At 60.4% G+C, this 56,357-nt stretch carries 56 protein-coding genes (2 of these 56 running past the window's edge); 45 read left to right on the top strand and 11 right to left on the bottom strand.

Going from position 1 to position 56,357, the window contains the following annotated elements:
• Positions 1 to 1,158, bottom strand: the 5' portion of a protein-coding gene (gene aspA / locus AC1RME_RS02685) for an aspartate ammonia-lyase (protein WP_096817152.1). Its footprint begins 267 nt before the window's first position; only the first 1,158 of its 1,425 coding nucleotides appear in the window; its start codon is at positions 1,156 to 1,158; its stop codon lies off the left edge, out of view.
• Between the two features lie 180 nt (positions 1,159 to 1,338).
• On the opposite strand from aspA, the gene AC1RME_RS02680 reads away from it, so the two are divergent.
• The 5 genes from AC1RME_RS02680 (at position 1,339) to AC1RME_RS02660 (ending at position 5,023) form a co-directional block, all read left to right on the top strand.
• The gene (locus AC1RME_RS02680; protein WP_096817154.1) at positions 1,339 to 2,247 is read left to right on the top strand and encodes a LysR substrate-binding domain-containing protein; all 909 of its coding nucleotides are present in this window, start codon (positions 1,339 to 1,341) and stop codon (positions 2,245 to 2,247) included.
• Positions 2,248 to 2,459: 212 nt separating this feature from the next.
• Positions 2,460 to 2,951, top strand: coding sequence for a 5-(carboxyamino)imidazole ribonucleotide mutase (purE, locus tag AC1RME_RS02675; protein ID WP_007954291.1), 492 nt, complete (start codon positions 2,460 to 2,462; stop codon positions 2,949 to 2,951).
• A 10-nt stretch (positions 2,952 to 2,961) separates the two neighbouring features.
• Complete coding sequence (locus AC1RME_RS02670) at positions 2,962 to 4,044, top strand: 5-(carboxyamino)imidazole ribonucleotide synthase (RefSeq protein ID WP_096817156.1); 1,083 nt, start codon at positions 2,962 to 2,964, stop codon at positions 4,042 to 4,044.
• A gap of 106 nt (positions 4,045 to 4,150) precedes the next feature.
• Positions 4,151 to 4,396 carry a GlsB/YeaQ/YmgE family stress response membrane protein gene (locus AC1RME_RS02665; protein WP_096817158.1) on the top strand — a complete coding sequence of 82 codons (246 nt, stop codon included), beginning with the start codon at positions 4,151 to 4,153 and terminating at the stop codon, positions 4,394 to 4,396.
• Between the two features lie 90 nt (positions 4,397 to 4,486).
• On the top strand, positions 4,487 to 5,023 hold the full coding sequence (locus AC1RME_RS02660; protein ID WP_096817160.1) for a DUF3299 domain-containing protein: 537 nt from the start codon (positions 4,487 to 4,489) through the stop codon (positions 5,021 to 5,023).
• Positions 5,024 to 5,071: 48 nt separating this feature from the next.
• Here the strand turns inward: AC1RME_RS02660 and AC1RME_RS02655 are convergent, their stop codons facing one another.
• Both AC1RME_RS02655 and AC1RME_RS02650 read right to left on the bottom strand, forming a co-directional pair.
• Entirely contained in the window at positions 5,072 to 5,971 is a 900-nt protein-coding gene (locus AC1RME_RS02655; RefSeq protein ID WP_096817162.1) for a D-hexose-6-phosphate mutarotase, read from the bottom strand.
• A 59-nt stretch (positions 5,972 to 6,030) separates the two neighbouring features.
• Positions 6,031 to 6,435, bottom strand: a complete 405-nt coding sequence (locus AC1RME_RS02650; protein ID WP_003229628.1) for an acyl-CoA thioesterase — start codon at positions 6,433 to 6,435, stop codon at positions 6,031 to 6,033.
• 379 nt (positions 6,436 to 6,814) lie between these two features.
• On the opposite strand from AC1RME_RS02650, the gene AC1RME_RS02645 reads away from it, so the two are divergent.
• From AC1RME_RS02645 to AC1RME_RS02610, 8 genes are all read left to right on the top strand, one after another.
• Positions 6,815 to 8,113, top strand: coding sequence for an MFS transporter (locus AC1RME_RS02645; protein WP_096817164.1), 1,299 nt, complete (start codon positions 6,815 to 6,817; stop codon positions 8,111 to 8,113).
• Between the two features lie 168 nt (positions 8,114 to 8,281).
• The gene (locus AC1RME_RS02640) at positions 8,282 to 9,283 is read left to right on the top strand and encodes a phosphate ABC transporter substrate-binding protein PstS (protein WP_065258236.1); all 1,002 of its coding nucleotides are present in this window, start codon (positions 8,282 to 8,284) and stop codon (positions 9,281 to 9,283) included.
• 424 nt (positions 9,284 to 9,707) lie between these two features.
• The gene (locus tag AC1RME_RS02635) at positions 9,708 to 11,741 is read left to right on the top strand and encodes an ABC transporter permease subunit (RefSeq protein WP_176504799.1); all 2,034 of its coding nucleotides are present in this window, start codon (positions 9,708 to 9,710) and stop codon (positions 11,739 to 11,741) included.
• A gap of 15 nt (positions 11,742 to 11,756) precedes the next feature.
• Complete coding sequence (gene pstA, locus AC1RME_RS02630; RefSeq protein ID WP_096817169.1) at positions 11,757 to 13,427, top strand: phosphate ABC transporter permease PstA; 1,671 nt, start codon at positions 11,757 to 11,759, stop codon at positions 13,425 to 13,427.
• An 82-nt stretch (positions 13,428 to 13,509) separates the two neighbouring features.
• Positions 13,510 to 14,343: a phosphate ABC transporter ATP-binding protein PstB gene (gene pstB / locus AC1RME_RS02625; RefSeq protein ID WP_065258233.1), complete on the top strand. Its 834-nt coding sequence runs from the start codon at positions 13,510 to 13,512 to the stop codon at positions 14,341 to 14,343.
• A 74-nt stretch (positions 14,344 to 14,417) separates the two neighbouring features.
• Positions 14,418 to 15,179: a phosphate signaling complex protein PhoU gene (phoU, locus tag AC1RME_RS02620; RefSeq protein WP_007954334.1), complete on the top strand. Its 762-nt coding sequence runs from the start codon at positions 14,418 to 14,420 to the stop codon at positions 15,177 to 15,179.
• A 178-nt stretch (positions 15,180 to 15,357) separates the two neighbouring features.
• A complete protein-coding gene (locus AC1RME_RS02615) occupies positions 15,358 to 16,314 on the top strand; it encodes a response regulator (protein ID WP_096817171.1) in 957 nt (318 codons plus the stop codon).
• 185 nt (positions 16,315 to 16,499) lie between these two features.
• Positions 16,500 to 17,396 carry a peptidoglycan DD-metalloendopeptidase family protein gene (locus AC1RME_RS02610; protein ID WP_096817172.1) on the top strand — a complete coding sequence of 299 codons (897 nt, stop codon included), beginning with the start codon at positions 16,500 to 16,502 and terminating at the stop codon, positions 17,394 to 17,396.
• A 6-nt stretch (positions 17,397 to 17,402) separates the two neighbouring features.
• Here AC1RME_RS02610 and AC1RME_RS02605 read toward each other — a convergent pair whose 3' ends face one another.
• From AC1RME_RS02605 to phoB, 3 genes are all read right to left on the bottom strand, one after another.
• Entirely contained in the window at positions 17,403 to 18,743 is a 1,341-nt protein-coding gene (locus tag AC1RME_RS02605; protein WP_096817174.1) for a hemolysin family protein, read from the bottom strand.
• A 111-nt stretch (positions 18,744 to 18,854) separates the two neighbouring features.
• Positions 18,855 to 20,141 carry a phosphate regulon sensor histidine kinase PhoR gene (gene phoR, locus AC1RME_RS02600; protein ID WP_493090489.1) on the bottom strand — a complete coding sequence of 429 codons (1,287 nt, stop codon included), beginning with the start codon at positions 20,139 to 20,141 and terminating at the stop codon, positions 18,855 to 18,857.
• A gap of 74 nt (positions 20,142 to 20,215) precedes the next feature.
• Positions 20,216 to 20,905, bottom strand: coding sequence for a phosphate regulon transcriptional regulator PhoB (gene phoB, locus AC1RME_RS02595; protein WP_003229608.1), 690 nt, complete (start codon positions 20,903 to 20,905; stop codon positions 20,216 to 20,218).
• Positions 20,906 to 21,056: 151 nt separating this feature from the next.
• Between phoB and AC1RME_RS02590 the strand changes: the two genes are divergently transcribed.
• A complete protein-coding gene (locus tag AC1RME_RS02590) occupies positions 21,057 to 21,440 on the top strand; it encodes a COG4315 family predicted lipoprotein (RefSeq protein ID WP_096817176.1) in 384 nt (127 codons plus the stop codon).
• A 62-nt stretch (positions 21,441 to 21,502) separates the two neighbouring features.
• Here the strand turns inward: AC1RME_RS02590 and ubiA are convergent, their stop codons facing one another.
• Both ubiA and AC1RME_RS02580 read right to left on the bottom strand, forming a co-directional pair.
• Positions 21,503 to 22,393 carry a 4-hydroxybenzoate octaprenyltransferase gene (gene ubiA / locus AC1RME_RS02585; RefSeq protein WP_493090407.1) on the bottom strand — a complete coding sequence of 297 codons (891 nt, stop codon included), beginning with the start codon at positions 22,391 to 22,393 and terminating at the stop codon, positions 21,503 to 21,505.
• Positions 22,393 to 22,944, bottom strand: a complete 552-nt coding sequence (locus AC1RME_RS02580) for a chorismate--pyruvate lyase family protein (protein ID WP_493090405.1) — start codon at positions 22,942 to 22,944, stop codon at positions 22,393 to 22,395. Before AC1RME_RS02580 ends, ubiA begins: the two co-directional genes overlap by 1 nt.
• A gap of 199 nt (positions 22,945 to 23,143) precedes the next feature.
• Here AC1RME_RS02580 and AC1RME_RS02575 point away from each other — a divergent pair, with 199 nt between their 5' ends.
• From AC1RME_RS02575 to AC1RME_RS02565, 3 genes are all read left to right on the top strand, one after another.
• Complete coding sequence (locus AC1RME_RS02575; RefSeq protein ID WP_007954349.1) at positions 23,144 to 23,311, top strand: rubredoxin; 168 nt, start codon at positions 23,144 to 23,146, stop codon at positions 23,309 to 23,311.
• Positions 23,312 to 23,331: 20 nt separating this feature from the next.
• Entirely contained in the window at positions 23,332 to 24,480 is a 1,149-nt protein-coding gene (locus AC1RME_RS02570) for an NAD(P)/FAD-dependent oxidoreductase (protein WP_493090403.1), read from the top strand.
• A gap of 192 nt (positions 24,481 to 24,672) precedes the next feature.
• Positions 24,673 to 24,948 carry an HU family DNA-binding protein gene (locus AC1RME_RS02565; protein WP_003213368.1) on the top strand — a complete coding sequence of 92 codons (276 nt, stop codon included), beginning with the start codon at positions 24,673 to 24,675 and terminating at the stop codon, positions 24,946 to 24,948.
• Between the two features lie 97 nt (positions 24,949 to 25,045).
• On the opposite strand, the gene AC1RME_RS02560 is transcribed toward AC1RME_RS02565, so the two are convergent.
• Genes AC1RME_RS02560 through tssI form a run of 3 tightly spaced genes read right to left on the bottom strand, consistent with a single transcriptional unit; the run spans position 25,046 to position 30,162 of the window.
• Positions 25,046 to 26,125, bottom strand: a complete 1,080-nt coding sequence (locus AC1RME_RS02560) for a hypothetical protein (protein WP_493090401.1) — start codon at positions 26,123 to 26,125, stop codon at positions 25,046 to 25,048.
• Between the two features lie 13 nt (positions 26,126 to 26,138).
• Complete coding sequence (locus tag AC1RME_RS02555) at positions 26,139 to 26,828, bottom strand: DUF2931 family protein (RefSeq protein ID WP_192559327.1); 690 nt, start codon at positions 26,826 to 26,828, stop codon at positions 26,139 to 26,141.
• Positions 26,821 to 30,162, bottom strand: coding sequence for a type VI secretion system tip protein TssI/VgrG (tssI, locus tag AC1RME_RS02550; RefSeq protein ID WP_493090399.1), 3,342 nt, complete (start codon positions 30,160 to 30,162; stop codon positions 26,821 to 26,823). The genes AC1RME_RS02555 and tssI overlap by 8 nt, the downstream gene beginning before the upstream one ends.
• Before the next feature lie 717 nt (positions 30,163 to 30,879).
• On the opposite strand from tssI, the gene tssA reads away from it, so the two are divergent.
• The 28 genes from tssA to AC1RME_RS02410 form a co-directional block, all read left to right on the top strand.
• Positions 30,880 to 32,442 carry a type VI secretion system protein TssA gene (gene tssA, locus AC1RME_RS02545; RefSeq protein WP_096817189.1) on the top strand — a complete coding sequence of 521 codons (1,563 nt, stop codon included), beginning with the start codon at positions 30,880 to 30,882 and terminating at the stop codon, positions 32,440 to 32,442.
• 32 nt (positions 32,443 to 32,474) lie between these two features.
• Positions 32,475 to 32,978, top strand: a complete 504-nt coding sequence (tssB, locus tag AC1RME_RS02540; RefSeq protein ID WP_096817191.1) for a type VI secretion system contractile sheath small subunit — start codon at positions 32,475 to 32,477, stop codon at positions 32,976 to 32,978.
• A gap of 28 nt (positions 32,979 to 33,006) precedes the next feature.
• Positions 33,007 to 34,482, top strand: coding sequence for a type VI secretion system contractile sheath large subunit (tssC, locus tag AC1RME_RS02535; RefSeq protein WP_096817193.1), 1,476 nt, complete (start codon positions 33,007 to 33,009; stop codon positions 34,480 to 34,482).
• Between the two features lie 9 nt (positions 34,483 to 34,491).
• Positions 34,492 to 34,899, top strand: a complete 408-nt coding sequence (tssE, locus tag AC1RME_RS02530; protein WP_007954373.1) for a type VI secretion system baseplate subunit TssE — start codon at positions 34,492 to 34,494, stop codon at positions 34,897 to 34,899.
• An 11-nt stretch (positions 34,900 to 34,910) separates the two neighbouring features.
• Complete coding sequence (locus AC1RME_RS02525) at positions 34,911 to 35,309, top strand: hypothetical protein (protein ID WP_096817195.1); 399 nt, start codon at positions 34,911 to 34,913, stop codon at positions 35,307 to 35,309.
• Positions 35,300 to 35,686: a hypothetical protein gene (locus tag AC1RME_RS02520; RefSeq protein ID WP_493090396.1), complete on the top strand. Its 387-nt coding sequence runs from the start codon at positions 35,300 to 35,302 to the stop codon at positions 35,684 to 35,686. Before AC1RME_RS02525 ends, AC1RME_RS02520 begins: the two co-directional genes overlap by 10 nt.
• On the top strand, positions 35,683 to 36,114 hold the full coding sequence (locus AC1RME_RS02515; protein ID WP_096817199.1) for a hypothetical protein: 432 nt from the start codon (positions 35,683 to 35,685) through the stop codon (positions 36,112 to 36,114). Before AC1RME_RS02520 ends, AC1RME_RS02515 begins: the two co-directional genes overlap by 4 nt.
• An 11-nt stretch (positions 36,115 to 36,125) precedes the next feature.
• A complete protein-coding gene (locus tag AC1RME_RS02510) occupies positions 36,126 to 36,638 on the top strand; it encodes a PAAR domain-containing protein (protein ID WP_096817201.1) in 513 nt (170 codons plus the stop codon).
• On the top strand, positions 36,635 to 37,441 hold the full coding sequence (locus AC1RME_RS02505) for a hypothetical protein (RefSeq protein WP_096817202.1): 807 nt from the start codon (positions 36,635 to 36,637) through the stop codon (positions 37,439 to 37,441). Before AC1RME_RS02510 ends, AC1RME_RS02505 begins: the two co-directional genes overlap by 4 nt.
• A gap of 4 nt (positions 37,442 to 37,445) precedes the next feature.
• Positions 37,446 to 37,646, top strand: coding sequence for a hypothetical protein (locus AC1RME_RS02500; RefSeq protein ID WP_096817204.1), 201 nt, complete (start codon positions 37,446 to 37,448; stop codon positions 37,644 to 37,646).
• A gap of 70 nt (positions 37,647 to 37,716) precedes the next feature.
• Positions 37,717 to 38,178: a hypothetical protein gene (locus AC1RME_RS02495; RefSeq protein ID WP_493070299.1), complete on the top strand. Its 462-nt coding sequence runs from the start codon at positions 37,717 to 37,719 to the stop codon at positions 38,176 to 38,178.
• A gap of 22 nt (positions 38,179 to 38,200) precedes the next feature.
• On the top strand, positions 38,201 to 38,953 hold the full coding sequence (locus tag AC1RME_RS02490) for a hypothetical protein (protein WP_493070297.1): 753 nt from the start codon (positions 38,201 to 38,203) through the stop codon (positions 38,951 to 38,953).
• Positions 38,954 to 39,014: 61 nt separating this feature from the next.
• Positions 39,015 to 39,401: a hypothetical protein gene (locus AC1RME_RS02485; protein WP_096817207.1), complete on the top strand. Its 387-nt coding sequence runs from the start codon at positions 39,015 to 39,017 to the stop codon at positions 39,399 to 39,401.
• Positions 39,398 to 39,790, top strand: coding sequence for a hypothetical protein (locus tag AC1RME_RS02480; RefSeq protein WP_102620676.1), 393 nt, complete (start codon positions 39,398 to 39,400; stop codon positions 39,788 to 39,790). Before AC1RME_RS02485 ends, AC1RME_RS02480 begins: the two co-directional genes overlap by 4 nt.
• Positions 39,787 to 40,008: a hypothetical protein gene (locus tag AC1RME_RS02475; RefSeq protein ID WP_096817211.1), complete on the top strand. Its 222-nt coding sequence runs from the start codon at positions 39,787 to 39,789 to the stop codon at positions 40,006 to 40,008. Before AC1RME_RS02480 ends, AC1RME_RS02475 begins: the two co-directional genes overlap by 4 nt.
• Positions 40,005 to 40,448 carry a hypothetical protein gene (locus AC1RME_RS02470; RefSeq protein ID WP_096817213.1) on the top strand — a complete coding sequence of 148 codons (444 nt, stop codon included), beginning with the start codon at positions 40,005 to 40,007 and terminating at the stop codon, positions 40,446 to 40,448. The genes AC1RME_RS02475 and AC1RME_RS02470 overlap by 4 nt, the downstream gene beginning before the upstream one ends.
• A 27-nt stretch (positions 40,449 to 40,475) precedes the next feature.
• Positions 40,476 to 42,263, top strand: coding sequence for a type VI secretion system baseplate subunit TssF (tssF, locus tag AC1RME_RS02465; RefSeq protein ID WP_007954380.1), 1,788 nt, complete (start codon positions 40,476 to 40,478; stop codon positions 42,261 to 42,263).
• Positions 42,227 to 43,234 carry a type VI secretion system baseplate subunit TssG gene (tssG, locus tag AC1RME_RS02460; protein WP_096817216.1) on the top strand — a complete coding sequence of 336 codons (1,008 nt, stop codon included), beginning with the start codon at positions 42,227 to 42,229 and terminating at the stop codon, positions 43,232 to 43,234. The genes tssF and tssG overlap by 37 nt, the downstream gene beginning before the upstream one ends.
• Before the next feature lie 11 nt (positions 43,235 to 43,245).
• Entirely contained in the window at positions 43,246 to 45,903 is a 2,658-nt protein-coding gene (gene tssH, locus AC1RME_RS02455) for a type VI secretion system ATPase TssH (protein WP_493090392.1), read from the top strand.
• Positions 45,904 to 45,913: 10 nt separating this feature from the next.
• Positions 45,914 to 47,434, top strand: a complete 1,521-nt coding sequence (locus AC1RME_RS02450; protein WP_493090390.1) for a sigma-54 interaction domain-containing protein — start codon at positions 45,914 to 45,916, stop codon at positions 47,432 to 47,434.
• Between the two features lie 93 nt (positions 47,435 to 47,527).
• On the top strand, positions 47,528 to 47,668 hold the full coding sequence (locus AC1RME_RS02445) for a hypothetical protein (protein ID WP_003229566.1): 141 nt from the start codon (positions 47,528 to 47,530) through the stop codon (positions 47,666 to 47,668).
• Positions 47,669 to 47,686: 18 nt separating this feature from the next.
• Positions 47,687 to 48,880, top strand: a complete 1,194-nt coding sequence (gene tagH, locus AC1RME_RS02440) for a type VI secretion system-associated FHA domain protein TagH (protein WP_096817222.1) — start codon at positions 47,687 to 47,689, stop codon at positions 48,878 to 48,880.
• 5 nt (positions 48,881 to 48,885) lie between these two features.
• A complete protein-coding gene (tssJ, locus tag AC1RME_RS02435) occupies positions 48,886 to 49,386 on the top strand; it encodes a type VI secretion system lipoprotein TssJ (protein ID WP_096817224.1) in 501 nt (166 codons plus the stop codon).
• A gap of 2 nt (positions 49,387 to 49,388) precedes the next feature.
• Positions 49,389 to 50,720 carry a type VI secretion system baseplate subunit TssK gene (gene tssK / locus AC1RME_RS02430; protein WP_096817226.1) on the top strand — a complete coding sequence of 444 codons (1,332 nt, stop codon included), beginning with the start codon at positions 49,389 to 49,391 and terminating at the stop codon, positions 50,718 to 50,720.
• Between the two features lie 5 nt (positions 50,721 to 50,725).
• Positions 50,726 to 51,601, top strand: coding sequence for a type IVB secretion system protein IcmH/DotU (icmH, locus tag AC1RME_RS02425; RefSeq protein WP_007954389.1), 876 nt, complete (start codon positions 50,726 to 50,728; stop codon positions 51,599 to 51,601).
• A 13-nt stretch (positions 51,602 to 51,614) separates the two neighbouring features.
• Positions 51,615 to 55,154: a type VI secretion system membrane subunit TssM gene (gene tssM / locus AC1RME_RS02420; protein ID WP_102620681.1), complete on the top strand. Its 3,540-nt coding sequence runs from the start codon at positions 51,615 to 51,617 to the stop codon at positions 55,152 to 55,154.
• On the top strand, positions 55,154 to 55,882 hold the full coding sequence (locus tag AC1RME_RS02415) for a PP2C family protein-serine/threonine phosphatase (RefSeq protein WP_011336583.1): 729 nt from the start codon (positions 55,154 to 55,156) through the stop codon (positions 55,880 to 55,882). Before tssM ends, AC1RME_RS02415 begins: the two co-directional genes overlap by 1 nt.
• Positions 55,879 to 56,357, top strand: the 5' portion of a protein-coding gene (locus tag AC1RME_RS02410; RefSeq protein WP_493090388.1) for a serine/threonine-protein kinase. 523 nt of this gene lie beyond the right edge of the window; 479 of the gene's 1,002 nt are visible here — the first part of the coding sequence; it begins with the start codon at positions 55,879 to 55,881; its stop codon lies off the right edge, out of view. The genes AC1RME_RS02415 and AC1RME_RS02410 overlap by 4 nt, the downstream gene beginning before the upstream one ends.

The following is a 56,357-nucleotide window of genomic DNA, read 5'->3' as shown; positions in this document are numbered from 1 at the left end:
GTCCATGGCGCGTTGCAGCAGACGGATCGAGTCGAGGATCTTGAAGGCGATCAGCGGCTCCATCACGTTCAATTGCAGTTGGCCGCCTTCGGCTGCCATGGTCAGCGCCAGATCGTTACCGATGACCTGGAATGCCACCTGGTTCACGGCTTCCGGAATAACCGGGTTGACCTTGCCTGGCATGATCGAGCTGCCTGGCTGACGCGCCGGCAGGTTGATTTCGTTGATGCCGGTACGCGGGCCGCTGGACAGCAGGCGCAGGTCGTTGCAGATCTTCGACAGCTTGACCGCGGTGCGCTTGAGCATGCCGGAGAACAGCACGAAGGCGCCCATGTCGGAGGTGGCTTCGATCAGGTCGGCGGCTGGAACCAGCGGTTGACCGCTGATCAGTGCCAGACGCTGTACGGCCAGGGCCTGATAGCGCGGGTCGGCGTTGATGCCGGTGCCGATCGCGGTGCCGCCCAGGTTCACTTCGGTCAGCAGTTCCGGGGCCAGCGTCTTCAGACGGGCCAGGTCTTCGCCCATGGTGGTGGCGAAAGCGCGGAACTCTTGACCCAGGGTCATCGGCACGGCGTCTTGCAGCTGGGTACGACCCATCTTCAGGACGTGGTTGAATTCTTGACCCTTGGCCGCGAATGCCTGAATCAGGCTGTCGAGGCTGGCCAGCAGCGCGTCGTGACCCAGCAGCAGACCCAGGCGGATCGCGGTAGGGTAGGCGTCGTTGGTCGACTGCGCCATGTTGACGTCGTCATTCGGGTGCAGGTACTGGTACTCGCCTTTCTGGTGACCCATCGCTTCCAGAGCAATGTTGGCGATCACTTCGTTGGCGTTCATGTTGGTGGAGGTACCGGCGCCACCTTGAATCATGTCGACCACGAACTCTTCGTGGAAATCGCCGCGGATCAGACGTGCACAGGCTTCGCTGATGGCAGCGTGCTTGGCTTCGCTCAGGTGACCCAGCTCACGGTTGGCGTCAGCAGCGGCCTGTTTGACCATTGCCAGGCCGACAACCAGCTTCGGGTAGTGCGAAATCGGAACGCCCGAGAGACGGAAGTTGTTCACCGCTCGCAGGGTCTGGATGCCGTAATACGCTTGAGCAGGGACTTCGAGGGCGCCAAGCAGGTCGTTTTCTGTGCGGAATGATGCAGCGGAGGACATGATAGAAATCATCTCGATATGGACCCGGTCTGTGCCGGAACGCTGCGAATGCTAGGCTTGTGGGAAATTTTGGGCCAATGCTGTTAAACACTGCCCTATGCACATTCGGCATAATGCCCGTGTGACGCCGCGTGCGCGGCAGACGTGTGACCTGTTTTGGTGCGTGTCCGGGAGGACGTGATGAATCTGGAAAGCAAATGGCTCGAGGACTTCAGTGCTCTGGCCGCCACCCGCAGCTTCTCGCAGGCGGCCGAACGGCGCTTCGTGACCCAGCCGGCCTTCAGTCGGCGGATCCGCAGCCTGGAAGCGGCGCTCGGGCTGACGCTGGTCAACCGTTCGCGCACGCCGGTCGAACTGACGGCGGCGGGGCAACTGTTTCTGGTGACCGCGCGCACGGTGGTCGAACAGCTCGGCGAAGTGCTGCGCCACCTCCATCATCTGGAAGGCGGGCAGGGCGAAGTGATTCAAGTGGCGGCGGCGCACTCGCTGGCGCTCGGTTTCTTCCCGCGCTGGATCGCGCAACTGCGCAACGAAGGCCTGAACATCGCCACGCGGCTGGTGGCGACCAACGTCGGCGATGCCGTGCACGCGCTGCGTGAAGGTGGCTGCGATCTGATGCTGGCGTTCTACGACCCGGACGCAGCGATGCAGATGGACCCGGAAATTTTCCCGTCGCTGCACCTGGGGCAGACCGAAATGCTTCCAGTGTGCGCGGCGGATGCCAATGGCAAACCGCTGTTCGATCTTGAAGGCGAGGCCAGTGTGCCGCTGCTGGCCTACAGCGCCGGGGCGTTTCTCGGGCGCTCGGTGAACGGCTTGTTGCGCCAGCGTGCGCTGCGCTTCACCACTATTTATGAAACCGCCATGGCCGACAGCCTGAAAAGCATGGCCCTCGAAGGCCTCGGCATTGCCTGGGTGCCGCAACTGAGCGTACGCAACGAACTCGCCCGTGGCGAACTGGTGGTCTGCGGGGGCCCGCAATGGCACGTGCCGCTGGAAATTCGCCTGTACCGCTGCGCGCTGGTGCGCAAGGCCAATGTACGGTTGTTGTGGCGCAAGCTTGAAGGCGGTGCGGCACAATCTTCCTGAATGCGCTGGCGCTGACCTTTGAGTCAATAAAACCGGGGCTTTGGCTCATTTGACAGATGGTCGCATCGGGGGCTGTTTATTGCTTTCTTTGCGGTATACTGCGCGGCCTTCGGCCGGTTCGTCCGGCCATTTTTCCTACAACAAGCCACGCATTCTGCGTGGCTTGTTGTTTTTGACGCGCCTGCGGGCGCCCAGAGAGAAGAGGCGCGACGATGAGTGCACTGGTTGGCGTGATCATGGGCTCCAAGTCCGATTGGTCCACCCTTAGCCACACCGCCGATATGCTGGAAAAGCTCGGCATCCCGTACGAGGTCAAGGTGGTTTCTGCCCACCGCACCCCGGATCTGCTGTTCCAGTACGCCGAAGAGGCTGAAGGCCGCGGCATCGAGGTGATCATCGCCGGTGCCGGTGGCGCAGCCCACCTGCCAGGCATGTGTGCGGCCAAGACCCACCTGCCGGTGCTGGGCGTACCGGTGCAGTCGGCGATGCTCTCGGGCGTCGATTCGCTGCTGTCGATCGTGCAGATGCCGGCCGGCATCCCGGTTGCCACCCTGGCCATCGGCAAGGCGGGCGCGATCAACGCAGCCTTGCTGTCGGCGAGCATCCTGGGCGCCAAGCATCCACAATTCCACGCGGTACTGAAGACCTTCCGTGCCGAGCAGACAGACAGCGTCCTGGACAATCCAGACCCACGTATTGCCTGAGGTTGTTGAGATGAAGATCGGTGTAATCGGTGGCGGCCAGTTGGGTCGCATGTTGGCCCTGGCGGGCACCCCGCTGGGCATGAACTTCGCTTTCCTCGACCCTGCGCCGGACGCTTGCGCCGCTGCACTGGGCGAACACCTGCGGGCCGATTACGGCGATCAGGATCACCTGCGTCAGTTGGCCGATGAAGTCGATCTGGTGACCTTCGAGTTCGAAAGCGTCCCGGCTGAAACCGTGGCGTTCCTTTCGCAATTCGTGCCGGTCTACCCGAGCGCCGAAGCCCTGCGCATCGCTCGCGACCGCTGGTTCGAGAAGAGCATGTTCAAGGACCTGGGGATTCCGACCCCGGCGTTCGCCGACATCCAGTCGCAAGCCGATCTGGACGCCGCCGTCGCTTCGATCGGTCTGCCGGCCGTGCTGAAAACCCGCACCCTGGGTTACGACGGCAAGGGCCAGAAAGTCCTGCGCAAGCCTGAAGACGTGGTCGGCACATTCGCCGAGCTGGGCAGCGTGGCCTGCCTGCTGGAAGGCTTCGTGCCGTTCACCGGCGAAGTGTCGCTGATCGCCGTGCGCGCCCGTGATGGCGAGACGAAGTTCTATCCATTGGTGCACAACACCCACGACAGCGGCATTCTCAAGCTGTCGATCGCCAGTACCGATCACCCGTTGCAGGCCCTGGCCGAAGACTACTCCAGCCGCGTCCTCAAGCAGCTGGACTACGTTGGTGTGATGGCGTTCGAGTTCTTTGAAGTCGACGGTGGCCTCAAGGCCAACGAAATCGCCCCGCGCGTGCACAACTCCGGGCACTGGACCACCGAAGGCGCCGAGTGCAGCCAGTTCGAAAACCACCTGCGGGCCGTAGCCGGTCTGCCGCTGGGTTCGACCGCCAAGGTCGGCGAGAGCGCGATGCTCAACTTCATCGGTGTCGTTCCGCCGGTTGAAAAAGTCATCGCCATCGACGATTGCCACCTGCATCACTACGGCAAGGCTTTCAAGGCCGGGCGCAAGGTCGGTCACGCCAACCTGCGCTGCAAGGACAAGGCGACGCTCGAGCAGCAGATCCTCAAGGTCGAAGCGCTGATCGCCGAGTAACAACAGTTTCATGTGGCAGCGGCGGAACCATTAGGGGCCGCCGTTCTCTGATGGCAGGATGCCAAAGTCTGGCTAGGCTATAGCCAATCAATCAGAGGGAAATGCCATGGGAATTATCGGAACCATTTTTATCGGCCTGATCGTTGGCCTGCTGGCACGGTTCCTGAAACCGGGCGATGACAGCATGGGCTGGATCATGACCATCCTGCTGGGCATCGGCGGTTCGCTGGCAGCCACTTACGGCGGTCAGGCCCTGGGCATTTATCACGCGGGCCAGGGCGCAGGCTTCATCGGTGCGCTGGTGGGCGCGATCATCCTGCTGGTGATCTACGGCCTGATCAAAAAGAACTGATCCAAAGCGACAAAGCCCTCTCTGCCAAACCGGTGGAGAGGGCTAGAATGCTCGGCGATTGACTGTTTCCTCCTTCCTACGAGCATCTTCATGCGCCGTCTTCTGTTGACTCTCCTTTTGCTGGGCAGCGGTCTGGCCCACGCCGGCGATCTGCCGGAAACCGACTGGCTGGAACTGATGCCCAAGTCGGATCAGAAAGCCCTCGAGGCCATGCCTGAAATCGACCACAACTCCCCGGAAGCCACCGGCACCTTCACCGAGAAGGGCGGGATGAAGCAGGCCAAAGGTTTGCCGGCGGTGATGTATTCGACCAAGACCGTGGCGTCGATGAACGACAAACACATCCGCATCGGCGGTTATCCGGTGCCGCTGGAGTCCGACGCCAAGGGCCGCAGCACGTTGTTTTTCCTGGTGCCGTACCCGGGCGCGTGCATCCACGTGCCGCCACCGCCGCCGAACCAACTGGTGCTGGTGCGTTATCCAAAGGGTTTGAAGCTGGACGACATCTATACACCGCTGTGGGTGACCGGCACGCTGAAGATCGAAAAGGTCAGCAATGACCTGGCCGATGCGGCCTATGCGCTGGAAGCGGACAAGGTGCGGGTGGTGCAGGAAAAGGATCTGTAAATCCAAGCAGCAAAAAAAATCGCAGCCCTGGGGCTGCGATTTTTGTTTTCAGAGTGGCTGGCTGCCGACGCTGACACCCATGGTGTGGCTGGCTTCCGGTGCCAGGGTCACCACATCGTCCATCACGTTCGCCGTCTCGATGCACAGCATGCGCTGCCAGCCATCGTTGTCCATGTCGCTGAACGCGGCGGCGCGGTCGATCCACGGGTTCCAGATCACTGCCGTGCGTGAACCGGTAGCGGTCAGCGCAATGCGCCGTTCCCAGGCCGGATCGACGATGCTCAGTTGCGGCGGAGCATCGAGGTAGATGCGGTCGGTTTCCCCGGCAAAGCGCAAGTCACCGTGCTGGTTGTGCGTCTTCCAGTCATCCAGGGTCTCGATGTAATCCAGGCCATCCACACCTTCGACGCGCACGTTGCGCACATCGCTGACCGCGAAATAGCTGTGCAACGCCTGGCTGATGCTGACGGTGTCGGCACCCCGGTTGTGGCTGGTCAGGCTGATGTGCAGTTGATCGTCGAGGCGCAGGGTCAGGGTCAGATCGACCTGATGCGGCCAACCCGGGAAACCACCTTCCGGGTAGGGCAGCTTGAACTCCACTTTCAGGCTTTCGCCCTCGGTTTCGATACCGCCCAGTTCCCAATCCATCGCCCGGACAAAACCGTGAGCGGCGGCCGGTTCTTCGCTGACGCGCATCGCCTGAACGCTCTGCGGGTTACGGGCGAAGACGCCGAACCATGGCCAGCACACCGGCACGCCGGCGCGGATGCTCTTGCCGGTCTTGAACACGGCCTTGTCGTTAAGCCAGATCAGCGGCGGCTGGCCGTCCACCTGATAACTGAGGATGTGCGCGCCTTGCTGGGCGACCAGCACTTCGGCCTGACCGTGGCGGATGCGCCAGCAGTTCAGTTCATCCAGTTTCACGGCTTCAACGTTGGGCGTGTTCATGGGACAACTCTCGAATCAGCAACTTGGGACGACTATCGACCTGCAAACGGCCGCGAGGTTTAACGTGCGCGTGGCGGAACGGAGCGAGTGCGACCGCTGCCATCGATGGCAACGAACACGAACACCGCTTCGGTCACTTTACGCCACTCGCTGGACAGCGGATCGTCGCTCCACACCTCGACCATCATCTGGATCGAGCTGCGACCGATTTCCAGGGTCTGGGTATAAAAGGACAATTGCGCGCCGACAGCCACCGGCACCAGAAACGCCATGCGATCGATGGCAACGGTCGCGACACGGCCACCGGCGACGCGGCTGGCCATTGCAGTGCCGGCCAGGTCCATCTGCGCCACCAGCCAGCCGCCGAAAATATCGCCAAAGCCGTTGGTTTCGCGAGGAAGCGCGGTGATTTGCAGGGCCAGGTCGCCTTGCGGGATCGGATCTTCTTGTTCGAGCTCTATCATGCCGGGGGTGCCTCTGACCCGTGACTCTTCGTTGGGTATTGCTGGTGGTAGCCGTCTTCAGGAAAAACGATTCAGCACCGAACATACTACGTTCGTCACGTTTTCCATAAGGCGTCTAAAGGGGAAACTCTGCGAAACCGGCTGGATCCACGCGCCAAGGCGACCAACGACGTTTTCGCACAGCAACCCCCTACAAGCGGGAGCAAGATTGCGAGTATATCGGTCGGTAGACTCCGCGACGACCGTCCGGTTCTCATTTCGACCGTCAAAAACGCGCCTCTATGTGCTTTTTCGAACAATTTGTTATGGTGCCGAACCTGCCCGAGCCACAGCCAGCGTTGTTGTGGCGGCAGATCCGACTATAAGAGAAGACCTTGCCATGACCACAGCGCCCTCGAGCCTCGCGCAGCCCGACCAACCCGCACGACCGTTGACCCGCAATGACTACAAGACTTTGTCGCTATCGGCCCTGGGGGGCGCGCTGGAGTTTTACGATTTCATCATTTTCGTGTTCTTTGCCACCGTGGTCGGCAAGTTGTTCTTCCCGGCCGACATGCCCGAGTGGCTGCGCCTGATGCAGACCTTCGGCATTTTCGCTGCCGGTTACCTCGCGCGGCCGTTGGGCGGGATCGTCATGGCGCACTTCGGCGACCTGCTGGGGCGCAAGAAGATGTTCACCCTGAGCATTTTCATGATGGCGGTGCCGACCCTGATCATGGGCCTGCTGCCAACTTATGCACAGATCGGCATGTGGGCGCCGATCCTGCTGCTGTTGATGCGCGTCATCCAGGGCGCGGCGATTGGCGGCGAAGTGCCGGGGGCGTGGGTCTTCGTTTCCGAACACGTACCCGGGAAGCACATTGGTTACGCCTGCGGGACCCTGACCAGCGGCCTGACCGCCGGCATCCTGCTGGGCTCGCTGGTCGCCACCGCGATCAACAGCATCTATACGCCAGTGGAAGTCTCGGATTACGCCTGGCGGATCCCGTTCCTGCTCGGTGGCGTGTTCGGTCTGTTCTCGGTCTACCTGCGCCGCTGGCTGCACGAGACCCCGGTGTTCGCCGAGCTGCAACAGCGCAAGGCCCTGGCCGAAGAAGTGCCGCTGCGTGCGGTGCTGCGTGACCATCGCGGTGCGATCGCCATTTCGATGCTGCTGACCTGGCTGCTGTCCGCCGGCATCGTCGTGGTGATCCTGATGACCCCGACCGTGCTGCAGACGGTCTATCACTTCTCGCCGACCACCGCGCTGCAATCCAACAGCCTGGCGATCGTGTTCCTGAGCCTGGGCTGCATCATTTCCGGTGCATTGGCCGATCGCTTTGGTGCCGGTCGTGTGTTCGTGTTCGGTTGCCTGGGCTTGCTGATCAGCTCCTGGACCTTCTATCACAGCCTCGCCGATCACCCGAACTGGCTGTTCCCGCTGTATGCGCTGACCGGTTTTTTGGTCGGCACCATCGGCGCGGTGCCGTATGTGATGGTCAAGGCGTTCCCGCCGGTGGTGCGCTTCAGCGGTCTGTCCTTCTCTTATAACGTCGCTTACGCCATCTTCGGCGGCCTGACCCCGATGGTGGTCAGCCTGCTGCTGAAGGAAAGCGCGATGGGGCCTGCCTATTACGTGGCGGTGCTGTGCGGGATGGGGATCCTGGTCGGCGCCTGGTTGTGGAGCAAGGGCCGCTGAATCACGCCGCTGAATCAGCCTCACACGTTCGGTTACAACTGAAAGGCCAGCCTTCCGACAGGGGATGCTGGCCTTTCATCCAATTGTCATATTTCAGCCATAGAGTGTTCACACGGCCTGCTGATACTTGGCCCCGACTTAACACCCCCTATCTGCTAGGAGTAAGGCATGAAACTGAAGCGTTTGATGGCGGCAATGACTTTTGTCGCTGCTGGCGTTGCGACCGCCAACGCGTTCGCCGCTGTTGACCCGTCGATCCCGAGCTACACCAAGACCACTGGTGTGTCGGGCAACCTGTCCAGCGTCGGCTCCGATACCCTGGCCAACCTCATGACCTTGTGGGCCGAGAACTACAAAAAAGAATACCCGAACGTAAACATCCAGATTCAGGCCGCTGGCTCCGCCACCGCGCCACCTGCGCTGACCGAAGGCACCTCCAACCTGGGCCCGATGAGCCGCAAAATGAAGGACACCGAACTGGCGGCCTTCGAACAGAAATACGGCTACAAGCCAACCGCTATCCCGGTTGCCGTGGACGCCTTGGCTGTATTCGTGCACAAGGACAACCCGATCCAGCACCTGACCATGGAACAGGTTGACGCGATCTTCTCGTCCACCCGTCTGTGCGGCGCCAAAGCCGACGTTAAAACCTGGGGCGACCTGGGCGTGACCGGTGACCTGGCCAACAAGCCGGTTCAACTGTTCGGTCGTAACTCGGTATCCGGCACCTACGGCTACTTCAAGGAAGAAGCCCTGTGCAAAGGCGACTACAAGCCTAACGTCAACGAACAACCAGGCTCGGCTTCGGTCGTGCAGTCGATCAGCTCCTCGCTGAACGGCATCGGTTACTCGGGCATCGGCTACAAGACCGCCAGCGTGAAAACCGTTGCTCTGTCGAAGAAAGGCAGCACCGATTTCATCGAAGACACCGAAGAAAACGCCCTGAACGGCAAGTACCCGCTGTCCCGTTTCCTGTACGTATACGTCAACAAAGCCCCGAACAAGCCTCTGGCCCCGCTGGAAGCCGAGTTCGTGAAACTGGTTCTGTCGAAACAGGGCCAGGAAGTGGTAGTGAAAGACGGCTACATCCCACTGCCGGCCAAGGTTGCTGCAAAAGCACTGGCTGACCTGGGCCTGCAGGAAGGCGGCGCTGAAGTCGCAAAAAAGTAACAAACTGAGTCAGGGGTGAACCCCGCCTGACTCACGTGTGGGGCCCGGCCCGCAAGCGGCCCGGCTCCCACACTCCCCGAATTCTTTTATCCACTGCCAGTGCCCTGCTGGCGGCGGATTTGGTGCGTCACTGCATTGTCATCTTTCTGTCATACAGGATCGCTAGGGTGTGCGCATGAATGATCTGGCCAATTCCAAAATGACTACGAACCCTCCCAAGCGCATTGACTTCAATACGCCTGAGTTGCAACGCAAGCGCCGCATTCGCGCGCTCAAGGATCGCTTCACCCGCTGGTACGTCCTCGTCGGCGGTCTGGCGGTGCTGGCAGCCATCACCCTGATCTTCTTCTTCCTCGCTTACGTCGTCGCGCCTCTGTTCAAGGGCGCTGACCTGACCGCGAAAGATGCAATCACCCCGGCCTGGATGCAGGACGCCGGCAAGCCGCTGATGATTTCGCTCGAAGAGCAGAATCAGGTGGCCATGCGCGTTTCCGACAAGGGCCAGGCGCTGTTCTTCGACATCGACAGTGGCGCTGAATTGAAGCGCGTCGATCTGCCGTTGCCGGCAGGCGCCAGTGTGACCTCCATCGGCGAAGACCAGCCGGGTCATCCGCTGGTGGCCGTGGGCCTGTCCAACGGTCAGGCGCTGGTGTTCCGTCACACCTATAAAGTCAGCTACCCGGATGGCAAGAAAACCATTACCCCGGCGGTCGAGTTCCCGTACGGCGAGACGCCGATTGCGCTGAACGAGAGCGGCGGTGCACTGGAGCACGTCAGCCTCAACGCGACCGACTCGACCCTGATGCTGGTCGGCTCCACCGGTTCGCAACTCAATGTGCTGTCGCTGACCAGCGAAGAAAACATGATGACCGGCGAAGTCACCAACGAGCAGAAGCGTATCGATCTGCCGCAGATGACCGAGCCTGTGAAGAACATCTTCGTCGATCCGCGTCAGCAATGGCTCTACGTGATCAACGGCCGTGCCCAGGCCGACGTGTTCAGCCTGCGCGACAAGAGCCTCAACGGTCGCTACAAACTGCTGGAAAACGCCGACGCGCAAATCACCGCTTCCACCCAACTGGTGGGCGGTATCTCGCTGATCGTCGGCGACTCCACCGGTGGCCTGGCCCAGTGGTTCATGGCTCGTGACACCGATGGCGAACTGCGCCTGAAGCAGATCCGTACCTTCCAGATGGGCAAGACGCCGATCGTTGAAATCACCGCTGAAGAACGTCGCAAGGGCTTCCTGGCCCTGGATGCCAGCGGCAAGCTCGGCGTGTTCCACAGCACCGCGCACCGCACCTTGCTGGTTGATCAGGTGGTCGAAGGCGAGGGCCTGTTCGGTCTGTCGCCACGCGCCAACCGTGTGATCGTCGAGGCCGGCGGCAAGCTGCAACCGCTGCTGCTCGACAACCCGCACCCGGAAGTCTCGTGGAGCGCGCTGTGGAGCAAGGTCTGGTACGAGAACTACGACGAGCCTAAATACGTCTGGCAATCGACCGCTGCCAACACCGATTTCGAACCGAAACTGAGCCTGTCGCCACTGACCTTCGGCACCCTGAAAGCCGCGTTCTACGCGATGCTGCTGGCTGCACCACTGGCCGTTGCTGCTGCGATCTACACCGCGTACTTCATGGCCCCGGGCATGCGCCGCAAGGTCAAACCGGTGATCGAGCTGATGGAAGCGATGCCGACGGTGATCCTCGGCTTCTTCGCCGGCCTGTTCCTCGCGCCGTATGTGGAAGGGCATCTGCCGGGCATTTTCAGCCTGCTGATGCTGCTGCCGATCGGCATCCTGGTCGCCGGCTTCACCTTCAGCCGCCTGCCTGAGTCGATCCGCCTGAAAGTCCCGGATGGCTGGGAAAGTGCGCTGCTGATCCCGGTGATCCTGTTCGTGGGCTGGCTGTCGCTGTACATGAGCCCGTTCATGGAGAACTGGTTCTTCGGCGGTGACATGCGCATGTGGATCTCCCACGACCTGGGCATCACCTACGACCAGCGCAACGCACTGGTGGTCGGTCTGGCCATGGGTTTTGCGGTGATCCCGAACATCTACTCGATCGCCGAAGACGCCGTGTTCAGTGTGCCGCGCGGCCTGACCCTGGGCTCGCTGGCCCTCGGTGCCACGCCGTGGCAGACCATGACTCGCGTGGTGATCCTGACCGCCAGCCCGGGCATTTTCTCGGCGCTGATGATCGGCATGGGCCGTGCGGTCGGTGAAACCATGATCGTGCTGATGGCCACTGGCAACACCCCGGTCATGGAAATGAACCTGTTCGAAGGCCTGCGCACCCTGGCCGCCAACGTCGCGGTGGAAATGCCGGAGTCGGAAGTCGGCGGCAGCCACTACCGCGTGCTGTTCCTCTCGGCGCTGGTGCTGCTGTTGTTCACCTTCGTCATGAACACCCTCGCGGAACTGATTCGTCAGCGTCTGCGCAAGAAATACTCGTCGCTTTAAGAAAGGTAGAAGTCTGTGAAACAGAACTCCCTGAATGGATGGTTCAAGAGCGGCGCCCCGGGCGTCTGGATCAGCGGTGGCGCGGTGTCCATCGCGGTCATCATGACCATTGGCCTGCTGGCGGTGATTGCCGTGCGCGGTCTGGGTCACTTCTGGCCGGCGGATCTGATCCACGCCAGCTACGACGTCCCGGGCCAGGGCAATCACCTGGTCATCGGCGAAGTGGTGCAGAAGGAAGAAGTGCCGCGTGCACGTCTGAAGAGCGCCGGTCTGCCGGTGCCGGACGCCGGCCCGGAATTCATGACCCGCGAGCTGATCAAGGTCGGCAACCGTGACCTGAACGGCAACGACTTCACCTGGATCGTCGGCGAGTGGTTGACCAACCAGACCACGCCGCCAGAGCTGATGGCGATCGAGCGTCGCGAGTGGGGCAACTTCTACGGCTACCTGGTCAACGTCAAACAGGACGGCAAGGTCATCGCTGAAGGCGAAGCCGCCTGGCCTGAGCTGCAAGCGCGGATCAACCGTGTGAACGGCCTCGCCGCGCAGCTCAAGTCGCTGGAAAAAACCGACATCGGCGCGATCAACGCCGGTCTCGAGCGCATCCGTCTGCACGGTCGCAAACTGGAACTGGAAGGCAAACTCGACGCCACCGCGCAAGCGGACATGGACGCCGAACGTGCCGAGCTGAACGCCCGTTATCAGGACGTTGAAGCACGTCTGGCCGACCTGCACGCGCAGTTCAACCGTGACGCTTTGACCGCTCGTGATGCCAACGGCAAGGAAATCGAAATCGGTCTGGGCAAGGTGGTTCACGCCTACCAGCCGAACGCCATGAGCACCTTCACCAAGGTCGGTTTCTACTTCAGCAAGATCTGGGAATTCCTGTCCGACGACCCGCGTGAAGCGAACACCGAAGGCGGGATCTTCCCGGCGATCTTCGGCACCGTGATGATGACCCTGATCATGGCGATGATCGTGACCCCGTTCGGCGTGCTGGCGGCGGTGTACCTGCGTGAATACGCCAAGCAGAACGCCCTGACCCGGATCATCCGGATCGCGGTGAACAACCTCGCGGGTGTTCCGGCGATCGTTTACGGCGTGTTCGGCCTGGGCTTCTTTGTCTACGTGCTGGGTGGTTCGGTCGACCGCTTGTTCTTCCCTGAAGCACTGCCGGCACCGACCTTCGGTACGCCGGGTCTGCTCTGGGCTTCGTTGACCCTGGCGCTGCTGGCGGTGCCGGTGGTGATCGTGGCCACCGAAGAAGGCCTGGCGCGGATTCCTCGCACCGTGCGTGAGGGCTCGCTGGCCCTCGGCGCGACCAAGGCTGAAACCCTGTGGAAGATCGTGATCCCGATGGCCAGCCCGGCCATGATGACCGGCATGATCCTCGCCGTGGCCCGCGCCGCTGGTGAAGTGGCGCCGCTGATGCTGGTGGGTGTGGTGAAGCTGGCGCCGTCGCTGCCGGTGGATGGCAACTATCCGTACCTGCACCTGGACCAGAAGATCATGCACCTGGGCTTCCATATTTATGACGTCGGCTTCCAGAGCCCGAACGTCGAAGCCGCACGACCGCTGGTATACGCCACCGCGTTGCTGCTGGTGCTGGTGATCGCCGTGCTCAACCTGTCGGCGGTGTGGATTCGTAACCACCTGCGCGAGAAGTACAAGGCGCTGGACAGCTGATCGCCGTTACAAGAATTGAAGGGCTGCCGGCCTGAATCCCGGCAGCCAACCGAACCGAATTTGTTAGCACAGGGAGCCTCCCATGCAGCACGAAACACATACCCACGGCATCAACATGTCTGCCCTGGGCCGCGACAAGCAGAGCCTGAACCTCGAACAGGAAACCGTGGCCATCGAAGTGCCGGGCCTGAGCCTGTTCTACGGCGAGAAACAAGCGCTGTACGACGTCAGCATGAACATTCCGAAACAGCGCGTGACCGCCTTCATCGGCCCGTCCGGCTGCGGCAAGTCCACGCTGCTGCGTACCTTCAACCGCATGAACGACCTGGTGGATGGCTGCCGTGTCGAAGGCGCGATCAACCTCTACGGCAACAACATCTACCGCAAGGGCGAGGACGTGGCCGAGCTGCGTCGCCGGGTCGGCATGGTGTTCCAGAAGCCTAACCCGTTCCCGAAGACCATCTACGAGAACGTGGTCTACGGCCTGCGCATCCAGGGCATCAACAAGAAACGCATCCTCGACGAAGCCGTCGAGTGGGCGTTGAAAGGCGCGGCCCTGTGGGACGAAGTGAAAGACCGTCTGCATGATTCGGCACTCGGCCTGTCCGGTGGTCAGCAGCAACGTCTGGTGATCGCCCGTACCATCGCCGTGGAGCCGGAAGTGCTGCTGCTCGACGAACCGTGCTCGGCCCTCGACCCGATCTCGACCCTGAAAGTCGAAGAGCTGATCTACGAGCTCAAGTCCAAGTTCACCATCGTCATCGTGACCCACAACATGCAGCAGGCGGCACGGGTGTCCGACTACACGGCGTTCATGTACATGGGCAAACTGGTGGAATTCGGCGACACCGATACCCTGTTCACCAATCCGGCCAAGAAGCAGACCGAAGACTACATCACCGGTCGTTACGGCTAGCAGACACTGGTTGTCGCTCACTGAATTGACGCTGCGGCCCGCCGCACCTTACCGGACGCTCCAAGGACGCCAACATGATTAGTAAAGAAGGCCTTACCCACCACATTTCCGCGCAGTTCAACGCCGAACTGGAAGAAGTGCGCAGCCACCTCCTGGCCATGGGCGGGCTGGTCGAGAAGCAGGTCAACGACGCGGTCACCGCGCTGATCGAGGCCGACTCGGGTCTGGCCCAACAAGTGCGCGAGATCGACGACCAGATCAACCAGATGGAACGCAACATCGACGAAGAATGCCTGCGCATTCTGGCCCGTCGTCAGCCAGCGGCTTCCGACCTGCGTCTGATCATCAGCATCTCCAAGTCGGTGATCGACCTGGAACGCATCGGCGACGAAGCGACCAAGATCGCCCGTCGTGCGATCCAGCTGTGCGAAGAAGGTGAAGCGCCGCGCGGTTACGTCGAAGTGCGTCATATCGGCGACCAGGTGCGCAACATGGTCCGCGATGCGCTGGACGCGTTTGCCCGCTTCGACGCCGATCTGGCGTTGTCGGTGGCGCAGTACGACAAGATCATCGACCGCGAATACAAGACGGCCCTGCGCGAGCTGGCGACCTACATGATGGAAGACCCACGCTCTATTTCGCGGGTCTTGAGCATTATCTGGGTGCTGCGTTCGCTGGAGCGGATCGGCGATCACGCACGCAACATCTCCGAGTTGGTGATTTACCTGGTGCGCGGCACCGACGTGCGCCACATGGGCCTCAAGCGCATGAAGGAAGAAGTTGAAGGAACAAGTGGTGAAACCGCTAATGTTCCGGGCGATGCTGACGATAAGTAAGATTGCCTGAGAAAAGCGCCCGGCCCTTTGGCCGGGCGTTTTTGTTTCTGCTTTTCAGAAGGCAGAAGCGAATTAAAAAGCAGCACCCGCGAACGAAAAGTCCCGGCGTGACTGAAGAGTTTTGGCAATGTGCCATCAGCCAGCGTTATGCTTGCCGGGATTTTAATAGGGGTGTTGGATGAGCAAGATCAGTGTGTTGGTCGTGGACGATGCATCGTTCATTCGTGACCTGGTGAAAAAGTGCCTGCGTAATTACTTCCCGGGGATCCGCACCGAGGACGCCGTCAACGGTAAAAAGGCTCAGGCCATGCTGGCCAAGGAAGCGTTCGACCTGGTCCTGTGCGACTGGGAAATGCCGGAAATGTCCGGCCTCGAACTGCTGACCTGGTGCCGTGAGCAGGACAATCTCAAGACCATGCCGTTCGTCATGGTCACCAGCCGTGGCGACAAGGAAAACGTGGTGCAGGCGATTCAGGCCGGCGTTTCCGGCTACGTCAGCAAGCCGTTCACCAACGAGCAACTGCTGACCAAGGTCAAGCAGGCGCTGAACAAGGTCGGCAAGCTCGACACCCTGATGAACAGCGCCCCGACCAAGATGAATTCGGCGTTCGGCAACGACTCCCTGAGCGCGTTGACGGGCGGCAAGGCAGCGGTCATCGGTTCCGCACCGGCGGCAGCTCCCGTGAATCCGTTTGCCAAGCCTGCTGCAGCGGCCCCGGCACCTGCCGCCGCGCCACAGCGTGGTTTGCTCAACAGCCCGCCCGTGAAAGCACCGGCAGCCTCCGCCGCTCCGGCCAGCGGTCGTGGTCAGGGCCAGCTGCGCCTGCCAAGCGGCACCCAGCAATGCGTGATCAAGGCCCTGAGCATCAAGGAAGCGCTGCTGGTGGTGAAACGCACCGACACCCTGCCGCAGATCCTCGACAGCGCCGTGCTCGATCTGGAGCAGGGCGACAACGCCGAAATCGCCCGCCTCAACGGCTACCTGCACGCCATCGTGGCGCATGAGCAGAAAGCCGACAGCGACTGGCTGCAACTGACCTTCCGTTTCGTCGACCAGGACGCGCAGAAGCTCGACTACATCTCCCGCCTGATCGCACGCGGCACGGCGCAGAAGCACTTCGTTCCGGGCGCGTAAGCGTCGCGGCCAAAAAGGTCGCAGCCTGGGGCAGCCCCGCAAAGGATGGTATTCCAATGCGGGAGCAGCCCAGGGCTGCGACCTTTTGTTTTGTGCTGTGCCAAATTTGAAACATCTGTCGACTAGCCTGGTCTGCTTCAGCTGCTAGGCTCATTCCCAGGCCTTACTCGACAGAACTTTTGCCCATGCCCCTGCGCCTGCTGTTTTTCTGTGGTCTGCTCATGGCCTCCACCTCGACTGTGGCCATGACGATCTACAAATCCACCGATGCCAACGGAGTGGTTTCGTACAGCGACCGTCCGAGCAAAGGCTCCCAGGTGTTCGTGTTTCAGGACCGGATGGTCGAGCGCCTCGAACGCCAGGTCTATCTCGATATCAAGAAGCAGAAGGGCACGGACGTGGTGTTCGTGCGCAACGACCTGTATGCGCCGGTCGAGGTTGCACTGGCGTTTACCGGGATGAGCAACGTGCGTGGCGCACCGGCTGAAACGATCCGCCGGGTGCTGCCGGCGCGCAGCAATACGCGGCTGGCGTTGCTGACGGCGGTGTCCGGCGGCAAGCCGCTGGTGTACACCCCGATGTTCCAGTATTCCCTCGGTGACCCCGCTGGCGCGGCTCAGAGCTATCGCTACCCGTTTCCATGGCGGGGCGGGCCATTCCGTCTGAGTCAGGGTGCCAATGGCGACTACAGCCATTACGGGCCGAAGAACAAATACGCGATGGACATCGCCATGCCGGTCGGTACGCCGATCATCGCGGCGCGGGCCGGTGTGGTGGTGAAGACCGAGAACTCCCAGAGCGGGCGCGGCACCGATCCTTCCGGCAATTTCGTGCGGGTACTGCACGACGACGGCACGATGGGTGTGTATCTGCATCTCAAGCAAGGGTCGGTGGGTGTGCGGGAAGGGCAGCGAGTGGCGGTGGGCAGTCCGCTGGCGCTGTCCGGCAATACCGGCAACAGCAGCGGCCCGCACCTGCACTTCGTGGTGCAGCGCAATACAGGAGGGGGGCTGGTATCGATTCCGTATCAGTTCAACCAGCCACTGGGGGCGTTGCCCAACTTTGCGTTGGGCAAGCGATAATCCCCGTCAGTCGAGCATCAGCACCTTGGCCAGAATGATCTTCGGGCCTTTCATCTTCTTGATGATGATCCGCAGACCTTCGACTTCCAGCACTTCTTCCTCTTCCGGCACCCGTTTCAGGGTTTCATAGATCAGCCCGGCGAGGGTTTCGGCTTCGATGTGATCCAGGTCGATACCCAGCAGGCGCTCGACCTTGAACAGCGGTGTATCGCCCCGTACCAAGAGTTTGCCCGGCTGATAGGCGAGGATGCCGCGCTCGGCCTTGCGGTGTTCGTCCTGGATATCGCCGACCAGCACTTCCAGCACGTCTTCCATGGTCAGGTAGCCGATGATGTTGCCGTCGGCCTCTTCGACCACGGCGAAGTGCGAGCCGCCCTTGCGGAACTGCTCAAGCAGCTGCGACAGCGGCATGTGTCGCGATACGCGCTCCAGCGGACGGGTCAGTTCGGCGAGGTTGAACGACTCGGGAATGTGATCCAGCGCCGCCAGCTCCAGCAGCAGATCCTTGATGTGCAGCAGGCCGACGAACTCCTGGCGCTCGCTGTCGTACACCGGATAGCGGCTGAACTTGTGGCGACGGAACATCGCCAGGATTTCTTTCAGCGGGGCGTTGAACTCGAGGGTGATCAGGTCTTCCCGGGAGTTGGCCCAGTCGACCACTTCCAGCTCGCCCATTTCCACCGCCGAGGCCAGCACGCGCATGCCCTGGTCGCTCGGGTCCTGGCCACGGCTGGAGTGCAGGATCAGTTTCAGTTCTTCACGGCTGTAGTGGTGCTCGTGATGCGGGCCGGGTTCACCTTGCCCTGCGATGCGCAGGATGGTGTTGGCGCTGGCGTTGAGCAGGTAGATCGCCGGGTACATGGCCCAGTAGAACAGGTACAGCGGCACCGCCGTCCACAGCGACAGCAATTCGGGTTTGCGGATCGCCCAGGATTTGGGTGCGAGTTCGCCGACCACGATGTGCAGGTAGGAAATGATGAAGAACGCGGTGAAGAACGAAATGCCTTTGACGACTTCGGCCGACTGCACGCCGACCGCGCTCAGCAGCGGCTCGAGAATGTGCGCGAACGCCGGCTCGCCGACCCAGCCCAGGCCGAGGGAGGCGAGGGTGATACCGAGCTGGCACGCCGAGAGGTAAGCATCGAGCTGACTGTGCACCGTGCGCAGGATGTGCCCGCGCCAGCCATGCTGTTCAGCGATGGCTTCGACCCGGGTCGAGCGCAGTTTGACCATGGCGAACTCCGCCGCAACGAAGAAGCCGTTGAGCAGAACCAGGATCAGAGCGAAAAGAATCATGCCGAAATCGGCGAAAATGGTAGCGAGGGACAAGCCAGGGGAAGGGTCCATGATGGAGTTTTGCGGGTTCCGTGTGATTCGTAAGAGAGAAGAAATCGCGCCTGAAAGGCAGGCGCAAGTCAGCCAATGTAGCGGCTGACCTGGCGATTGCCTAGTCCGGCATTACTCAGCGGCGCTGATGACCCGTGCCTGGGCGACCTGCGCCGGGGCGAAATGGCAGGTGAATGTGCTGCCATGGCCGGGCACGCTGCTGATCTCCATCCGCGCGCGGTGGCGCAGCAACACGTGTTTGACGATGGCCAGGCCCAGGCCCGTGCCGCCGGTGTTGGAGTTGCGGCTGGAGTCGACGCGATAGAAGCGTTCGGTCAGGCGCGGCAGGTGTTTGCTGTCGATGCCGATCCCCGAATCCTGCACGCTCAGGTGCGCGCCCTGATCGTCGCCCCACCAGCGGATGCGGATATTGCCTTCGGCCGGGGTGTATTTGACGGCGTTGAACACCAGGTTGGAAAACGCACTGCGCAGTTCCGCCTCGCTGCCCTTGAGCAGGATGCTGGTATCGGCTTCCAGGGTGATGCGCTGATTCTTTGAGCCTGACAACTGCTGCGCATCGCTCTTGATCGACTGCAGCAGGGTGTCGATGTGCACGGGCTGGTTGTCCGACGGGTAATCGGTGGCTTCCAGCTTGGCCAGCAGCAGCAAGTCGTTGAGCAGGGTTTGCATGCGCCCGCCCTGTTGCTGCATCTGCTGCAGGGCGCGGTTCCAGCGCGGGTTCACTTCCTCGACGTTGTCGAGCAGGGTCTCCAGGTAGCCACAGATTACCGTCAGCGGGGTACGCAGCTCATGGGAGACGTTGGCGATGAAGTCTTTGCGCATCTGTTCCAGCTGATGGATGCGCGTGACGTCGCGCACCAGCATCAAGTGTTCGTTGTTGCCGTAGCGCGTGAGGTACAGCTGGATGCGCACGCGGTCATTGGTCGGCGAGGGGATTTCCAGCGGTTCGGCGTAGCTTTCCTGCTCGAAGTATTCCTTGAAGCGCGGATGGCGAACCAGGTTGGTCACGGGTTGGCCGCTGTCCTGTGGGGTTTTCAGGCCGAGCAGGGTTTCGGCGGCGCGGTTCCACCATTCCAGGTTGCCGTCGCTGTCGAGCATGATCACTGCGTCTTTCAGCGCGGCGGTGGATTCCTGAACGCGGTCGATCACCGCTTGCAGGCGTCCGCGTACCCGTTGGTCGCGGCGTTGCAGGTGGTAGATGCTGTCGAATACTTCACCCCACAGGCCATAGCCGTCGGGCGGTGCTTCATCGGGTTGGTGCAGGCGCAGCCATTCGTGCAGGCGCAGCAGTTGCTTGAGCGTCCAGGCCAGGTACAGGCCCAGTCCCGCCGCCAGACTCCAGCCGTAGTAGCCGGTGATCAGGCCGATCACCAGGCAGCCGGTGACCAGCAACAGCATGTGGCGAATCAGGGTGCCATGCCAGTTTTGGTTCACGGAAAATGCGGTCCTTGTCTGCGGGGAGGGCGCTCGGCTCAGGCCTTGGTGGAGAACCGATAGCCAGTGCCGCGCACGGTTTGTACCAGATTTTCGTAGGCGTCGCCGAGCGCCTTGCGCAGGCGTCGGATGTGCACGTCGACCGTGCGCTCTTCAACATAGACGTTGCCGCCCCAGACCTGGTCCAGCAACTGGCCACGAGTGTAGGCACGTTCCTGGTGGGTCATGAAGAATTGCAGCAGACGGTATTCGGTCGGGCCCATTTCGGCCGGACGGCCGTCGATGGTCACGCGGTGGCTGATCGGGTCGAGCAGCAGACCGCCGACTTCGATTGGCGCTTCGCCATCGGTCGGACCGGCGCGACGCAGCACGGCCTTGAGGCGTGCTACCAGTTCGCGTGGGGAAAACGGTTTGGTGATGTAGTCGTCGGCGCCGACTTCCAGACCCTGGATCTTGTTGTCTTCTTCGCCCTTGGCGGTGAGCATGATGATCGGGATGTCCCCGGTCAGCTCGTCACGCTTGAGGCGGCGGGCCAGCTCGATGCCGGAGGTGCCGGGCAGCATCCAGTCGAGCAGGATCAGGTCCGGTTTGCGGTCGACGATAATGGCGTGCGCCTGCTGCGAGTTCTCTGCCTCGAGGCAGTCATAGCCGGCCATTTCCAACGCAACGGCGATCATTTCGCGAATGGGCGCTTCGTCGTCGACGATCAGAATGCTCCTGCCAACCATGCCTTAATCCTCTTGTCATTTAACTGTCTTGCGCCGCATTAGATAACGGAATTATTGCAGTCGTGTGACAGTATTTTAGTCCAGCGGCGATTGTGCAGATCCTGAACTAAGCTCTAAGTCCGAATCCTGACAACCACAAAAGAAGGTTTCCATGACTCAAATGACTGCTTCCTTTAAGGCATTGCTGATGGCGGCCGCCCTGACTCTTCCTGGACTGGCGATGGCGGCCGAGCCGGCCATGATGAAAGACGGCATGATGGTCGATCACAAAGGCATGACCGTTTACACGTTCGACAAGGACGCTGGCGGCAAGTCGATGTGCAACGGCGATTGCGCCAAGAACTGGCCACCGATGATGGCTCCGGCGGGCGCCAAGGCCGAAGGCAAATGGACGGTCATCAAACGTGATGACGGCATGATGCAATACGCCTACGACGGCAAGCCGTTGTATACGTTCATGAAGGACGAGAAGCCTGGAGAGATGAAAGGCGATGGGATGAAGGACGTGTGGCACGTGGTTCACGAGCACAAGTAAGCCATTGGCAGTGAGCTGGATCGCGGCCCGCAGGCATTGCCTCGGGCCGCGATGCTTTGAGGTCAGCGCAACGCGTAATCCAGCACGATCCCGACGAAAATCGCCAAACCGGCCCAGTGGTTGTGCAGGAACGCCTTGAAGCACCGCATCCGGTCGCGATCACGGGTGTACCAGAACTCCCAGGCGTAGCACCCGGCCGCCACCAGCAGGCCGAGGTGGAACCACATTCCCAACTCGAACTTCGACCCGGCCAGCAACAGGCAGCCCAGCGACAGGGTCTGCAAGGTCAGGATGATCACCCGGTCCGCTTCGCCGAACAGGATCGCCGTGGATTTCACGCCGATCTTCAGGTCATCGTCGCGGTCGGTCATCGCGTAATAGGTGTCGTAACCCACCGTCCACAGCAGGTTGGCGATCCACAGCAGCCAGGCCGTCGCCGGCAGTTCACCGGTTTCGGCGGTGAACGCCATCGGCATGCCCCAGGAAAACGCCGCGCCCAGCACCACCTGCGGGTAATAGGTGTAGCGCTTCATGAACGGGTAAGTGAACGCCAGCGCCAGGCCACCCAGCGACAACCAGATCGTCGCGGCGTTGGTGCACAGCACCAGCAGGAAACTCACGCCCATCAGCAGGGCGAAGAATACCAGCGCCTCTTTCGAACTGATCCGGCCGGCGGCCAGCGGGCGTTCGGCAGTGCGCTTCACATGCCCGTCGACCTTGCGGTCAGCCCAGTCATTGATCACGCAACCGCCGGCGCGGGTCAGTACCACGCCGAGGACGAAAATCACGATGTTGGCCAGCGACGGCGAGCCTTTGCCGGCAATCCACAGGGCCCAGAGCGTCGGCCACAGCAGCAGGTAAATGCCGATCGGCTTGTCCATCCGGGTCAACTGAATGAAATCCCAGGCACGCGGGTTCAGGCGATTCAGGGATTTGAGCAGGCTCTGATACATCAGCAGTTCTCCGGACGGGTGCGGACGGCTTCCCACAGCGTAGGCAGGAAAATCTCCACCACCAGTACGCTCAATGCACCACGGTCGAAACGCGAGCGGCGGCCCCACAGTCCGGGAGCCCGGGAATCCTCGGGCAGCCAGTGTTCCGGGTAATGGCAGACTTCGATGGCGCGCCGCTGGAACGCGTGATCGCAGAACAGCAGTTCGCCCAGCGAGCGGCTGCCCAACTCATCCATATGCAATCCATCGCCCTGCAAGGCACTGCGCGACGCCACGCTGCGGGCGAACACCCAGGCCTCGCCATGACCGCGCAGATACACCTCGCGCACCCAGCCTTCGCTGCCTTCGGCCAGCTCCAGCGCCGCGCATTCGTCGTCGCGCAGGGTCTGCCAGCCTTCGAACAGCGGCGTGACGCTGAAGCCGTCATCGGACAGGCGGGTCAGGCGGCGGGTCAGGGAGCCTTCGTCGAACAGCCAGTCGAGCGTGGACGTGTCGGGGAGGGGGTTCAGGTGGCTTTGCAGGCGCCACAGCGGGGCGTTTTTGAGTTGCACAATGAGTCATTATTGGCAGCAAATGAGGCGGCGAGCTTACCATGGCGAACCGCGAGTTTGATTGATCCGGGCCGCCATTGCGCCGAACAGGCTTGCATCTGGCCGGTACGATCAGTACAAAACGCCCTGAGCCGGACGGCAGCGCTGCACCATCGACCGTCCGCGCCGGCTAAAGCCTGAACCCTGAGGAAGTACCTGAATGAAGAAGTGGCAATGTGTGGTCTGCGGCCTGATCTATAACGAAGCCGATGGCTGGCCGGACGACGGCATCGCGCCGGGCACCCTGTGGCAGGACGTGCCGGAAGACTGGCTGTGCCCTGACTGCGGCGTCGGCAAGATGGACTTCGAAATGATCGAAATCAACTGAGCACCCACAAGGAGTAAGGCATGAGCGCACCTGTCGTAATTGTCGGCACCGGGCTGGCGGGTTACAACCTGGCCCGCGAGTTTCGCAAACTCGATGGCGAAACCCCGCTGCTGTTGATTACCGCCGATGACGGTCGTTCCTACTCCAAGCCGATGCTCTCCACCGGCTTCGGCAAGAACAAGGACGCCGACGGCCTGAGCATGGCCGAACCTGGCGCCATGGCCGAGCAATTGAAGGCCGAGATTCGCACGCACACCCGCATCAGCGGTATCGACGCGGGCCACAAGCGGTTGTGGATCGGTGAGGAAGCGGTGAGCTATCGCGACCTGATCCTCGCCTGGGGTGCCGAAACCGTGCGTGTGCCGATTGAAGGCGATGGCGCGGATCTTGTGTTCCCGATCAACGATCTCGAAGACTACGCACGGTTTCGCGCGGCGGCGGCGGGCAAGCGTCGGGTGTTGCTGCTCGGCGCCGGGCTGATTGGCTGCGAGTTCGCCAACGACCTGATCCTCGGCGGCTATGAGGTGCAACTGGTTGCGCCGTGCGAGCAAGTGATGCCGACCCTGCTGCACCCGGCCGCTGCGGCAGCGGTGCAGGCCGGGCTGGAAAGCCTCGGTGCGCGTTTCCACCTCGGCCCGGTGCTGACCCGACTGCAAAAAGTCGCCGATGGACTGGAAGCCAACCTGTCCGACGGCCAGGTTGTCCCTTGCGATGTGGTGGTGTCGGCCATCGGTCTGCGCCCACGGATCGATCTGGCGGCAGCAGCCGGTATCCAGACCAATCGCGGCGTGATGGTCGACCGCCATCTGCAAACCTCTCACGCCAACATTTACGCCTTGGGCGACTGCGCCGAGGTCGACGGGCTGAATCTTTTGTACGTGATGCCCCTCATGAGTTGTGCGCGAGCGCTGGCACAGACCTTGGCCGGCAACCCGACGGCGGTGAACTACGGGCCGATGCCGATCACGGTTAAAACGCCGGTCTGCCCGCTGGTGGTTTCGCCGCCGCCACGGGGCCGCGAAGGCGTCTGGACGGTCGAAGGGCAGGGGGCCGACGTCAAGGCGCTGTGTCACGACGCAGAAGGGCAATTGCTCGGTTATGCCCTGACGGGCGCGGCGGTGATGGAAAAACTCGCGCTGAACAAACAGCTTCCGGCCTTGCTGGCGTAAATACTGGTCGTTCTGTCGGAATCACCCCGCTTTTGCCCCCACAAAGGTCGCGGGGAGACTGGCGCCGCCCTTAACCGCGTGCCATCCTCACTCCCGTCTGCCGCAGAGTAGAGCCTGCGGCGCCTTGGGCGCTGTTCCAACGAGAACAGCACGGACATAACAACAAAAAACCGACTCAAAGGGGCTTCACTAATGCGTAAACCAGAACTCGCCGCTGCAATCGCTGAAAAAGCGGATCTGACCAAAGAGCAGGCCAACCGCGTTCTCAACGCCGTCCTCGAAGAAATCACCGGCGCCCTGCATCGCAAGGACAGCGTCACGCTGGTGGGCTTCGGCACCTTCCTGCAACGCCATCGCGGTGCCCGCACCGGCAAAAACCCGCAAACCGGTGAGCCGGTGAAGATCAAGGCCAGCAACACCGTTGCGTTTAAGCCAGGCAAATCGTTGAAAGACAGCGTCAATCCATAATTGCGGCGCACTCCCTGAGTAACGGGGGAGAACCGTAATGAAAAAATGGGCACACCGATTGCGGTCGGGTGCCCATTTTTTGTGGCCGTATGTCGAGTCATTTACGTCGGAAACAGGCTTTTCCGTTTCCAAAGTTGACGGCGAGGCAGTCGGGTTCGATGGCTAGTTGCAGATCGTTGAACAGCACAGAGAGATCGCCGTTGGCAGGGTCAGGATAGGTTTGCCAGTCCAGCGTCGCCCATCGAGTTTCCGGCATCACGGTGAACCATTCGATGTCATCAGGCGAATTTTGAGTATGCAGACCGATTTTCTCCAGTGTCCTATTTGGGGAGAAGGGTTGTGTCAGCTTGGTCTGCTGCGAATCTGCCCAGACCTGCTTCAACGTCGAGCCATCTTCGAATTGCCAATAAACATCCACCGGCTGGATAGCGGGTGGTGAGATCGGGTCGAAGTGATACAACGTCAACCAGTAGTTATGGGCAACTCGCTGTTGCTCTTCCTGTGACAGATATCGGCTGGTAGTCGCCAGATCAAATCCGGTGGGTTGTTCGAACGTTAAGGGCTGGTTTTTTCGTTTCTTCCAGCCAATGTTGAAGGCGCGGCTATCCGGCGAAACATCGAACCATTGATCTGCCCCGTGATTGTGATCTGTGCCAAAACCAATTTTCTTCAGCGTTCTCTTGGGATCGAAAGGAAGCCAGAGGTCAGTTTGTTGATTTGAACTCAATACTAATTGGCCTCGCGGACCTGAATTGAACTCAAAATAGACAGTCACGGGTTTCAGGGGCGGTGGCGGAGGTTGGCGATCGTACCGTAGCTCTAAAACGTAGCTTTCTTTAGCCAACTCATTTTTTTCGTTGTCGGCATACTCCTTGAGTTCGACCAGCGTTCTCTCGCGTGAAAGATTGTAGGAAAGCTTATTTGCTGGTTGGGCGGCAGGCCCTTGCTCCAGCATGAGAGTGTTTTCCTCGACATACCAATTTCCCTTGGCGACACCGCCAGCCGAACCATAGGCGATACCGGCAGAAAAGGTGCCGTCCTTACGCAGCAACAACTCCGCACCCATCTCCATTGCACCTTGAAGGTAGTAATGGCCGTCCAGTGTGCGGACATCTGCGTAGGCCTCGGTGAAGGGAAAACTCAAAAAAGCCGCCATTAACAATATTTTTAACTCCATGTAATCACTCTCCTTACCAGCTTTCAAAGGGGATGCCGAATTGTTCGATGTAAGCCTTGGACTCTTCAGCGAGCGGTCGATGCCTTCCGTTGGACCTTCCATCGTAGGGGCCTTTGGGATTGATCGTGCCCTGGACCCGCATGACTTCGGTCGACAAAAGACATTGGCCGCCCAGCCAGACCTTGGCGATGCCGCCGGGGGCGAGGCCAATGATCACCATATTTCGGTAATCCGTGATCCATTTGCCGTCTGCCCGACAGAACGTTTGCTCACTCTTGAGCATGGTTCGGCGAGCCAAATCCGGGATTTCTATGTAGGCTTCGTAGGTTTGTGGCTCAGCCATGGACTGCCAGCGCACGTAGACCAGTCGCGGTAGTGCGGCCTCCCTGATATATCGACCTTTGCCTACAGGATGTTCCGGCCATCCTCTCGGTTGTCCCCGAAAAATGGCGGGTACACCTTGATTGAGTGGTCGAGGATAAGCGATGGCTGGAACTCCCCTGGCTGCACCTCGAAAAATTCGCTTATTGACGTCCACGACGTCTGCGGTTTCGATCCAGACCTGCATGTAGTCGGGTGCAAAAAACCTGAGGTTCCAGTCTTCGTAAGGCAGTGATCTTCTGTCGCCGAATGCACAGCCACCCAGCAACACAGCAAATGTCAGCGCAAAGCCAATTTTGAGCATGCACGAGTTCTCACGCATTGGGGTGCACCATGCGAACATACTTATCGGCGGGGCGATTGATAAACAGGATGTTCAGCTCAGTTTCGTTGAATCCCTTCGCAGCATTCCAGTTTGACGACAGATGAATGTAGCGTTGAGAGAGTATCTCTTGCTCATTCAGGCTCAGACCGATACTGCGTGTTTCACCCAGCGCATAAGTCATTATTTTTTTGGCGATACCTCTGAGTTCTTCCGGTAATGGATATTTCTGATCTTCTTCATCAATCGTATCGAACTCGACCCCATTCCTGGCTGCTAACTCCCGCATGACGCGCAGGTAAATCAGGGACAGATCATTGCGCACGATCCGTTCGCTGTAGACCGCTGCATACACATTCTTCGATTTCCGCCTGTCGCCCTTGACGTTACTGACCGTTTCCACCACCCAGCTCTTTACTTGAAGGGGCAGCCCATAGAGTTTCAATTGGTCTTGGCGTCGGTAGAGTTCTTGTTCAGCCAACCGATAAGCGTTGGTCGACGACGAAGGGGTATTAAAGTCCACATCGCGGCTGCAGCGCGGCTTGCTAAGCAGAACCCGTTCAACAAGATTCGGCAGATACCCGCCTCCCAGGTCAGAGTGGACGCCTGGCAGCACAATATCGGCGTTGCCGGCACTGTTGAGCGAAAAGTTGTGGCGACGCTCGTCCTGGGCAACCAGGTGCACGATTTTCTTCGCGAGGTCGGGCGCCAGATACAGATTGACGCCGGGGTTGTTGGCATCATGGACACTGAAATCGCCGTCGGCCATGCTTCCTATGGCGGCAGCCGTGTCGAAGATTCCGATGAAGTTGATGCTGACATCAATGTTGACCCGCCAGGAGAAGTCCTCAAGGAACAATGACGATTCCGCTGGCAGTAGCTGCGCCAGCGGGCTTTGCTCACCTTTCAACACTTCATTGGCGAAGTGCCTCGCAGCAGCGGCGCCACGGCTGAAGCCGAAGATATCGAACTGAACTGAATCAACCTTCCGGTTGGGGTTTGCCAACTCAAACAGACGAACTCCTTCGAGGATGCTTGCTGGACTTTGTTTGACTCTCGCCAGTACACCTTGCGCACCTGTGCCTGTCAGTTGCGAAAAAAACGAGTCGCCCTTGCGCCCTCTCGTACCGATACCATCAAGGTAAATGGGGATATACCCGATAGTTTCCTCTTCAGCTAATTGCCGGTTTCGGTCATCGATATACAATTCGTATAACTTCGCCACATTGCTCGCATCATTCCCATAACTGTTATCCGGCACATTGCCCTGCCCGTCATACCCATGCGATTGGCAGAACTGTCGAATGTCCTCGGCTTCCTCCTCAAGATTTACATCCCGCGCATAGCAACCTTTCACCTGCTCGCTGTTGAACAGATTGTTCCCCGTCCCATCGAAAAACACGCCGATCCGCAACGTAATCCCGGCAGGCTTTTCATCCTCCAACTCGACTTCTTCTTCCTCTTCTTCGAGTTCGCTGTTCTCCGGAGCTTGAGTAGAGGCAGCCGCCTGTCCAGCGGCCAGGGCCGCCGCCATTTCGGCCGCTGGAAGTTCAGCTGCTTTACCTGCGGATAACTTTCCCCCCGTCACAATCTCGGTACTGCTGTGGATCCCGCCTTCGTCGATCACGATGTGATGACCGCCCGCGTTCAGCGTGATGCTGGCGCCCGCATCCAGCACCACAGTGGCTCCGGCCTTGATCTGCACTTGCTGTCCCGCCTCGACGGCAATGACCTTTCCGGCAGATGTCTGGCTGCTGCCCTGGATGCTTTCCCATCGATCACGCCCGACTTCCAGCCGACTGTCATGGAGAATCTGCCGCTCCATGTCGCGTTGGGCACGCAGATAAACCAATTCCTGGCCGGCACGGTCTTCAAGCGTCAGTTCGTTGTAGCCGCCGGTGTCGGGTGAGCTGCGACTGCGCAGCACGGTTCGGGTCTTGTGCTCGGGCAGTTTGTAAGGCGCAGGCGTGAGTTTGTTGATCACGCAGCCGGTGATCAGCGGATGGTCGGGGTCGCCCTCCAGAAAGGTCACCACCACTTCCATCCCAATGCGGGGGAGGGTGACGGCACCGAAGCCGTTTCCGGCCCAGCTCGACGACACGCGTACCCAGCAACTGCTGCGTTCGCTGTTCAACGCGGCCCGGTCCCAGGGGAATTCGATCTTCACGCGACCGAATTCATCGCAGTAGATCTCTTCACCTTTTGGCCCGGTCACCCGCGCGGTCTGGCTCACCAGCGGTGGCCGGTGCGCAGGCAGAGGCGGGCGGAAAACCACATCGGCAGGAATGGCGCGGAAGCTGTTGCGGTATCCCTGGGTGAAACCGTCGGTGGGCTTGAGTTGGTTGGTGGCCGATTCCTCCAGCACTTGAGGTTGTCGCCCGGTGTGGGTGACTTCAAGCAACTGCCAAAGGCCGTTGCATTGCTTGCGGGTGTGTTCGGTCAGCTCGAACAGGTAACCACAGCGCAGGGTCGGCTGGTTGCTCTGGCCCTCGACCGTTTCATAGTTGGCGCGATGGCGCTCCAGGGCCTGACGGGCAAGTTGTTTGCCGCGTTTTTCGTTCTCCATCGCTAATGGGTAGCGATAGTCTTCAAGTCGCGGCGTGAACCCGGCGCTGAAGCGGCTTTCCAGCAAGAGATGCGGGCGTTTCAGATCGTAATCGCGGCGTGTGACATGACTGGTGCGTGTTCGGGCGTGCAGCGAAAACCGGCTGACCACCGGGTGCTCGGGCACCATCCCACAATCCTGCCGATAGGGAGTCGCACGCAGAGTTGGCAGGAACACCGTGTCATCGGTGAACAGCAGCAGATGCCCCTCGGCCGAGTGCTGGTGATGCCACGCAATACCTTCTTCGGCGCACAACCGCTGGATGAACTCGAAATCGGTTTCACCGTACTGGGTGCAATACGCACGTGGTGGCAAGGTCTGGACATGGAACCTGAACGCATCGGCAAGGATGCTGTGCCGTTTGAGCACTTGCGTGATGATCTGCGGGACAGTCTGGTTCTGGAAAATCCGTTGGTCGTGACTGAACTGCAAATAGTGAAGCTCTGGAACCAGTGTCAGGCCATAGTGCGACAGTCGCTTTTCCGACTCACCGGCCTGCACATTCTCGACGCGCCCATGAATACCTTCGCCGTCCAGCCCGAATCGAAGGAACGCCGGCTGCCCCAGTAAACTTTCCACGTCGAAGTCAGGGACCTCGCTGACGAGTTCAACCTTGATGGCATAAAGCGTGCTGACGGCCTCGGAGCCTTCGAAAGCCAGTACCTTGAGGTCGTTGCGAACGGCGGGGATCTGCAGCGTAAAGCGCGCAGAACTGACAGCTCCAGACATACGCTTGTCCTTAAGCAGAGAGGGAAATTTGGCGTGATGTCAAAACCCTCCCTGGTCTGCGCACGCGAACATTGCCCGGCACGCTAACAAGGCATGAAACAAATTTATGTAAGAAGAGTCCCTGGTTTAAGTCGGAGTATTCCGTGTTGTAAAACAACCTCAGGGTTGTGGGAAATGCCTGTGGGAAAGTGATTCAAGGCGATAAAGAACCCGCGCGATAATCCTGTCTGTGCAGGTATTCCAACAATATTCAACATATGAATTGCCATCAATTTGATGGCACTTTTATTGTCCGCAGTTGTCGCCATTCATTTGTTAATAGATGAGGGTGTATTTTCGGAAGCGTCCTACTTCAATTTTTTTCCGGTTTTGTCATGCTTTCATCCGTATTTATGGAACGGGCGTGCCATCACTGTTGCTGGCTTTCGCTGGGCGCTCTAGATCAATGCTTACGGGGTTGGAGGCCGAAAATGTGAAATATAAACCGATATCGGGGAAACCCCTGTCGCATATAGGGCGATCTCCTACACATCCCAATGAACAGTTCGTCTTGTTGTTTAATCGGATGCTTGCTAGTGGCCATCATTGTGATTACGATGCGCGCACTTGAAAGAGCACACACTCAATTGGATGAGTCTTCTCACTGCTCTTCGATACTGTCCCCGCGCCGCAGCAACTCCAATAGGCGCACGACCGTAATCCAAATAAAGGCCATGGATGTCCTACTCAAGCAAACTTTCCGCCCATTACCTCGAACTCGCTAAAGTCTCTGTTTCCAAAGAGAATTTCGCGGGTGAAGACGTTCGTTTTTCGAGCGAATTCGAGGCCCTGGAAAGCGAGCTGGCCAAAGCCTCGTCGATGCACGAAAGCGGGCAGATCGACTGGCTGAAAATCCGCGAAAACAGCGAAAACCTGCTGCGTACCCAATCCAAGGATTTGCGTGTTGGGGCCTGGCTCGCCTGGTCGTTGTACCAGCGTGAATCCTTCCCCGGGCTGCTCGCCGGCCTCGGTTTGCTGCACCACTTGTCGGAAAACAATTGGGCCGAGGTCCATCCGCTCAAACCCCGCACCCGGGCCGCTGCCATCGGCTGGCTGGTGCCGCGTCTGGAGCAGGTGATCACCGAGAACATCGCGATCAAGGAACAGTTGCCGATGTTCCGGCAGTTGTCCGAGCATCTGTCCGGTCTCGATGCGGCCTGTACCGAACATCTGGGCGATGATGCGCCGCTGCTGCTGCCGCTCTCCCGCCGCCTGAAAACCATGATCCAGCGCGCCGCCGACAACCAGCCGGCCCCCGGTGTTGTGGGCGCGGCGGTGGCGCAGGTCAAACAGGCCGCCAGCCAGTTGCTGGCGCCCGGCGCGCCGATCGACAACGAGAAAGAAGCCCACAAGGCCCTGCGTGCCCAGCAGGAAAGCGCCCGTCCGTTGTGCGCCTGGTGGCTCAAGCAGAAGGCTACCGACCTGCGCGCCCTGCGCCTCAACCGCACCTTGCTGTGGATGACGATCGACGCGGTGCCCGAGCGCAACGCCGAGCAGATCACCATGCTGCGCGGGTTGCCGGTCGACAAGCTCAAGCAGTATCAGGACCGTTTCGACCAGGGCAAATATGCCGACCTGCTGGTGGAACTGGAGGCGAGCCTGGCGAAGGCGCCGTTCTGGTTCGATGGCCAACGAATGGTCTGGGAATGCCTCCAGAACCTCAACGCCGAGCTCGCCATGCGCGAAGTGGAAATCCACTTCGCGCTTTTGGTTCAGCGCCTGCCCGGCATCATCGAGTTGCGATTCCATGACGGCGCGCCGTTCGCCGATCCGTCCACCCGGGCGTGGATCGCCGGCAACGTCATGCCGCACCTGCAAAGCGCCAGCGCGCCGCGCAAGGTCGAGTCCGATGACGTCCAGACTCAGCCGGCCTGGGAAAGGGCGCTGGAAGAAGTCCAGCCGATCCTGCGCAAGGAAGGCCTAAAACCGGCGGTGCAGATCCTCAAGCAGGGCCTGCAATCGGCTCACGGCGGCCGCGAACGCTTCTTCTGGCAGTTCGCCCTCGCGCGGCTGTGCTTCCTGGCCAAGAAATACGAACTCGCCAAGAACCAGCTCGAAACCCTCGATCAGACATTACAGGACTCAGGCCTGCACGCCTGGGAGCCCGATCTTGCATTGGAAGTGCTGCACCTGCTGCACAGTTGCTGCGAGTTGTTACCGCAGAACCATGCCGTACGTGAACGCAAGGAAGAGATTTATCGCAGGCTGTGCCACCTCGATCTCGAAGTGGTACTCGAATAGGCCCCAGGGCCACAACCGCAAGGAGAAAAGCCATGGCCAAAGAAGGCTCGGTAGCCCCCAAGGAACGCATCAACGTCACCTTCAAACCCGCCACCGGCGGTGCTCAGGAAGAGATTGAACTGCCGCTGAAGCTGCTGGCAATCGGTGACTACACCCACCGCAAGGACGATCGCAAGATCGAGGATCGCAAGCCGATCAGCATCGACAAGATGACCTTCGACGAAGTGCTGGCCAAGCAAGAGCTGCAGCTGACACTGAGCGTACCGAACCGTCTGCAGGAAGATGGCGAAGCTGACGAACTGGCCGTGCAACTGCGCGTCAATTCGATGAAGGACTTCAACCCGGCCAGCCTGGTCGAGCAAGTGCCTGAGCTGAAAAAGCTGATGGAACTGCGCGACGCGCTGGTGGCCCTCAAAGGCCCGCTGGGTAACGCACCTGCGTTCCGTAAAGCCATCGAAGGCGTGCTCGCCGACGATGAATCCCGCGGTCGCGTACTCGGTGAGCTGGGCCTGAACGCCGCAGCCCCGGACGCCTGAGACTCCAGCAGCCAAGGAAGCCAACACAATGAGCACTAGCGCAGCACAACAGAACGCCGCTGAAAACGGCGAATACAGCATCCTCGACAGCATCATCGCCGAAACCCGCCTGACGCCGGACGACGAAGCCTACGACATCGCCAAGCGCGGTGTGTCGGCGTTCATCGAAGAGCTGCTCAAGCCGCAGAACAACGGTGAGCCGGTCAAGAAAGCCATGGTTGACCGCATGATCGCCGAGATCGATGCCAAGCTCAGCCGTCAGATGGACGAAATCCTGCACCACCCGGACTTCCAGTCGCTGGAATCGTCGTGGCGTGGCCTGCAACTGCTGGTCGACCGCACCAACTTCCGCGAAAACATCAAGATCGAAATCCTCAACGTCTCCAAGGACGACCTGCTGGACGACTTCGAAGATTCGCCGGAAGTGATGCAGTCGGGCCTGTACAAGCACATCTACACCGCTGAATACGGCCAGTTCGGTGGTCAGCCGGTTGGCGCGATCATCGCCAACTACTACCTGTCCCCAAGCTCGCCGGACGTGAAACTGATGCAGTACGTGGCCAGCGTATCTTGCATGTCCCACGCGCCGTTCATCGCCGCTGCCGGCCCGAAATTCTTCGGCCTGGAAAGCTTCACCGGTCTGCCGGACCTGAAAGATCTGAAAGATCACTTCGAAGGCCCGCAATTCACCAAATGGCAGAGCTTCCGTACCTCGGAAGACTCCCGCTATGTTGGCCTGACCGTTCCGCGTTTCCTGCTGCGTAACCCGTACGACCCGGAAGAAAACCCGGTCAAATCGTTCGTGTACAAGGAAAACGTTGCCAACAGCCACGAGCACTACCTGTGGGGCAACACCGCTTACGCGTTCGGCACCAAGCTGACCGACAGCTTCGCCAAGTTCCGCTGGTGCCCGAACATCATCGGCCCACAGAGCGGCGGCGCCGTTGAAGACCTGCCTCTGCACCACTTCGAAAGCATGGGCGAAATCGAGACCAAGATTCCTACCGAAGTTCTGGTTTCCGACCGTCGTGAATACGAACTGGCCGAGGAAGGCTTCATCTCCCTGACCATGCGTAAAGGCTCCGACAACGCGGCGTTCTTCTCCGCAAGCTCGGTGCAGAAGCCGAAGTTCTTCGGCATCAGCGCAGAAGGCAAGGCTGCAGAGCTGAACTACAAGCTCGGCACCCAACTGCCGTACATGATGATCGTCAACCGCCTGGCTCACTACCTGAAAGTGCTGCAGCGCGAGCAACTCGGTTCGTGGAAAGAGCGTACCGACCTCGAGCTGGAACTGAACAAGTGGATCCGCCAGTACGTGGCCGACCAGGAAAACCCTAGCGCCGAAGTGCGTGGCCGTCGTCCGCTGCGCGCTGCGCAAGTGATCGTCAGCGACGTTGAAGGCGAGCCGGGCTGGTACCGCGTCAGCCTGAACGTGCGCCCGCACTTCAAGTACATGGGTGCCGATTTCACCCTGTCGCTGGTTGGCAAGCTGGACAAAGAGTAAGAGCGACTCATGGACGGATACGGCAGCCTTTTCGAACGCCTCAACGGCGACGCGGAACTACGCAAGGGCAGGAGCCTCGAGGCTTCTGCCATGGCGTCGGTGGCTGCCCATCTGGCCAAAATGCTCAGCACCCGGGCCGGCAGCGTGCAAACGCTGTCCGACTACGGGTTGCCCGATCTCAATGACATGCGTCTGAGCCTGCACGACTCCCTGAGTCAGGCCCGCCTGGCCATCGAAAGCTTCATCGAAGCCTACGAGCCGCGCCTGAGCAACGTGCGTGTCATTTCCCTGCCGCGTGACCACGATCAGCTTCGCCTGGCCTTCAGCATCGAAGGCCTGCTGGAAGTCGAGGGTTTCAAGCGTCAGGTCAGTTTCGCCGCGCGCCTGGATGGCAGCGGTCAAGTGAAGGTCAACTAAGGAGAACCCCGATGTCTGGCAAACCCGCTGCACGTTCCACCAGAAAATCCGGGTTCGTTCTCCTGATGGCGGTTCCCTTGTTTCTGGTGATGTTCATCGTATTGAAAGTGCTCAGTTCGCTGACTGCAAAGCCATTGAAAATCTATGAAAGTGAATCCGGTAAATGCCATATCTCCCGATATGCACCTGATTACGCGTTCCTGGGCGTGATGGGCGGTATTTTCGAACTGTTCAGCAGTCAGTTTTTCTACCGTGTTTACGCAACAGACGGTCGGCTCTTGAAAACGTCGGAGTGGTATCTGTGGATGAGGGAAGGCGACCCAGGCGCTGCCCCGGAGTTTCAAGGCGAGATGATTTTATATCCGGGCTCTGAGGGCTGGGAAAGTTGGGTAATTCCAGAATGCCGGTGAGAAAAGTCATCGTGGGTTTGCCTGTCTACCTGCTGGTCGGTGCGCTGTATTTTTTCGTCCATGATTTTGGTGTTGTTTTTTATAAAGCGCATATGGGCGGTTTTACTGATCGAGGTGTCGGGACTGGCATCACTGCTGAGCTGACGTTTTATTTTTTTATTGTGGTCAATGCTGCAGTTTTTTTTATGCCCTGGCATTCGATAAAGCTTGGTTTGATCGCGGTGATGGTGGGCGTGATCATGCTTTATTTCCTGCCTGACAACCCGGTGAGAGCGATGTCTTACAGCGCCCTGACAAGTGTCATGAGCCTGTTGGCGTTGAGCGTTCGCTGGATGGTCGAACAGCAGATTTCGCGACGTTGGCAGGAAGCGCCGTGAGTTCCTCCTCGTGGGTGAAGTGGGGGCGTAGCGCGTTGCTGCTGCTTGCCCTGGCTTTCGTTGCCTTGGTTGCAGCTGCCTGTTACGTGAAAACGGCGGCGTCTCGGCTTGCACACGTGTACTCCACGGACTGGAACGACGCCGGTACTTGCTACATCCAGTCCTACATTCCGCAGTATTCGGCCGTCGGCATACCGGGAATGATCTTCAAGCTGTTTGCCAGCGAAGCCTTTTTCCGGGTCTACGCAAAAGACGGCACGCTGCTGAAATCGTCCGAATGGTTGCTCTGGCAGAACGAGTTCACCACCGATGAACGCTCGCAGTGGGTGTACGGTCACGCGATCTACCCGACAGCGACGGGTTACGAAGGCTGGAATATTCCAGCGTGTGGTCAAGAAATGAACAGTCATCAAGCCAAGGTCAACTAAGGAGAACACCGATGTCTGGCAAACCTGCAGCACGCGTATCCGACCCCACCGCTTGCCCGCTTCCCGGCCACGGCACCAACCCGATCGCCGCCGGTTCCGGCGACGTGTTCTTCGACGGCCTCGCGGCCGCCCGCGAAGGCGATGCCTCCGCGTGTGGTGGTGCGCTGGTCGGCGGTTTGGCCACAACTGTAAAAATCAACGGCAAGTCAGCTGCTACCGTCGATTCCGAAGGTACGCATGGGAACAAGGTTACGGCGGGTTCCGGCACGGTGATTATTGGTAACTCGCATTCGCCGGTGCCGTTTGTGCCGCCGTTGCCGCTGATGCTGTTCTCTCACACACAACACGTAGTGATGAAAGATCAGGACGGCAATCCATTGCAAGGTATCCCTTACTGCATCCGAAACGCCAAAGGAGAAGTCATTACGGGTAGAACCGATGCAATGGGTAGAAGCCAACTGGTCGGTGGTAAAGAAGGTGAAAGTTTTGATTTTCACCCGGCAGTCAAGGAGCTCGAAAAGTGAGTGCTGAAGTACTTTCGATGTTGACCATGAGGTCGGTGGCGCTCACTCCGAAAGCCGAACAGGCAGGTAAGGAAGTTGTTCTCAAGGTTTTTTGGGCAACCACTGAGCATTGGGATGAAACATACATCGCCAACTACCATAAAGAAGTACCTGCAATCGTTGAGCGGCTAATGAGTTCCCAATATAAGAACTCGGCCGGAGAGACGAGAAATAATGAATTCACCTGTGAGGATTTTGCGATCAGGGTGTTGTCGGAGTTTGCGCAGAAGTACGGACTTCCCGTTAAATTGACAACGGGCGTTAGAACATACCGGAATATGGAGAATTACAATCCAGGTCAGCATTCCGATTACACCTCCGATCAGTATGGTTTCGCTGAGATGGTGATGAAGACCTATGGCGCTCGCGACATGCAGAAAGTCGATGTCAACACCGTTGTAGTCGCGTCTCCGACAGAGCTGATGTCAGGCGATATCCTGGCTCAGGCAAAAGACAAAGATAAGGGTATCGCTCACCACATTCAGCTAGCCCTTGAAGTGGCTGATGACAGGATTGATATCCGTCAGGGCAACGCCGATTTGCCCATCGTTCGACCATTCACCTGGATTGTGACCGCCCTCGGGATGAATATGGCTGACCCTCAGAGCATCCTGTATGCAGGTGTTCCCGTTCAAAAAGGGTACTTTGAAAAGACTGGGGAATCCTGGACCTACCATAATCCAGGTACGGGAGCCGTGAAGGAAAATTATCTTTCCATCTTTGAACTTTATCGTTGGAATTTTCTCGAGTTCAATAAGGAGTAAAGAGATGGAAAGGTATTTCCTTGATTTAATCGATGATAACTATTTTGGCGATCTCGCCCTTGTTTGTTTTGTTGTTGGATTACTGGGGCTGTTTCCGAAGTTTCGCAACAACAGGATTCATCAAGTGCTGAATTTTCTGTGTGTGATGGCTATTCCGCTGATGTTTGCCATCGGGGTTTATTACATGATGAGTTCAGGGGTGTGACCTTGGCGTCGGTGGCGGGTCGTTCGGCGGGGAGACTGTCGCTGTTTTTTTCTGGGAACATGAAACCGGAATGAACACCTACGTCCGCGTTGCCATGTGCCTGGCTTTCCACGTCGCAGGATGCGTTGCGTACACGTTCCTGAACGACGCTGTGGTCGATGCCTATAAAGCCTTCAATGGCGGCTTTACCACGCGTGGCGTGGGCATCGGTATCGCGCATTACACGTTCATTTATATTTTTTTCGGGGTGAATGCACTGGCCGCCGTTCTCCCCAGCCTGTGGGGCAAACTCGCTTTGCTCGCGCTGATGGTTGCCTGGATTTTGTTCATGATGGTGCCCCACAACCCCTTGCGTGCGCTGTTCTACACCGTGGCCCAAGGTGGCGTCACGTTGCTGGCGATTCTGCTCACGCAGGTCATTGAGCTGCGTTGGGAAAACCGCCTGCTGACGGGGCGGACGTTGCCTGCCCGTCCTTCGCAGGAGGTGGTCGCACCCGCTCAGGCCGCCTCGGCCGGGGGTGCGTATGAATAGCCGTCGAGTCATCGGTCTGGCCGTGCATGTGCTGGCCTGCGTGATTTATATCGTCCTGAATGGCTATGCCGTGCCCGCCTATAAACAGCTGGTCGGTGGGCTGACCTCGCGTGGCGTTGCCATTGGCATGGCGATGTACCTGATTTTCTACTTTTTCGTTTCTCTGAATCTGATTCTGGTCTTCATTCAGCGCCAGGCCATTGCGTTTGGCCTGGTGATTTTCATGATGCTGACGATCCTGTTTTACCTGCTGCCGCAGTATCCCATCCGGGGTTTGGCGTACTGCGCACTTACGGGTGGTTTGACGGTTGGCGCGATCCTGCTGACCAGCGCCATAAATTCGGTGTACACCCGCTGGCGCCGGCAGACTGGGGCGCAACCGCTGACGATTCATCCGCGTCGAGCGACATCGCGAATGCTGTTGGTGGCCGCGCTGGTCGGTGTGTGCATTTGTACTGTTTTGCTTGGGTTGAAGATTTTCGGTGGTGTAACGGCAGAGCCCATCACCCGGCACTCGAACGATTCGGGCGAGTGCTATCTCGTAACCTACGCGCCTGGCTATCACAAGCTGGGATTGATCGGGGGTGTGTTCGAGTTGTTCGCCAGTGAGTACTTTTTCCGCGTGTACACCGCTGACGGCACGCTGCTGGAATCGTCCGAATGGAATTTTCGGGTGACTGAAGTTTTTGTTGAGCCTCCGGATTTCAGAGGCGCGACGGTGCTGTATCCAGGTACGCAGGGTTATGAAGACTGGTGGGTGCCGGAATGCGCCTGATCGCCAAAAACAACCAGTGCACAGGCTTCGACAAGCGCGATGTGCGTACATGGTGCACGCCATGATGCCTTGGCCGCGCGTATGGAAATGGCTCAACCACCTGCTGAGCCTGATCGGAGCATTGGCAATCATCGCGGTCGTGATGGTCGTGAGCAAATTGAGCTGGAGTCACTCGAAAAAACCGGTATTGCCCGGTCATCCCGACGCGGTTTGGCGTGGTGCCGAGGATGGTGGCGACTTCATCGAAATTACCCGGTCGAGTCCACCGGACTACTTCATTGAGGTGCGCTCAGAGGGCGGCAGTCTCGTCAAGGAAGGCTGGGTGCGCTTCGCCACTCACGATGGCAAACCGTTGACGATGAATCGGGTCAGCGCTTTCGACGGTGAATACCTCTTCGTTGATTCGTACGTGCCGGTCACGACGAGCAAGGGAGGGCGTGTTCAGTGAAATTCAGCGCCTGCATGACATCGCTGTCGGCGGTTGGCCTGTTGTTCGGGGGCTGCACGACGCAGCTGGTTTATATAAACGACATTTACCTCGTCAACACCTGTGGCGTACCGCTTGAAGTGCAACCGCAGCATTCGACCAACTGGTTGCCGCCGATCACGCCGCGTCTGGTTGCACCGGGCGAGCGAGTCAGTGTTGCCAGCTACAAGTCCTACGGTGAAGACGTCGACGAGCAAATCAGCGGTCGCTATTCGCTCTCTGTGAAAGGGCCGGAGCGTGAGCGCCTCGTCAGCGCAGATGAAATGCGCCACGCCTTGCTCGGTGCCAAACGCGAGCGCGATGGACTGCAACGCAGCTGGATTCTCAAGGATGGAGTGTTTTGCCCATGATCGCGGTATCCGACGAGATGCGCATGTATCTGATGTTCATCGCCGACAGCAATCTGTTCGGCGGCATCGCGATCCTGAGTTTTATGTTGATCGTCACGGCGATCAGCAAACGTCTGCGCCAGTCATGGTTGCATCGAGCACTGACGTTCATGGTTCTGGTTTCGCTGGTCACAATCGAAATCGCCGGCGGTTACTACTCATCGGTGCCTCCCGCATGAATACATCGCTGATGCTGCTTAGCCGCGCGCAACTGAATTTCTTCATGGCTGCCTTGTGGTCGCCATTGCTGCTCATGCTGGCGTTTTCATCCTATGGCCTGTGGATTGGCGAATATTCGACATTCGATTCGTCCGAGACCCACTGGGTGTATCTGTTGTGGTTCGGTATGCCCGGGCTGCTGTTGTTTGCGCTGTGGGTATCGCGGGCCGCGAAGAGCCGCAATGAGCAGCAGGCGCTGCGGATGGTCTGGCTGGCGCCGTTGAAGTTCATCCCTTTCTACGCGGTGCCTTGGATGCTTTATGGCTTGTGCAGTCTGGTCGCCGGGCCGTTCAACGATGCTTTCATGGCCTACGGCTGGATTCTGCTCGTGCCGTACCTCCTGATCGCCGGTTACTGCTGTGCCGGCGTGACGGTCGCGCTCTACAGGATATTTTTTTGATGAGTTCCACTACCAGGCAGGTAACCCGTGTCCTTTAACCACTACTACCAAAGCGAACTCACCGCACTGCGCCAACTGGGCCGCCGTTTCGCCGAGCGTAGTCCGGCGTTGGCGCCGTTCCTGGGGCAGGCCGGGCGGGATCCGGACGTGGAGCGGTTGCTGGAAGGCTTTGCGTTTCTGACCGGGCGGCTGCGCCAGAAGCTCGATGACGAGTTGCCGGAGCTCAGCCATTCGCTGATGCAGTTGCTGTGGCCGAACTACATGCGCCCGCTGCCGGCGTTCAGCATTCTGCAGTTCGATCCGCTCAAGCGCTCGGGGCCGGCGCTGAAGGTCGAGCGGGATACGCCGATTGAAAGCGTGCCGATCGAAGACGTGCGTTGCCGCTTCCGCACCTGCTACCCGACCGAAGTCATGGCGCTGGATCTGGCCGCGCTGAACTACTCGGTGAAGGGCGACGGTTCGCTGCTCAGCCTGCGCCTGGAAATGAGTGCCGACGGCCACCTCGGCGAGCTGGAGCTGAGCAAGCTGCGTCTGCACTTTGCCGGTGAGCGCTACATCAGCCAGATGCTCTACCTGAGCCTGCTGCGCAACCTCGACGGCATCGAACTGATCCCGCTCGACGGCGCCGGCAAGCCTATCGACGGTGTGAGCGGCAAACCGATGGCGTTCAAGATTCCGGGCGACCGCGTCAAGCCAGTGGGTTTTGCCGAAGAAGAAGCATTGATCCCGTATCCGCTGAACACCTTCCGGGGCTATCGCTACCTGCAGGAATACTTCGCTTTCCAGGACAAATTCCTGTTCGTCGATGTCCACGGTCTGGACATTCTCAAGGCGCTGCCGGAAGACACCCTCAAGCAGATGCGTGGCCTGGAATTGCGCTTCGACATCCGCAAGAGCGGCATCATGCGCATGCGTCCGACGACGGATAACGTGAAGCTGTTCTGCACACCGATCGTCAACCTGTTCAAGCACGACGCGCTGCCGATCCGCCTCGACGGCAAACAGGATGAATACTTGCTGCTGCCGGCGGAATTCGATCTGGAAAACTGCGGCGTGTTCTCGGTGGAAACCGTGACCGGCTGGAAGCCCGGCGGCCTCGGTTATCAGGAATACGTGCCGTTCGAATCCTTCGAGCACGACCCGAGTTTCGATGTGCCCAACAGCCGTCCGCATTACAGCATCCGCCAGCGTTCGTCGCTGCTGCACGACGGCCTCGACACCTACCTGAGCTTCGGCATTCGCCACACCGAAGCCCACGAAACCCTGTCGATCGAGCTGGTCTGCACCAACCAGAACCTGCCGCGCAAACTCAAGCTCGGGCAGATCTGCATGGCCTGCGAAGAGACCCCGGAGTTCCTGAGTTTCCGCAACATCACCCCGGCCACTTCCAGTTTTGCGCCGCCGCTGAACCGTGACTTCCTGTGGAAGCTGATCAGCAACATGTCGCTTAACTATCTGTCGCTGGCCGACGTCAATGCACTGAAGGTGATTCTCGAAACCTACGACCTGCCGCGCTACTACGACCAGCACGCGGAGAAGGTCAGCAAGCGCCTGCTCGGCGGTCTGAAACTGATCAAGCATCACCACGTGGACCGGCTGCACCGTGGTCTGCCGGTGCGCGGTTTGCGCACCGAACTGACCATCGACCCGGAAGGGTATATCGGTGAAGGCGACCTGTTCGTCTTCGCCTCGGTTCTCAACGAGTTTTTCGCGCTTTACGCCAGTCTCAATTCGTTCCACGAGCTGCGAGTAAAAAGCACACAGGGAGAGGTGTACCAATGGACACCACGTATGGGTCTGCAGCCCCTGCTTTAAGCGGGCTGACCCGGGTAATACGCGAGTACTCGCTGTTTCAGGCCGTGTTGCTGGTGATCGACCGGCTGCGCGACGCGCACCCGTACCTGAGCGAAGACGATCTGTACGACCAGCTGGAATTCCAGGCCAACCCGAGCCTGGGATTTCCCGGCAGCGACGTCGATCGCGTGGAGTTTTTCGAAGAACACGGGCAGATGCGCGCGCGCCTGCGTTTCAACCTGATCGGCCTGGTCGGTTCCGGTTCGCCGCTGCCGGCGTTCTACGGCGAACAAGCCCTGGGCGACAGTGAAGACGGCAACCCGACGCGCAATTTCCTCGACCTGTTCCACCATCGCCTGCAACGCCTGCTGCTGCCGATCTGGCGCAAGTATCGCTATCGCGCGAGCTTCCAGAGCGGTGCGGTTGACCCGTTCTCGTCGCAGCTGTTCGCCCTGATCGGCCTCGGCGGCGACGAGATCCGCCGGGCCAAGGAACTGAACTGGAAACGCCTGCTGCCGTACCTCGGTCTGCTCAGTCTGCGGGCGCACTCGGCGGCGCTGATCGAAGCGGTGCTGCGTTACTACTTCAAGCACGAAGACCTGGTCATCGAGCAGTGCATCGAGCGCCGCGTGGAAATCCTCGAAGAGCAACGCAACCGCCTCGGCTTCGCCAACAGCGTGCTGGGTGAAGACCTGGTGCTGGGCGAACACGTGCGCGACCGCAGCGGCAAGTTCCGCATTCACATCACCGAACTCGACTGGGAACGCTTCCACGAATTCCTGCCCATCGGTTTCGGTTACCAGCCGCTCTGCGCGCTGGTGCGGTTCACCTTGCGTGACCCGCTCGATTACGACATTCGCCTGGTGCTGCGCCCGGAAGAAATCCGCGAACTGCGCATTGGCGAGAAGAACGACTGTCGCCTGGGGTGGACCAGTTGGCTGGGCTGCGAGAAAGCAGACGGCGTGGTGACACTCGGCAGCAAAATTCATTAAGGACGTGAGCCATGATCAACGTAGACCTGCAACAACTCATCCAGGCGCTGGACGCCGAAACCCGTCGCGATCTGGAGCGTTCGGCCGAGCGCTGCGTCGCTCGTGGCGGCAGCAAGATTCTGGTCGAAGACCTGATGCTGGGCCTGCTGGAGCGCCCGAACGGTCTGCTTTCCCGCGCGCTGCAAGATGCCGACGTTGACGCTGGCGAACTGAGCGCCGCTCTGCAATCGCGGGTTGAACACAGCGCCTCGCGCAACCCGGTGTTCGCGCCGGAGCTGGTGCAGTGGCTGCAAGACGCGCTGCTGGTGGCCAACCTTGAACTGGGCCAGACCTCGGTCGAAGATGCGGCGCTGATCCTCGCGTTGCTGCGCAACCCGATGCGCTACGCCGGCAGCCGCTACCAGCCGTTGCTCGCCAAACTGAACATCGATCGCCTAAAAGAATTTGCCCTGTCGCAACAGCCGCAAGCAGCGGCCAGCGGCAAACCGGCTGCCCAAGGCGAATCGCTGCTGGAGCGCTTCACCCACAACCTGACCCAACAGGCCCGCGACGGCAAACTCGACCCGGTGCTGTGCCGCGATGGCGCGATCCGCCAGATGGTCGACATCCTCGCCCGTCGCCGCAAGAACAACCCGATCGTGGTCGGTGAAGCCGGTGTCGGTAAAACCGCCATCGTCGAAGGCCTGGCCTCGCGCATCGCTGCCGGTGAAGTGCCGCAAGTGCTCAAGGGCGTCGAGTTGCTGTCGCTGGACATGGGCCTGTTGCAGGCCGGCGCCAGTGTCAAAGGTGAATTCGAGCGTCGTCTGAAAGGCGTGATCGACGAGGTCAAAGCCTCGCCGAAGCCGATCATCCTGTTCATCGACGAAGCCCACACCCTGATCGGCGCGGGTGGCAATGCCGGCGGTTCCGACGCGGCCAACCTGCTGAAACCGGCGCTGGCCCGTGGTGAACTGCGCACCATCGCCGCGACCACCTGGGCCGAGTACAAGAAATACTTCGAGAAAGACCCGGCACTGGCCCGTCGTTTCCAACCGGTTCAGCTGCACGAACCGACCGTGAGCGAAGCAGTGACCATCCTGCGTGGCCTGGCTCAGGTCTACGAGAAGAGCCACGGCATTTACCTGCGCGATGATGCGGTGGTGTCGGCAGCGGAACTGTCCGCACGTTACCTCGCCGGTCGCCAACTGCCGGACAAAGCGGTCGATGTACTCGACACCGCCTGCGCCCGCGTTCGCATCAGCCTCGCCGCTGCCCCGGAAAGCCTGGAGCGCCTGCGTGGCGAGCTGGCTGAAGGTGGCCGTCAGCGCCAGGCCCTGCGCCGCGATGCCGAAGCCGGTCTGCTGATCGACCACGAAGCGCTGGATGCACTGGAAGCGCGTCTGGACGAAGCCGAAGACGAAATGGTCGCACTGGAAACCCTGTGGACCGAGCAGAAACAACTGGCCGAGCGCCTGCTGGAACTGCGTCAGCAACTGGCCAAGGCCCGTGAAGCGGCGGCGGTCGAGCCGACAGTGACTGTTGAAGAAGACGCCGAAGGCACCGTGATCGAAACCCACGCAGCCGAAATCGACGAGGCCCTCAGCGTCGAAGCGCTGGAAGCGCAACTCAACGAAACCCACGGCGCCCTGACCGCCGCTCAGGTCAAGGAGCGTCTGGTCAGCTTCGAAGTCTGCCCGCGTCTGGTGGCCGAAGTGATCAGCGCCTGGACCGGCGTACCGCTGGCGCAACTGGCCCGCGAACACAACGCCAAAGTCGCAAGCTTCGCCACTGACCTGCGCACCCGCATCCGTGGTCAGGAACAAGCCGTCCACGCACTGGATCGCTCGATGCGCGCCACCGCTGCCGGTCTGAACAAGCCTGACGCACCGGTCGGCGTGTTCCTGCTGGTGGGCCCGAGCGGCGTCGGCAAGACCGAAACTGCTCTGGCACTCGCCGACCTGTTGTACGGCGGTGACCGCTTCATTACCACCATCAACATGTCCGAGTTCCAGGAGAAGCACACTGTTTCCCGCCTGATCGGTGCACCGCCAGGCTACGTCGGTTACGGCGAGGGCGGCATGCTCACCGAAGCCGTGCGCCAGAAACCGTACTCGGTGGTGTTGCTCGATGAAGTCGAGAAGGCCGACCCGGACGTGCTCAACCTGTTCTACCAAATCTTCGACAAAGGTGTGGCCAACGACGGCGAAGGGCGCGAGATCGACTTCCGCAACACGCTGATCCTGATGACCTCGAACTTGGGCAGCGACAAGATCAGCGACCTCTGCGAAGACGGCGCGCGTCCGACCGCCGAAGTGCTGGAAGAAACCATTCGCCCGGTGCTCAGCAAACACTTCAAACCGGCGCTGCTGGCGCGGATGAAAGTGGTGCCGTACTACCCGGTCGGTGGCCCGGTGCTGCGCGAGCTGATCGAGATCAAACTCGGTCGTCTGGGCGAGCGCCTGAACCGTCGTCAGCTGGATTTCAGCTGGTGCCAGAACCTCGTCGATCACCTGTCCGAGCGCTGCACCCAGAGCGAAAGCGGTGCGCGCCTGATCGACCACTTGCTCGACCAGCACGTGTTGCCGCTGGTGGCCGACCGCTTGCTCGACGCCATGGCCACCGGTGAAAGCCTCAAGCGCGTGCATGCGACGCTCGACGGCGACGCCAGCGTGACCTGCGAGTTCGCCTGAGGTGAGTGTGATGTTCACTCAAGTGCCGCAGCCACTGCTCTATGCCGAAGCCTTGCTGGCGCAGTTCGCCAGCCTGTCGCGCTCGGCGGACGGTGCTGCGCTGCTGGGTGACTTCGTGCGCGGTGTGGCCGGGTTGAGCGGTTGCGAATTGACGCAGCTGTACCTGCTCGACGCCACGCACACCAGCCTCGGAATGAACGCCGAGTGCCTCGACGGCTTGCTGCAACCGCGTGGTGCGGCGAGCCTGCCGGCGGATTACAACGGCGAGCAATTGCTGCAGTTCGCCCTGTGCCAGAACCGCGTGGTGTGCCTCGACGACCTGGGCGGCAGCCTGCACGAAACCAGTTTCCTGCCGGCATCGTTCGCGGCGTGGCAGTCGCTGTTGTGCGTGCCGCTGGTCAACGGGCAGAAGGCGGTCGAAGGCCTGTTGCTGTGCGCCAGCCGTCGCCACATCAACCTGCAAGGGTTTGCCGATTCCCTCGGTCAGCTCGGCTCGTTCGTGCTCGGTCAGTTGCATTTGCTGCAACGTCTGCGGCAACCGCAGGATGCAGTGGCGCCGATCGTGCGCAGCCTGCCGAGTGCCAGCGGCTACGGCCTGATCGGCAAGAGCGCGGCGATGCGCCAGACCTATTCGCTGATCAGCAAGGTCCTGCACAGCCCGTACACCGTGCTGTTGCGCGGCGAGACCGGCACCGGCAAGGAAGTGGTGGCGCGTGCGATCCACGATTGCGGCCCGCGCCGGTCTCAGGCGTTCATCGTGCAGAACTGCGCGGCGTTCCCGGAAAACCTGCTGGAAAGCGAGCTGTTCGGCTACCGCAAAGGCGCCTTTACCGGCGCCGACCGCGACCGCGCCGGGCTGTTCGACGCGGCCAATGGCGGGACCCTGTTGCTCGACGAAATCGGCGACATGCCGCTGGCGTTGCAGGCCAAATTGCTGCGCGTGTTGCAGGAAGGCGAGATTCGTCCGCTGGGTTCCAACGACACCCACAAGATCGACGTGCGCATCATCGCCGCGACGCACCGCGACCTGTCGGTGCTGGTCAGCGAAGGCAAGTTCCGCGAGGACTTGTACTACCGCCTCGCGCAATTCCCGATCGAGTTGCCGGCCCTGCGTCAACGCGAAGGCGACATCCTCGATCTGGCCAAACACTTCGCCGACAAGGCTTGCGCGTTTCTGCAGCGGGATCCGGTGCGCTGGTCGGAAGCGGCGCTGGATCACCTGTCCGGTTACACCTTCCCCGGCAACGTGCGCGAACTCAAAGGTCTGGTCGAACGGGCAGTGCTGTTGTGCGAGGGCGGCGAGTTGCTGGCCGAGCACTTTTCGCTGCGACTGGAACCGGCGCCGGAAGACCACTGCGGCCTCAATCTGCGTGAACGACTGGAAGCGGTCGAACGCAATCTGCTTCTCGATTGCCTGCGCAAGAACGACGGCAACCAGACGCTCGCCGCCCGGGAACTGGGCTTGCCCCGGCGCACGCTGCTTTACCGGCTAGGCCGTTTGAACATCAATCTGGGTGACTTCGATGGGTAGGCAAAAGTCCGTCGGTTTCACCTCGTCCGCTTATATCAGCGCCGCCCGAAAGGGTCGGCGCTTTGTGCTTTGTCTACACCTGGAGACCCTCTGATGTCTGTTCGTCACTGGCACGCTGTCCTGCTGACCCTCGTCGTTCTATGCGGCCTCGGCGGCTGTAGCGGCAATTACAAATTCAACGATAACGATTACCGCCCATTGGGTGATCCGCAGGCGGTCAATCGCGGCAAGTGACCGCAAGGAGCATCAAACATGGAATTGGTTTTCGAAATGCTGAACACCAAGCAGTTCGTGCCCACCGAGCTGTGCCAGCGGACCTTCAAACAGGCCGGCGGCGTGATCGGGCGGGGTGAGGACTGCGACTGGATCATCCCTGACCGCAAGCGTCACTTGTCCAACCACCACGCGATCGTCAGTTATCGCGAGGGCACGTTCTTCCTGACCGACACCAGCAGCAACGGTGTCCAGGACGGCGACAGCGGCGCACGCCTGCACAAGGGCGAACCGGTGCGCATCGAGCACGGCAGCACCTACGTGCTGGGCGACTTCGAGATTCGCGCGCGTCTGGTGCGCGACCCGGCGACCTTCGACGGTGAAGCGGGCCTGCCACGGGCCGCCGGCACCATCATTCCGGACGACGCGTTCCTCGACCTCGACCCGCTGAAGTCGCTGGAGCAGCAAGAGCGCGTGTACTCGGAATTCGAGGAAATGCTCGCGCCGGTCACCGACCCCGAAGACTCCCGTCAGCGCGCCGACTATGCGCGCATCGACATGGAAAGCCTGATGGTGCCGGAGCTGATCGTCGAGCCCAAGCCTGAACCTGCGCCGGCTCCGAAAGAGGTCGAGCGTCAGCCACAGGGTTTCTGGGATCACTTCGGTGCTGCACTGGGGGTCGATCTGAAAGGCCTGAGCCATGACGAGCGCGAAGCACTGGCGGTCAATGCCGCACGCCTGCTGCGCCAGAGTATCGGCGGTCTGCAACAGAGCCTGCGCACCCGCTCCGAGCTGAAAAACGAACTGCGCCTGGCCCAGACCACCGTGCAAGGCACCAACAAGAATCCGCTGAAATTCGCCGTCGATCCGAGCGAAGCGCTGGACATCCTGTTGCAGCCGCACAAGCCGGGCCACTTGCCGGCCGAGCAGGCGATCTCCCGTGCGTTCCGCGACTTGCAGGCGCATCAGGTGGCGCTGCTGACCGCCAGCCGTGCGGCGGTGCGCGGCACCCTGGAGCACTTCTCGCCGGAGCAGTTGACCCTGCGTTTCGAGCGCGACAACAAGCCGTTGCTCGCCACTTCCGGTGGCCGCTGGAGAGCGTTCAACCGCTACCACCACGCGCTGCGTCAGGACGATGAGTGGAGCGAGCGCCTGCTGGCCCGCGACTTCGCCCAGGCCTACGAAGAACAGATCCGCCTGATCTCCACCCTCCACACCGACCACCAAGGATGATGCGCATGTCTCGCCGCTCGACCGCTTTTTTCCAGACGCTGACCGCGCTCACCCTGTTGGTGCTGCTCGCCGGTTGCTCGTCGATGTCGCCGTATTCGAAAGTGACCAAGATCAACCTCAAGATCACCGGCAGCGATCAACTGAACCCGGACCTCAACGGGCGTCCGTCGCCGATCGTGGTGCGCCTGTTCGAACTCAAGCACCCGGTGACCTTCGAGAACGCCGATTTCTTCAGCCTCTATGAGCGCGCCAAGGAATCCCTCAACCCGGACCTGGTGGCCAGCGAAGAACTCGAACTGCGCCCGGGTGAAACCGTGGAACTGAAACTCAGCGTGGAGGAGGGCAGCCGCTACATCGGCATCCTCGCCGCCTACCGCGACCTGCCGGAAACCAAGTGGCGCCACACGTTCCCGATCACGCCGCTGGAAGTCACCGAAGCCGATCTGACGCTGGATCAGGCCGGTATCCGCAAAACCAACGATGTGCTCGCCAAGGCGGATGACTGATCATGAATACCCATAAAGTCATCTGGCAGGAAGGCATGCTGCTGCGTCCGCAGCACTTCCAGCACAACGACCGCTACTACGATCACCAGATGAAGACCCGCACCCAGTTGCTGGGCGGCTACACCTGGGGTTTCCTGAATCTCGAGATCGACTTGCAGTTCCTCAACATGGGCAAACTGGTGATCAGTGAAGCCTCGGGGATCCTGCCGGACGGCAGCCTGTTCGAACTCGGTGGCAACACCGAACCGCTGGCGCTGGACGTGCCGCCGAACACCGGCAACATGCCGATCTACCTGGCACTGCCATTGGTTACCGGTAACCACATCGAGGCCCGTCGCCCGGAGCAGTCCGACGTGCTGGCGCGTTACACCGCTTATGAAACCGAAGTGGCCGACTCCAACGCCGGTGACGATTCGGCGAGCCAGGTCAAATGCGGTCGCCCGGACTTCAAGCTGTTGCTCGGCGAGCAGCAGAGCGACCAGGCTTACGTGAAGCTGAAGATCTGCGACGTACTCGACACCACGCCGGACGGCGTGATCAGCCTCGACCCGGATTTCGTGCCGACCTACATTCAGGCCCACGCCTCCAGCTACCTGCTGTCGTGCCTGAAAGAAGTGATCAGCATGCTCGGTCACCGTGGCGACACCATTGCCGAGCGTATTCGTTCGAACGGCAAGGTCGGCGGCGCGGAAATCGGCGACTTCATGATGCTGCAACTGATCAACCGCACCGAACTGCTGCTGCGCCATTACCTGGGCCTGGAGCAGGTTCACCCGGAAGAGTTGTACCGCACGCTGCTGACCATGCTCGGTGATCTGGCGACCTTCTCCAGCGACAGCAAACGCCCGCGTCTGGACAGCCGTTACTCCCACGCCGACCAGGGTGCGAGCTTCCGCAAACTGATGGAGTCGATCCGTCAGGTGCTGTCGATGGTGCTGGAACAACACGCCATCGAACTGATCCTGCAAGCGCGTCAGTACGGGATCATCGTGTCGCCGCTGCACGACCACAAACTGCTGGGCTCGGCGTCGTTCGTGCTGGCAGCCAGTGCCAACTGCGACTCCGAAGAACTGCGCAACCGCTTGCCTGCGCACCTCAAGGTCGGCCCGGTGGAGCGCATCCGCCAACTGGTCAACCTGCACCTGCCGGGGATCAAGGTCAAACCGTTGCCGGTGGCCCCGCGGCAGATCGCGTTCCACTCCAACAAAACCTATTTCATCCTCGAACTCAGTTCCGAAGACCTGGCACAACTCGAGCGCTCCGGCGGCTTCGCGTTCCATGTGTCCGGCGAATTCGCCGAGCTTGAACTGAAATTCTGGGCCATCAGGAACTGACCGACATGATCAAGGACATGGAACACAACCAGGACGACAAAACCGTCCTGCTCGACCGTCAGGGCCATGGCCCGGCGGCGAGTCCGCTGACCGACTTCGCTGCGCCGCCGCGCTTCGAACAACTGGAAGAACGGATGATCTACGCCGCGCGCCTGCGTCCGGCGGAGGCCTTCAACATCAGCCTCAATTCGCTGGTGGCGGCGTCGTCCGAACTGCTGTCGGAAGTGGTGCGCCTCAAGCACAGCGAAACCCGCGAAGACCTCTACGCGCTCAACGAGCGCCTGACCGCCGGGCTCAAGCTGTTTGAAGTGCGCGCCCTGCACAACGGCGCCGAAAGCAGCCAGGTGATGGCCGCCCGTTACGTGCTCTGCACCGTGGTCGACGAAGCCGTCGTGACCACGCCGTGGGGCAACGAAAGCGAGTGGTCGCAGATGAGCCTGCTCAGCAGCTTCCACAATGAAACCTTCGGTGGCGAGAAGTTCTTCCAGCTGCTCGATCGGCTGTCGAAAAACCCGGTCAAACACCTGCCGATGCTGGAGCTGATGTACCTGTGCCTGTCCCTCGGTTTCGAGGGTAAGTACCGCGTGCAGGCCCGCGGCATGCTGGAACTCGAAGGCATCCGCGACGCCCTGTACCGCCAGATCCGTCAGTTGCGTGGCGACGTGCCGCGCGAATTGTCGCCGCAGTGGGAAGGCCTCAACGATCAGCGCCGCAACCTGGTGCGCATCGTGCCGGCGTGGATGGTGGTGCTGTTCACCTTCGTCTGCCTGGTGATGATGTATTCGGGTTTCGCCTGGGTCTTGGGCGAGCAGCGCGACACCGTGCTGCAACCTTATCAGCCGCTTGATCCGGCCGCGGTCCAGCCGCAGTCGCAGCCGTAAACAGGGACGTGTGATGAAAAAGTTTTTCAAGAAAGTCGGCGCCTTCCTGCGCCAGACCTGGGTCTGGACCTTGCTGCTGGTGCTGTTCGTGGCCCTGCTGGTGTGGTTCGTCGGCCCGTTGTTGGCGGTGGATGACTACAAGTTCTGGGAAGGTTCGACCTCCCGGTTGCTGACCATCAGCGTGCTGTTCCTGATCTGGGGCCTGACCATGGTCTTCGTCAGCTGGCGCGCCGGTATCCGCAAGAAAGCCGTCGAAGAAACCGAAGATGGCCAGGACCGTATCCGTCGTGACGACCTGATCGAAGAAGAGCAGAAAGAGTTGAAGGAGCGTTTCAAGGACGCCCTGAAAACCCTGAAGACTTCGAGCCTGTATCGCGGCCGCAGCGAGCGCTGGCGCAGTGATCTGCCGTGGTACTTGCTGATCGGCCCGCAGGCCAGCGGCAAGACCAGCCTGCTGGATTTCTCCGGGCTGGAATTCCCGATCAACAAGATCGACCGCAAGCTGACCCGTGACACCCACGGCACCCGTCATTGCGACTGGTACTTCGCCGATCACGGTGTGCTGATCGACACCGCCGGCCGCTACCTGACCCAGCCGGATTCGGAAGTCGACGGCAGCGCCTGGACCACTCTGCTGGAACTGCTGCGCAAGCGTCGTCGTGGCCGTCCGCTGAACGGTGTGCTGGTGACCATTCCGGTGGAAACCCTAACCAGTGGCAGCGAGCAGGACATCGACACTCTGGCTCGCCAGGTGCGTGCGCGTCTGCAAGACGTCTATCAGAAGCTGCACGTCGATGTGCCGGTGTATCTGGTGCTGAGCAAGGCTGACAAGCTGCTGGGCTTCGACGAGTTCTTCGACCAACTGACCCGCGAAGAAAGCGATCAGGTGCTGGGTACCAGTTTCCGCAAGGATCAGGTCGGCACCGACGTGGCTGTGCTGCGCAGCGAGTTCGAAGAGCTGCTGCGTCGCCTCAACAGCCAGGTGATCATGCGCATGCACTCCGAGCGCGACACCCAGCGCCGTGGCCGCATCCTCGACTTCCCGCACCAGATGGGCCAGATCGGCGAGCGCCTGTGCCTGTTCGTCGACATGGCGTTCACCGGCAACCGCTACCAGCGTGCGACGCAACTGCGTGGTTTCTACCTGACCAGCGCACCGCACCTGACCCACGAAATGGATTCGACCACCGCCGGCATCGGCGCGAGTCTGGGCATGAGCGCCGGCGTGCTGCCGACGCTGCGCAGCGGTCGTTCGCGTTTTATCCACCACTTGCTCAGCCGGGTGATTTTCCCGGAGGCTGATCTGGCCGGTCTGGACAAGCGCGAACGCAGCCGTATCCATTGGGGCCAGCGTGCGTTGTACGTCGGTGCATTGGGTGCACTGGCGCTGTTCGGCATGCTCTGGGCCGGTGGTTTCTCGGCCAACTACGAGCGTCTGGAAAACCTGCGCAATCTGGCGCAGAACTGGACCCAGCAACGCACGGCACTGTCGCCGCGCGATGACGCCATGGGCACGCTGAAAACCCTCGACACCAGCTACGCCGCGACTCAGGTGTTCCCGAAGAAGGGCGACGCTGCGTACCACGAGCGCGTTGGTCTGTATCAGGGCCAGGACGTCAATCCGGTGGTCAAGGAAGCGTACGAGCGCGAGCTTGAAAAGCAACTGCTGCCACGAGTTGCAACCATGCTCGAAGGCCAGATCCGCGCCAACATGAAGGACCGCGAAAAGCTGATCAACAGCCTGCGCGCGTACCTGATGCTGAACATGAAGGATCGTCGCGACGCGGCATGGCTCAAGGACTGGGTCGCCACCGACTGGTCGCAGCGCTACACCGGCAACACCGCGGTGCAGAACGGTTTGAACGCGCACCTTGAGCGTCTGCTGAAGCTGCCGTTTATCTACCCGCTCAACGAGCAACTGGTGACTCAGGCGCGTCAGGTTCTGCGCAGTGAATCGCTGGCAAACGTGGTTTACCGCATGCTCCGTGAGCAGGCGCGCAACCTGCCGGACTATCGCTTCAGCCAACATCTCGGCCCGCAGGGCTCGCTGTTCATCGGCACCGAATACGTGATCCCGGGCTTCTACACCCAGACCGGTTATCAGCAGTATTTCTCGGTACAGGGTTCGGCGCTGGTGACCGACATCCTGCGTGACAACTGGGTGCTGGGCGAAGGCGCGGGCATCAGCGACATGGATCTGCGTCGCCTGATGGTCGAGCTGGAGCAACTGTACTTCCGCGACTATGCCAACTACTGGAGCGAGGCCGTTGGCCAGGTGGCACTGCCGCCGATCAGCGATGCCGGTGAAGGCGCCGAGCAACTGGCGGGCCTGACCTCGGCCAACTCGCCGGTGCTGGCGCTGTTGACTGAAGTGCGCGAAAACACCCGCTTCCAGGCAGCCCCTGAGCCGGTGGATGAAGCCGGTGACGCCGCCGATGCGCTGGCGGGGCAGAAGGGCAAACTGGGCAAGGTCGGCAAACTCGCTTCCGCTGTCGCGGACAAGGCTTCGGCCATGAACGTGGCGAAGAACCTGCCGGACACCGCCAAGAAGTCCCTGCAACGTCGTTTCGAACCGCTGCATAAACTGCTCGACGACAACAACGGCCCGGCCGCTGACCTGACCCCGGCATTCGCCGCGCTCAACGACCTGCAACTGCAACTGGCGGGCCTCGCCCGTTCCAGTACGCCGGAGCAAGCCGCGTTCGAACTGGCCAAGACCCGCATGAGCGGCCAGCGTGATGCGCTGACCAACCTGCGCAATGCGTCGGGTCGTCTGCCGCGTCCGCTGAGCGTGTGGTTCAACGTGCTGGCCGAAGACTCGTGGCGCCTGGTGCTCAACGATGCCTACCAATATCTGAACGGCCGTTATCAGAGCGAGCTGTACAGCGTGTATGGCAAGACCATCAACCAGCGTTACCCGTTCAGCGCGTCGAGCACCAGCGATGTGGCGATCAGTGATTTCCGCGAGTTCTTCCGGGCTCAAGGCACCATCGACCGCTTCTTCGACAGCTACATGCGTCCATTCGTCAGCGGTGATCCGGGCAGCTACCGGATGCGCAGCATCGACGGTCGCAGCCTGCCGGTGTCCAAGGTCTTCCTCGACCAGATGGCGGCTGCACTGAACATTCGCCAGAGCTTCTTCTCGATCAACCCGGCCGAGCCGACCGTGCAGTTCAAGCTTGAGCCGTACACCCTCGATCCGGCGGTCAGCCGTTCCGAGTTCAAGTTCGGCGACAAGACCATGGAATACCGCCACGGTCCGATCCTGCCGATGAACTTCAAGTGGCCGACCGATGCTGAAGACGGTCGCACCAGCCTGGTCATGGACAAGATGGCCGGTCGCCCGATCGGTATCGAGAAGAACTCCGGCCCGTGGTCGCTGTTCCGTCTGTTCGACCTGATGCAGACCGAATACCTGACCGGTCGTGACGTGCTGGTGCTGAAAGCCGACGTGGGTGGCCTGCGCGCCAACTACCTGCTGACCAGCCAGCGCACGCCGAACCCGTTCGACATGGGCGTGATGCGCACCTTCCGTATGCCGGTGCAGCTCTGATGCTGGTGGCCAGTCCCTGGCGCAGCGCGGCGCGAACCGACCCGGGCAAGGTGCGGTCGCGCAACGAAGATGCCTTCCTCGACACCCCGCAGCATGGGCTGTGGGTGGTCGCGGACGGCATGGGCGGTCATCAGGGTGGCGACATTGCCAGCCAGTTGATCGTCGCCAGCCTGGCTGAACTGCCGCAGCACGAAGACTTCGACGAACGCCTCAAAGCCATCCGCCAGTGCCTGCACTGGCTGAACCGGCGCCTGGGGCAAGAGTTGACCGTCACCGCCGGGCGTCACGACAGCATCATGGGCAGCACCGTCGTGGCGCTGCTGGTGGACGGCAATCGCGCGGCCTGCATCTGGGCCGGCGACAGTCGTTGCTACATGTGGCGCGGGCAGCGTCTGTATCAGCTGTCGAAGGACCATTCGCTGCAGCAGCAACTGATCGACGAGCAACAGATGAGCGTCGAACAGGCAGCGGCGCACCCGGCCGCCCAGGCCTTGACCCGGGCGGTCGGCGCGGCGGAACAACTGACCCTGGATGTGCTGGAGCTCGAAGTCTATCCGGGCGACGTATTCCTGCTGTGCAGCGATGGTTTGTATCAAGGCCTGAGCAGCGATGCCCTCGGCAATGCTCTCAGCCTGGCGGCGCCGCATGTGGCGCTGGAACGTCTGTTCGACGGCGCCCTGCGGGGTGCCGCTCGCGACAATCTGACTGCCGTGGTGATCCGCCAATGACTGAAATCGAATCCTCAGTCGACGACTTGTTGATGAGCGAAGAGCAGGCCAACAACCTGACCTACTTCGCCTTCGCCAAGGAAAACAAGGCAGAGCCTTTGCTGGCGCCAACCAAGGCCAGCATCGGTGCACTGCCGGACGTACTTGCCGGCCGCTATCACCTCGAGCGTCTGCTCGGGGCCGGCGGCATGGGTGCGGTTTACCGGGCCCGGGATCTGCTGCACGAACAGTTCGGCGATCCTGATCCTTACATTGCGCTGAAAATCCTCAGCGAAGAATTTGCCGAGTCGCCGGACGCCAGCGCCTTGCTCTACAGCGAGTTCGCCCTGACCCGACGCCTGCGCCACGACAACGTGCTGCGACCGCACACGTTCGAAGTGGACACTGATTGCCAGCGTGCCTTCATCACCATGGAACTCATGCGTGGCCTGACCCTGGACAAACTGCTCTGCGAGCGGCCGCTGGGCCTGCCGTG

The sequence above is a fragment of the Pseudomonas sp. GW822-FHT03F08 genome, assembly GCF_058801265.1.
The sequence above is the reverse complement of the archived record's forward strand: the minus strand, read 5'-3'. Positions and strand labels throughout refer to the sequence as shown.

Excerpts from the sequence above, each read along its gene's own strand:
- AC1RME_RS02660 (WP_096817160.1), top strand. The coding sequence starts at position 4,487 with ATGCGCCGTCTTCTGTTGACTCTCCTTTTGCTGGGCAGCGGTCTGGCC.
- AC1RME_RS02615 (WP_096817171.1), top strand. The coding sequence starts at position 15,358 with ATGAGCAAGATCAGTGTGTTGGTCGTGGACGATGCATCGTTCATTCGT.
- AC1RME_RS02475 (WP_096817211.1), top strand. The coding sequence starts at position 39,787 with ATGATCGCGGTATCCGACGAGATGCGCATGTATCTGATGTTCATCGCC.
- tssM (WP_102620681.1), top strand. The coding sequence starts at position 51,615 with ATGAAAAAGTTTTTCAAGAAAGTCGGCGCCTTCCTGCGCCAGACCTGG.
- AC1RME_RS02670 (WP_096817156.1), top strand. The coding sequence starts at position 2,962 with ATGAAGATCGGTGTAATCGGTGGCGGCCAGTTGGGTCGCATGTTGGCC.
- icmH (WP_007954389.1), top strand. The coding sequence starts at position 50,726 with ATGATCAAGGACATGGAACACAACCAGGACGACAAAACCGTCCTGCTC.
- AC1RME_RS02470 (WP_096817213.1), top strand. The coding sequence starts at position 40,005 with ATGAATACATCGCTGATGCTGCTTAGCCGCGCGCAACTGAATTTCTTC.
- phoU (WP_007954334.1), top strand. The coding sequence starts at position 14,418 with ATGATTAGTAAAGAAGGCCTTACCCACCACATTTCCGCGCAGTTCAAC.
- AC1RME_RS02610 (WP_096817172.1), top strand. The coding sequence starts at position 16,500 with ATGCCCCTGCGCCTGCTGTTTTTCTGTGGTCTGCTCATGGCCTCCACC.
- tssB (WP_096817191.1), top strand. The coding sequence starts at position 32,475 with ATGGCCAAAGAAGGCTCGGTAGCCCCCAAGGAACGCATCAACGTCACC.
- tssJ (WP_096817224.1), top strand. The coding sequence starts at position 48,886 with ATGTCTCGCCGCTCGACCGCTTTTTTCCAGACGCTGACCGCGCTCACC.
- tssK (WP_096817226.1), top strand. The coding sequence starts at position 49,389 with ATGAATACCCATAAAGTCATCTGGCAGGAAGGCATGCTGCTGCGTCCG.
- AC1RME_RS02605 (WP_096817174.1), bottom strand. The coding sequence starts at position 18,743 with ATGGACCCTTCCCCTGGCTTGTCCCTCGCTACCATTTTCGCCGATTTC.
- tssG (WP_096817216.1), top strand. The coding sequence starts at position 42,227 with ATGGACACCACGTATGGGTCTGCAGCCCCTGCTTTAAGCGGGCTGACC.
- AC1RME_RS02635 (WP_176504799.1), top strand. The coding sequence starts at position 9,708 with ATGCAGGACGCCGGCAAGCCGCTGATGATTTCGCTCGAAGAGCAGAAT.
- AC1RME_RS02520 (WP_493090396.1), top strand. The coding sequence starts at position 35,300 with ATGCCGGTGAGAAAAGTCATCGTGGGTTTGCCTGTCTACCTGCTGGTC.
- AC1RME_RS02645 (WP_096817164.1), top strand. The coding sequence starts at position 6,815 with ATGACCACAGCGCCCTCGAGCCTCGCGCAGCCCGACCAACCCGCACGA.
- AC1RME_RS02565 (WP_003213368.1), top strand. The coding sequence starts at position 24,673 with ATGCGTAAACCAGAACTCGCCGCTGCAATCGCTGAAAAAGCGGATCTG.
- ubiA (WP_493090407.1), bottom strand. The coding sequence starts at position 22,393 with ATGTATCAGAGCCTGCTCAAATCCCTGAATCGCCTGAACCCGCGTGCC.
- AC1RME_RS02560 (WP_493090401.1), bottom strand. The coding sequence starts at position 26,125 with ATGGAGTTAAAAATATTGTTAATGGCGGCTTTTTTGAGTTTTCCCTTC.
- AC1RME_RS02680 (WP_096817154.1), top strand. The coding sequence starts at position 1,339 with ATGAATCTGGAAAGCAAATGGCTCGAGGACTTCAGTGCTCTGGCCGCC.
- AC1RME_RS02500 (WP_096817204.1), top strand. The coding sequence starts at position 37,446 with ATGGAAAGGTATTTCCTTGATTTAATCGATGATAACTATTTTGGCGAT.
- tssI (WP_493090399.1), bottom strand. The coding sequence starts at position 30,162 with ATGTCTGGAGCTGTCAGTTCTGCGCGCTTTACGCTGCAGATCCCCGCC.
- AC1RME_RS02415 (WP_011336583.1), top strand. The coding sequence starts at position 55,154 with ATGCTGGTGGCCAGTCCCTGGCGCAGCGCGGCGCGAACCGACCCGGGC.
- AC1RME_RS02555 (WP_192559327.1), bottom strand. The coding sequence starts at position 26,828 with ATGCGTGAGAACTCGTGCATGCTCAAAATTGGCTTTGCGCTGACATTT.
- AC1RME_RS02525 (WP_096817195.1), top strand. The coding sequence starts at position 34,911 with ATGTCTGGCAAACCCGCTGCACGTTCCACCAGAAAATCCGGGTTCGTT.
- AC1RME_RS02510 (WP_096817201.1), top strand. The coding sequence starts at position 36,126 with ATGTCTGGCAAACCTGCAGCACGCGTATCCGACCCCACCGCTTGCCCG.
- phoB (WP_003229608.1), bottom strand. The coding sequence starts at position 20,905 with ATGGTTGGCAGGAGCATTCTGATCGTCGACGACGAAGCGCCCATTCGC.
- AC1RME_RS02450 (WP_493090390.1), top strand. The coding sequence starts at position 45,914 with ATGTTCACTCAAGTGCCGCAGCCACTGCTCTATGCCGAAGCCTTGCTG.
- AC1RME_RS02650 (WP_003229628.1), bottom strand. The coding sequence starts at position 6,435 with ATGATAGAGCTCGAACAAGAAGATCCGATCCCGCAAGGCGACCTGGCC.
- AC1RME_RS02665 (WP_096817158.1), top strand. The coding sequence starts at position 4,151 with ATGGGAATTATCGGAACCATTTTTATCGGCCTGATCGTTGGCCTGCTG.
- AC1RME_RS02655 (WP_096817162.1), bottom strand. The coding sequence starts at position 5,971 with ATGAACACGCCCAACGTTGAAGCCGTGAAACTGGATGAACTGAACTGC.
- purE (WP_007954291.1), top strand. The coding sequence starts at position 2,460 with ATGAGTGCACTGGTTGGCGTGATCATGGGCTCCAAGTCCGATTGGTCC.
- pstB (WP_065258233.1), top strand. The coding sequence starts at position 13,510 with ATGCAGCACGAAACACATACCCACGGCATCAACATGTCTGCCCTGGGC.
- phoR (WP_493090489.1), bottom strand. The coding sequence starts at position 20,141 with ATGCTGTTGCTGGTCACCGGCTGCCTGGTGATCGGCCTGATCACCGGC.
- AC1RME_RS02570 (WP_493090403.1), top strand. The coding sequence starts at position 23,332 with ATGAGCGCACCTGTCGTAATTGTCGGCACCGGGCTGGCGGGTTACAAC.
- tagH (WP_096817222.1), top strand. The coding sequence starts at position 47,687 with ATGGAATTGGTTTTCGAAATGCTGAACACCAAGCAGTTCGTGCCCACC.
- tssC (WP_096817193.1), top strand. The coding sequence starts at position 33,007 with ATGAGCACTAGCGCAGCACAACAGAACGCCGCTGAAAACGGCGAATAC.
- AC1RME_RS02575 (WP_007954349.1), top strand. The coding sequence starts at position 23,144 with ATGAAGAAGTGGCAATGTGTGGTCTGCGGCCTGATCTATAACGAAGCC.
- AC1RME_RS02590 (WP_096817176.1), top strand. The coding sequence starts at position 21,057 with ATGACTCAAATGACTGCTTCCTTTAAGGCATTGCTGATGGCGGCCGCC.
- AC1RME_RS02640 (WP_065258236.1), top strand. The coding sequence starts at position 8,282 with ATGAAACTGAAGCGTTTGATGGCGGCAATGACTTTTGTCGCTGCTGGC.
- tssA (WP_096817189.1), top strand. The coding sequence starts at position 30,880 with ATGTCCTACTCAAGCAAACTTTCCGCCCATTACCTCGAACTCGCTAAA.
- tssE (WP_007954373.1), top strand. The coding sequence starts at position 34,492 with ATGGACGGATACGGCAGCCTTTTCGAACGCCTCAACGGCGACGCGGAA.
- AC1RME_RS02495 (WP_493070299.1), top strand. The coding sequence starts at position 37,717 with ATGAACACCTACGTCCGCGTTGCCATGTGCCTGGCTTTCCACGTCGCA.
- AC1RME_RS02445 (WP_003229566.1), top strand. The coding sequence starts at position 47,528 with ATGTCTGTTCGTCACTGGCACGCTGTCCTGCTGACCCTCGTCGTTCTA.
- tssH (WP_493090392.1), top strand. The coding sequence starts at position 43,246 with ATGATCAACGTAGACCTGCAACAACTCATCCAGGCGCTGGACGCCGAA.
- AC1RME_RS02485 (WP_096817207.1), top strand. The coding sequence starts at position 39,015 with ATGATGCCTTGGCCGCGCGTATGGAAATGGCTCAACCACCTGCTGAGC.